We start from the raw sequence: 57,671 nt of genomic DNA on the forward strand, positions 1-57,671 counted from the left end.
CGGGTGGAGGTCGCGATGTGGGCCTACGAGACCGGGCGGGTCCGGGAGTAGTGCGGGCCCCCTCCACTCGTCGAGGATGGACGTGCCGCTCGATCGCCGCACCCGGCCGGAGAGGTCCGGTCTCAGGCGAGAGCCTTCTGCTTGATCGCGTCGAACTCGGCCTGGTTGATGGTGCCGGCATCCATGAGGGACTTGGCCTGGGCGATGTCCGCGGCCGCACCGTTGGTGGTGGCGACGGACCGGATGTAGTCCTCCTGCTGCGCCCGTGCCTGCTCGAGGACACGGTTCTGCCGCTGCGCCATCCCGGGACCCCGCATCGCGAGGTAGACCAGCGCGGTCAGGAACGGCACGAAGACCAGGGCGAGCACCCAGGCCGCCTTGGCCAGACCGGACAGGTCACGGTCACGGAACACGTCGCTGATGATGGTGAAGAGCACCATCAACCAGGCGACGAACACGTAGCTGATGATGATGAACCAGATGATGTCCCAGAAGCTCATGGCGGTCCTTCTCTCCTGTGCCGGAGGTGGCACTGGCGGGAGCCTGACGTGCCTGCTGGTCGCGTGCCTCATCCGTGCCGGGTGAGGCCCGCTGTCGAGGCGACGGCCGGGTGACGACCGTCGAGGTCGTCCGGGACGCCTCAGACCAGCCCCTGCCGTCGTGCTGCGGCCACGGCCTCGGCCCGGGTGTGTGCCCCGAGCTTGCGGTAGACGGCCCGAGAGTGCGTCTTGACCGTGTTGGACGACAGGTACAGCTCGTCCGCTATCTGCCGCAGGCTCATGCTGCCCTGCAGCAGCTGCAGGATCTCCATCTCCCGCTCGGTGAGCTCCTGCCCGGCGAGGCTGCCCACGTGCGTCGACCTGAGCGTCCTCCGAACGGCCTCCGTGCGGACGTGCATCGCCGTCATGCCGTCGGCATACGCCGCCGTCCGTGACTCGAGCTCGCCGAGGAGGCTGGTGGCGAGGGCGGTCTCGCCGGCCTCGGCGGCCACCCCGGCGTGGACGAGGAGGTGGTGGATCATCCCCCACGGGCCGTGGGCTGAGGTGTCGCGTCGCAGCTCCAGCCCCCTGCCCAGGATGACGAGCGCATCGTCGACCCGGCCGACTGCTGCGCGTGCCCGACCGAGCGCCGTGTAGGCCAAGGAGGCTTGGGGCACTGCCCGCAACCCGTTGGCGTCGAGGACTTCCATGGCCCGCTCCGCATGTTCCTGGCTCTGCTCCAGGTGGCCCAGCTCGTCCTCGACGAGCGACTCCGTGGCCAGGCTCAGAGACCTGATGATGGAGGGGGCCCGATCGTTGTGCCTGGCCTCGGACAGCGGGACGCGGGCCCGGTCGAGGTCGCCTGCGACGTAGTAGGCGTGCCCGAGCGCGGTCCGGGCGAGTGCGTAGAACGGCGAATGGCGATCGGTCTCGAGGGTGGCGGCGCGCTGCGCCGAGGCACGCATGGTGAGGGGGCCGCCGTATCCGAAGAGGCCCTCGATCATCGCCATGGCAGACTCCACCGACCGTGTCCCGTCAGGAAGCGGTCCATGGTCTCGATGGTCCCGGAGCGCCGCCAGGCTGGCCTCCAGCGTGGACTCGTCGCCGATCAGGGCTGCCAGCCATGCGGCGGTCACGGTCGCTGCGGGTGGGGCTCCGTCAGGGGACGGCCCGAGGGCCGCGGACCAGCCGAGCACGGTGGCGACGCGTCCCGCGTCGACGTACTGGAGCCAGTGGCGCTGCGCGAGCGTGGCAGCACCCAGGGCGTCACCAGCAGCGATGAGGTGGCTGATCGCCTCGTCGACGTGGCCCGCCTCGGTGAACCACTGGGCGGCTCGGGAGTGCAGGGTGGCGACGTCATCCGGACGCGACACCTCGAGCTCGGTGCGCGCGACGGCCGCGAACAGGTGGTGGAAGCGATACCAGTGCCCGTCCTGGTCCAGCGGCGTGAGGAACAGGTTCGTGCGTTCCAGGTCGCGGAGGATCGTGGCCGATCCTGTTTTTCCGCGCACGTGGTCGCACAGAGAGGCAGTGAAGCGCTCGAGCAGCGAGACCTCGGTGATGAAGTCGCGGACGTGGCTCGGATGCCGACCGAGGACCTCCTCGGTCAGGTAGTCGGCGGTGAAGCGGTTGCCGTCGCGAAAGGCGCGGACGACGGCGCTGGGGGCCGACCGCCCCCCGAGCGACAAGGAGGCGAGATAGACGCCGGCGGGCCAGCCCTCGGTGCTCTCCATGAGCAGGTCGAACGACTCGGGGTCGAGCTCGACGTCGCTGCGCCCGAGCAGCAGTCCGGCTTCGTGAGGCGTGAAGCCCAAGGCGTCCGAGCGGAGCTCGAGAAGGTCGCTCGATGCCCGGAGCCGCCCCAGTCGTAGACCCGGGTCCGACCTGGTCGAGATGAGCAGGTGCGCCTGGGGCGGCAGGTGAGCGATGAGGAACTCCACCTGCGAGTGGGTGCGCGCGTCCTGGACGTACTGGAAGTCGTCGAGCACGATGACGATGTCGTGCGGTGCCGCGCGAAGGGCGTCGACGATGGCAGTCAGCGTCGAGCCAGGAGTGGTGGTGGCGCCGACCGTGCGGTCGACGGGTCCACCGGTCTCGAGCCGGCATCCCGCGCGCTCGAGTGCCGCAGCCACGTGGGTCCACAGCCGGTTGGCGTCGTTGTCGCCCGAGTCGAGGGACACCCATGCTGCCCGGGGGTGCTCCGCCTCCAGCCACTGCGCCAGCAGGGTCGTCTTCCCATACCCGGCGGGAGCGGCCGCCAGCGTGACGGGGTGGTCGCACACCGCACCCAGCCTCGTCAGCAGGCGCTGCCGCGGCACCCAGCTCTCGCGCGGTGGAGGCCACCGGAGCTTCGCCTCCAGGAACGGGTCGACCGTGGCGGCCGGAGCGGCTGGCAGGTGGTCGCGACCACGCCTGCCGTCAGCGCTCCCCGCCATCATCGTGCTCCTCGTCTGCGCCTGTGATGCCAGTCTGGCCCGATGTCGCACCCCATCGTGGAGCTGGACCAGACCGCGAGACCGGCGCGTCGAGCGGGGTGCGGGAGCTGTCGGATGGAGGGAGCTGTCCGCCCGACGTGCTGACCACCCGGCCGCTCACCCCGTGTGGGTGAGCCGCGGCCCCGTGGTGGAGCGCCATATTCGGCGCTCCAACCCATCCGGCAGGTGCCGATCGAGCGGCGGTGGTCGGACGACCTGGAAGGCAGCTGCCCGTGGAATCGACTCTGGTCAAGGTCGGCGAAGCCGACATCGAGTGCTTCGTGCACGGCGCCGGGAGGTCCATCATCCTCCTGCCGGGCGGCAGCTTGTCCGTCGGCTATCTCTCCGACCTGGCGAGCGCCCTTGCCGCGTCGGGCCTGTGCGCAGTGCGGCTGAACCCACGAGGCGCCGGACGGAGCGTGGGGCCGATGGAGGACCTGACGCTGCACGACTACGCATCGGACGTCGCCGGTGTGGCGCAGGAGCTCGGCCTCGCTCCCACGGTCGTGCTCGGACACGCCTTCGGCAACCGGATCGCGCGAACCGTCGCCGGCGACCACCCGGACCTCGTCCGAGGCGTCGTCCTGGTCTCCGCGGGTGGGAAGGTCGAGCCGGTCCCCAAGGCACAGCGCGCGTTGGCGACGCTGTTCACGCCGACCGCCACGGAGGCCGAGGTGGTGGAGGCGATGCGCTGGATGGTGGGCTCGCCGGAGAACGCGGCGAGCGTCTGGGAGCGGTTCAAGGGCGACCGCGCTCCAGGGGCGGCCGCGGCACAGATGAGCGCCGCCCGAGCCACCCCTCTGGAGGAGTGGTGGGCTCCACCCGGTGACGTCGCCTACCTCGTGGTGCAAGGTCTGGACGACGCTCCGGCGCCGCCGGCGAACGGGCATCTCCTGAAGGACGAGCTGGGTGATCGAGTGACCGTGGTGGACATCCCCGCCGCCGGACATCTGCAGCCGCTCGAGGCGCCGTCGGTGGTGGCCGAGGCCGTCATCTCGTTCGTCTCGTCCCTCGACGATCCCGTGCCGTCGGGCCGGCCCGTGCGATCGAGCGGGAGCTGAGGAGCGATGGAGCTCAGCAGTGTGATCCTGGTCCTCGCCCAAGTGGCGGGTCTGCTGTTCGTCATCGCCAGCATGCTCGCGATGGGCCTGGCGCTCACCATCCCCCACATCCTCGCGTCGGTGTCGAACGTCCGCCTGATGCTCTTCGCGCTGGGGGTGAACTTCATCCTCGTGCCCGGCCTCGCCTATGCGGCGGCCGAGCTGCTCATCTCCGACGACAACCCGGGGCTCAAGACCGGTCTCATCCTCGTCGGCGCGGCGGCGGGAGCGCCGTTCCTCCCGAAGCTGGTGCAGACCGCCGGCGGACCGCTCGGGCTGGGTGTGGGGCTCATGGTCGCGCTGATGGTGGTGACCATCGTGTACCTCCCGCTCGCCCTCCCGGTCCTGCTCCCCGGCGACGTGCAGGTCGACTCGTGGGAGATCGCCAAGTCCTTGATCTTCCTCATGCTCCTGCCCCTCGGCGTCGGGCTGCTCGTCCGAGCCCGCTACCAGGAGCTCGCGGCCAGGTTCCAGCCCGTCGCCACCCAGGTGTCGACGATGGCGGTCGCGTTCTTGATGGTCACCCTGCTGGTGGTCAACTTCCGTCAGATCGTCGACACGGTCGGGACGGGAGGCATCCTCGCCGCGCTCATCGTCCTGGCCGGCTCGTTCGCCGCCGGCTTCGTCGTGGGCGGTCGTCCCGAGGAGAACCGATCAGTCCTCGGCCTCGGCACGGCTCAGCGCAACCTGTCTGCGGCGATCGTCGTCGCCGCGCAGAACTTCGGGGACGATCCCGAGGTCATCACCATGGTCATGGTGGTCGGCGTCATCGGCCTCGTGATGCTGTTCGCCGTTGCCGGCGAGCTGGGGAGGCGGTCGAAGGCCCGCGCCACCGCCGAGCCGACCGAGCCTGCGACCAACGCCGGCTGACTGCCACCGCGAGCGTGAGGAAGGGAAGTGCCCCATGGTCACAGCTGGGCCGGAGCGCCGCACGGTCGAGGAGCGCACGGCGCTGGGCAAGCGTTCCCGCGAGCGGGCACCCCGGTCCGGGCAGGCGGCCTGGGCCCCACCACCGGACCGGGTGGACCCGGTCGCGCTGCTCGAGGAGCAGGGCTTGACCCGTGAGCAGGACCTGTTGCCGGTCCGGTACGGGCGGATGATGGCGTCGGCGTTCACGTTCTACCGCGGAGCGGCGAAGATCATGGCCGCCGACCTGCGCCACACCGACACGGCCGGCCTGGACGCCCAGCTGTGCGGCGACACCCACCTGTCGAACTTCGGCATGTTCGCCTCGCCCGAACGCATCCTGCTGATCGACCTGAACGACTTCGACGAGACGTTGCCCGGCCCCTTCGAGTACGACGTGAAGCGGCTGGCGACGAGCGTCACGATCGCGGCGCGCCACAACGGGTTGACCGAGGACGAGGCACGGGAGGCGACCTCGGCGTCGGTCACTGCCTACCGCACCGCGATGACGGAGTTCGCCGGCATGCGCACCCTCGACGTCTGGTACGCCCGTCGCTCCGAACGCGACTTCAGCGCCGCGCTCGCGGAGGCGGCGGAGAGCCAGACGGACAAGAACCGCCGCAAGGTCGTACGAGAGGCCTCGCGCGCCACGGCGAAGGCCGTCCGGAAGGCACGGACGCGCGACAGCTCCCAGGCGCTGGCGAAGCTCGCCGAGCACGTGGACGGCAGCTACCGGATCGCGAGCCGGCCACCGAACATCGTTCCCGCACGCGAGCTCAGCGGCGTGATGGGAGTCTCCTCCACCGAGCTGCAGTCGGCGATCGAGACGCAGTTCGCCGCATACCGGGCGTCGTTGCCAGACGACCGACGTCACCTGCTCGACAGGTTCGAGCTGGTCGACGTGGCCCGCAAGGTCGGGGGAGTCGGCAGCGTCGGCACCCGCACCTACATCGCCCTGCTCCAGGGGCGCGACGAGCGGGACCCACTCTTCCTGCAGGTGAAGGAGGCGACGAGGTCGGTGCTCGAGGACCACCTGCCGGCGAGCGGCTACGACCAGCCCGGCGAGCGGGTGGTGCGCGGGCAACGCATGATGCAGGCGGCGAGCGACATCTTCCTGGGCTGGGCGCCGGGCGTGGAGACCGACCGCCACTACTACTGGCGCCAGCTGCGGGACATGAACGCGTCGGCGGACGTCGAGTCGATGGCCGGTCCGGTCCTGACGCTGTACGCACGCGAGTGCGGGTGGACGCTGGCCCGCGCCCATGCCCGGTCCGGTGACCCGGTCGCCATCTCGGCCTACCTGGGGAGGGGCGACGACTTCGACGGCGCCGTGACCGAGTTCGCCAGCGCGTACGCCGACCAGAACGAGCGGGACTTCGACGACTTCAGGCAGGCGGTCCGGAGCGGACGACTGGCGGCCACCGAAGGGGTCTGACCGACCGCGGACCACCCGTCCCGGGGGAGGCGACCGGCTGCGCCCCCGCGGCACCCTGCGGCATGGGCCGGGAGTCGGGAGCGGCGTCAGCCGGCGCAGCCGGGGGCTTCGTGCTCCTCACACTGAGCTCCGGCCAGTTCCTGATGACCTTGGACAGCTCGGTCATGAACGTGTCCATCGCCCAGGTCGCCAAGGACGTCGGCACGACCGTCACCGGCGTCCAGACGGCCATCACGCTGTACACGCTCGTGATGGCCACCCTCATGATCACCGGCGGCAAGATCGGCACGATGATCGGGCACCGCCGCGCGTTCTCGATCGGGTGCGTCATCTACGCGGCGGGTTCCCTGACCACCGCCCTGGCGCCGAGCCTCGCCGTCCTCATCCTCGGGTGGTCGTTCCTCGAGGGCATCGGAGCCGCGCTCATCATGCCCGCGATCGTGGCGATGGTGGCGTCGAACTTCCCGGCGGACCAGCGCCCACGCGCCTACGGGCTCGTCGCCGCAGCCGGAGCGATCGCCGTGGCCGCGGGTCCGCTGATCGGCGGCGCCTTCACGACGTACCTGTCCTGGCGACTGGTGTTCGTCGGCGAGGTCGTCGTGGTCGTGGTGATCCTCGTGATGGTCCGGAGGTTGCAGGGCGTCGAGAGCCGACAGGCGTTCGCCCTCGACCACGTCGGCGTCGTGCTGTCCGCTGCCGGCCTCGGGACCGCCGTGTACGGCGTCCTCCGGTCGGGCGAGTGGGGATGGGTGCAGGCCAAGCCGGGGGCGCCGGACCTGATGGGCCTGTCCGGCACGCTGTGGCTGGTCCTGGGCGGTCTCGTCATCGTGCGGGTGTTCTTCTGGTGGGAGCAGCGGGTCACAGCGTCTGGTGGAGAGGCGCTCATCGACCCCCGGGTGCTGGGCAACCCGGTGCTCGTCGGCGGGCTGCTCATGTTCTTCTTCCAGTACCTCATCCAGGCCGGTCTGTTCTTCATCGTCCCGCTCTTCCTGTCCGTCGCCCTCGGGCTGAGCGCCGTCGAGACCGGCGTCCGGCTGCTCCCGCTGTCGGTGGCGCTGCTGGTGGCCGCCGTCGGCGTGCCGAAGGTCTGGCCCGGCGCGTCGCCGCGACGCGTCGTCACCGTCGGGCTGGCGCTGCTCCTGGCCGGTGTCGTCTCACTGATGGCGGCCCTGGAGGTCGGGGTCGGGGCGGAGGTCGTCACCGTTCCGCTGCTCCTGGCCGGTCTCGGCGTCGGCGCGCTGGCGTCGCAGCTGGGTGCGGTGACGGTGTCCGCCGTGCCCGACGAGCAGGCCGGCGATGTCGGGGGGCTGCAGAACACCTCGAGCAACCTCGGTGCCTCGCTGGGCACCGCGCTCGCCGGCTCCGTGCTGATCGGCGCCCTGACCGCCAGCCTCGTGCAGGGCATCCAGGACAACCCGGACGTGCCGGCTTCTGTGTCCACGTCAGCATCTGTCGAGCTGTCCGGAGGCGTTCCGTTCGTCTCGACCGCCGACCTCGAGGCGGCGCTCAGCGACGCGGACGTCGCCGGTGCGACCGCCGACGCGGTGGTCGAGGAGAACGAGTCGGCGCGCATCGCCGGGCTCAGGGCCAGCCTGGCCATCCTCGCCCTGCTGGCGACGGTCGCGCTGTTCCTGACCCGTTTCGTCCCGCGGTCACCAGTCGGGCGGCTCCCCGCCGAGACGGCGAGCGGTCCGCCCGGAGCGGCCTGAGCCGGACCCCCACCGCACGTGCGACCGCCTCAGCGCTACATGCCGGTCGTCAGCCGGTGTTGTCGACGGTCGATTCTCGTGCTGCGGTGAACGCCGGGTCGCTGTGTCCGAGGTACTCGGAGACGGCTCGGATCGACTCTCCGGCGTCGAGGAGGACCGAGGCGTACCAGTGGCCCACGGGCGTGGGTTCCGTTGTCGCGGCTGGGTTCGACCCCAGTGGCTTTCTGGGCGGGGCGCCACAGGTTGCTGTTGAAGTAGTTGCGGTTGAGCGCGGACCTCGCTCGTGTCGTGAGCAGCAAGCGAACGGCGACTCGTTCCTCGTTCTCGGGGGTGTTCCACAGGAGCTCGACGCGCGCGGGGTGGGGAATGCGGCCGTGTGCGCGTTGACCTCGTCGCTGACGCTCGGGGGCAACGGCACCGTCCGCAGCGCTCCGTTTCGGAACCAACCACGACCAGTCCATTTGCCCCACAGGTGGCTCCTGCTCGCGCCTCGTCGACGCGCAGATCAGAGCATCTCGAGCGGCACCTTGCAGGATGGTGGTGGAAACATCTGGTCGAGCTGTTCCAGCTCCGCTGCGCTGAAGCTGATCTCCAGCGCGGCGCGGTTCTCCGCCACGCGCGCCGGAGTGGAGGCTTTCACGATGGCGAACACCTCAGGGACTCGCAGCACCCAGGCGAGGGCCAGCTGGGCCGCGGTCACTCCCTTCGCGGCGGCCATGTCACTGACCGCTGGGTCCTCGAGCAGCCGGCCGTGGTCGACCGGGGAGTAGGCCATGAGGGGCAGGCCGGCCTCGCGACAGCGCGGGAGAAGGTCGTATTCAGGGCCGCGGCGGGCCAGGTTGTACAGCACCTGATCGGTCTGCACCCGCGCTCCGCCCGGCACCGAGGCCAGCTCGTCCAGGTCGGGGGCGTCGAAGTTGCTCACACCCCAGCCGCGAATCAGCCCGGCCTGCACCAGTTCCTCGAACGCCGCCACCGTGTCTGCCAACGGCACTCGCCCGCGCCAGTGCAGCAGGTACAAGTCGAGGTGATCGGTGCCCAACCGCCGCAAGCTGGCCTGGCACGCCTCCACCGTCCCTCGTCGCGTGGCGTTGTTGGGCATCACCTTGCTGACGAGGTAGACACTGTCCCGCCGTCCCGCTATGACCTCGCCGACGAGCTCCTCGGCGGCGCCGTGGCCGTACATCTCGGCGGTGTCGATCAGCGTCAGGCCACTCTCGATGCCCGTGCGCAGGGCGGCGAACTCGGTAGCGCGCCGGGCGCGCTGCTCACCCAGGTACCAGGTGCCGAGGCCCAGCGCCGGGACGATGCCCCCGTTGGGCAGGGACACGGCGCGGATGGCGGGTGCGGTCATGGCGGTGTCCTCGGGGTGCGGCTGGCGGAACGAGGGGTGTGGAGGGTCGGGCCGGGTGTCGACTCGCGGCCAGGATTGGCCCGTGGCAGCCCGAGTAGAACGGGGCTGGAGCAACACAGCAGTTCCCTCGACCATGGTAGGCCCGGAAATCGAGTTCGAGTTCGGGGCAGGTCCAGGGTCTGCTCTCGAGGAAGCTGTGACACGCGCTGCGCACGCGTTCTGGCGTGCCTGGGCAACGGGGACAACAACTGAGCAACGGAGCATCCGGATCTGCCGCGATGCGCGCAGATCTGCCGATGAGCGGACGTCGGCCTCAGTCAGCAGGTCGTCACAACCTTCTGGTCCGATGCGTCGTCGTACTGGTAGGTCGACGATCAAGGGGAATCATGAGGACCATCAGTCTGACCGCCGTCGCGCTTCTAGGCGCGGTGCTGCTCGCGCCAGTGGGCACGGCCGCCGCAGCGGGCGAGACATGTCAGGGGCAGGCGGCGACCATCGTCGGGACGCCCGGGGGTGAGATCACCGGCACGGAGGGCGCGGACGTCATTGTCACGAACGACGCGACGCGAGTCGACGCGCTCGGCGGCGATGACCTCGTGTGCGCGACCGGCGAGCGTAGCGGCTACGACTCCGCCACCGGCACCTTCACTTTCGTCCCCGCCATCCTCGGCGCGGGGGCCGACACGTTCATCCCCTCCGAGCGGAGCGGATCCACGATCTACGCGGGCACCGTCGACGGCACCGACACCGAGGCCGACGTCATCCGCCTCAGCTGGACCGCCGGCCTCGTCATCTCCGGCATGCCGGGCCGGCCGAACGCCGACATCATCGACCTCGGCGGCAGCGGCGACGTCAGGTGGAGCGGCATCCAAACCGCTCCGGGCGCGGTGTCCGCGGCGATCAACAGCATCGGCACCGGCGACTTGAGCGTTCGATCCGTGAACGGCGACGTCACCATGGACGCCCGCGGCACGGTGACGGGGGTCGACACCGCGCTTACCTGGACGGGCCGGCTCGCCCGGCTCGGTTTCACTACGTCGGCCAAGCACGGACGGTTCACGTTCCGCGGAACCGACAGCATGGAGCACATCAAGGTCAACGCGCCGACGACGTATGACCGCGACATCGCGCTCGGCAGCGGCAACGACCTCTACGAGTCGAACAGCCTGGGCGGAAAGGCGACGCGGATCAAGGGCGACATCGGGCGCAACACACTGCTGCTCGACCTCAAGAGCCACGACCGGGTGCGCGCCGACCTGAGCCGTTCCCGGGTGACGGCCACCAAGGCGGGCGTCACGGACTCGATCCGCATCAGCGACTTCAATGGCCTCATCGTGGCCGCGAAGCGCGCCGTCGTCATCGGCACCGACCGCACGGACTTCATCAGGGTCGCCGCGTGCCGGACGACGATCAAGGGAAAGAAGGGCGGGGACGAGCTCTACGTTGACTACAAGCTCAAGAGTCATGGCGCAGAATTTTTGACCCCGCCTCGGTGCTCCGACTACGAGGCCACGATCGACGGCGGCTCCGGCAACGACTTCATCACCGGGAACTACGGCGATGACCGCCTCATCGGCGGCCCTGGCAACGACAGCGTGCGGGGTCAAGACGGGCGCGACGTGTGCCAGGGCGAGACGATTCGGGGATGCGAGAAGCGCATCTGACCCAGCGATAGGCGCCTCTCGTGTGCCCCGCAGCGGGTCAGGTAGCAGCCGCACGACTTCTCCAAAGCGTCCACTCATGCCGCGTTGCGTATGTCTTTCCGGCCTCAGCCGACGCCTGTACGTCACGGAGGTGGTTGTACCGAGTACTGGGCGTTGGCATCACTTACGGCAGTACACACATCGGCGATGTCACGGACTCGCTGCGCACGTTCGAAGCCGCGGCGCTGGTGCCGGGGGCAGGTGCGGTCCAGCCAGAAGGAAGAGACCCGATTCGTCGCCAGCGCCTGTGGGCCGGGGTCGTTGGAGAGCTCGGCAGCGCCCAGCCCCGACCGAACGTGAAGCAGAGCCGAGCCGTCCCGGAGGCTTGGAGAGCACGTCACATCTTCGTGCGGACGAAACCATCGTCCGTGAATGCATGGGGTGCGAGGTACTTGGTGAGCGTCCATGTGAGTTGGTCAGTGAGGCAAGCTGGGCGCGGCTCGACCGAGATCCCGTTCACCGTAGGGGCCGCGACGACCGTGTCACGCGGTCTCCGGCGCGGCGCAGGTCGAGCCGTCCGGCCGGCGAGGAGTCCGGTCGCGCAACCACTGTGTGGTCCCAGCAGCCATGCCGCGCGACTTGGGCATTCGGTCCAGCGGAACCACGATCAGCGAGGCTTCGTTCGGGAGCGACCACTTGATGGCGTGGTAGACCGACGAGAGCGATTCGGTGCTCTCCAGCGCGAGCAGGCCGGGTGCGATGAGCCGCGCTTCGTGCCACGGCCCCTCGAGGTCCTGCACGGGATCCGAGGTCCAAGCCAGATAGACGGTCACGGGGTCACGTTCCATGACGAATCGGGACGCAACCCCGTCTGCTCCGCCGGCCGCATGTGGTCCCTGGCCTGAACACGGGCGATATGACCGCCATGAACCAGGATCGAGCGACGTCGTGCGAGCTCATCGGACTCCGGTGCGGCGGAGTCGCCAGGCGCGCAGTGCCAGGTGCAGGTTGAGCTTCGTGTCGACGTCGGCCAGGTCGTGGCCGGATATCGCGGTGATGCGGCTGAGCCGGTAGCGCAGCGTGTTGCGGTGGACCGAGAGCGCACGTGCCGTGTCGGCGTACCTGCCGCCCAGATCGAGGTACATCGCGAGCGTGTGTACGAGATCGGTGCCATGACCGTCGTCATAGTTCATGAGGTCTGCCAGCCAGTGATCGATCAGACGTTCGACCTCACCGACGTTGCCGTCGAGGGCGAGGATCCGTTCGACCCCCAGATCGGAGTAGGCGACGGAGCCGCGCGGGTCGCTGGACTGCCGCCGTGCCGTGAGCGCTCTCTGGGCCTGCTCATAGGCGTGCGGGATGTGCTCGGGTGAACTGCTGGGCTCACCCTTGGCGATCAAGCCGTCGTTGTCGCCATGCGCGCGACACAGGTCCTCGTACAACAGGCCGATGTCGACACCGTGGTGGACGAGACCCACCACCATGCCTTGGGTCCGGGTCAGCAGGCAGGGCAGTCGCTGATGCGCCACGGCGGTCCTGACTCGATCCACGTCCCGGTCGCTGGCCCACGTGCCCGTGTCGGACGACCACGTCGACACGACCAGGTCATGTCGACCGCGAAGATCGTAGCCCTGCGCGGCCGCTCGGCCGATGGCCGCTTCCACAGGAATGCCGGTGACAAGGTCTTCGAGCAGGTCACGACTCAGCCGGTTCTCCATCTCGCCCATCGCTGCGGCATGCCCCCGAAGCAGTCCGAGCGCGACGCTGGCGTACTGCAGCGCGACGCTGGCGTTGTCATCGCTCTGCCCTGGGTCCGTCGGCATCACCAGCTCGACCGTGCCGAACTCCGGCCGTCCGCCGATCACCGCCACGAGGGGGTCTCCGATGCCGGCCACAGGTGACCGGTCGGTCAAGGTGACCCGCGTCGTCTCGTGCGCGAATCCATCCCGAACGACGACGGCGCACCCTGTGAGTCGGCTCAACGACGTGGCCATGTCCAGCTCGGTCCCGGTGGCAGCGAGGTGGATGAACTCGTCCTGCACCGCCTCCCGGTGGCGGAGAGCGGCAAGGGCGCCAGCCAACTCCGTGTTGGCCGAGTCGAGCTCGGCTGCGCGTCGATGGTCGCGCTCATGGAGCTCGGCGTCCACGAGCGCACTACCAAGGAGGTGGCCGAGACGCTCGATGACGACCACCTGCTCGTCAACGGGCCTGGTGGAGTGCCTCAGGACCAACTGCCCCGATGAGCCGGACAAGGCGGCGACGGCCGTCGTACACGTCCAGTAGTCGCCGAGGTCCTCGACCAACGTCCGGTCACCGGACCCGAGGCTCGGCTTCGTCGCCTGCCCGGGGGGCCAGGTGGTCCACTGCTCGTGCCGTTGGAACGTCGCCTGAACGAGCTGGCAGCCAGTTACCGACTCCACCGCCTGGCCGAGCACGTCGAGGACCTCGTCGACATCGTGGCTGTCCAGCCTCAGCAGTGACACCACCAGGAGCTCAGGGAGCTCGGCTCTCGACGGCGGCTCAGGGTCGGGAAGAGAAGAGGACAGCACATACGTGGCGCTTGTCATAAGGGATTCCGGTCTGTGCGCGATGCGGATGGCAGGCGCTACCGGGTCTGGGGCAGCATCACAGTGGTGACGACGTGTCTTCAGGTTAGACCGGAGAGGCACCATGGACAATGCTCGTTCGCCACCAACAGGCCCACATCCGGATCTGCCGATGAGCGGATGCGTGGCTTCCTGGCGGCATTCACCTGGTCGGCCGCGTCACGCCACTCTGCCGTCCCCATGGCTAGGGATGTCCCGAGCCTGAAGACGTCTTTCGCGATACCTAGGACTTGCGATTCTCGTGCATCGACCGCCGGCGCACGTACGAGAAGGCGACCTCCGCGTCGATGTCGAGCCGGGCCATCAGGATGCCTATGGCCTGGCCGGTAAGTGCTCGGCTTTCGAGGGCTTCGCGGAGCTGTCGGTTCTCCGCCTCGAACCCGGTGAGGGCACGCCGCAGGTCCCGCTCGTTGTTCGACTCCACAGTTTGAAGCGAGGGAGGCTCCGAGAGGGCCATGGCTGGATGCCTGGCCGGTCGGCACGTCGACGGGGGTTCTTCACCACGAGACCGGAGAGCGAGTTCCGGGGATGCGATGTGACGACCTCGAATGCGGCGTCGGCACCCACGTCCCCTTTTGTCGTGTCGCGGCTGGACGCTCTCCGAGACCCGAGGCGCCTCGGATGCGAGCTCGGGTGCCTGGTGGTTCATCGATCTCACCAACTCCCGACCAGAGCATCAGTCGAGCACCGGCTGTCTCCCGTGAACACCGTCCAAAGGGGTGGGGTTGGTGCCCCAGGTCCAAAGAGCACTCGTGACTTCGGCCTGCTGTGCCCATGACTCGCCGGTGGTTCGTTGCGAGTGTCGAAGGCGTGCGGACATGACCACCACAACGATTGGAGATTCGCCATGAAGGCTGTCGTCTATCAGGGACCCCGCGACGTTGCGGTCACGGATGTTCCCGACGCCGAGATCGAGCGACCGACCGATGTGCTGGTCAGGATGACCACGACCAACATCTGCGGCTCGGACCTGCACATGTACGAAGGACGGACCTCCTTCGAGGAGGGCCGGACGTTCGGGCACGAGAACATGGGGGAGGTCGTGGAGGTCGGCCAGGGTGTGGAGAAGGTGAAGGTCGGGGACCGGGTCGTGTTGCCGTTCAACATCTCGTGCGGATTCTGCAAGAACTGCGAACGCGGGCTGACGAACTACTGCCTGACCACCCAGCCGGAGCCATCGTTCGCGGGCGCGGCCTACGGGTTCGCCGACATGGGCCCGTACGGCGGCGGCCAGGCGGAGCTTCTCCGGGTGCCCTTCGGCGACCACAATGCGCTGCGCCTGGGTGAGGACGCGGAGGAGAAGGAGAACGACTACGTCATGCTCTCCGACATCTTCCCCACCGGATACCACGCCACCGAGATGGCCGGTGTGATCCCGGGCGACAGTGTGGTGATCGCCGGGGCCGGGCCGGTGGGACTGATGGCCGCCCTGTCCGCGACGATCAAGGGCGCCGCCAAGGTGATGGTCGTCGATCGCCACCCCGACCGACTCGCGCTGGCCGAGCAGATCGGTGCCATCGCCATCGACGACTCGAAGACCGACCCCGTGCAGGCCGTGCTGGACCAGACCATGGGGCTCGGGGCGGACCGTGGCTGCGAGTGCGTGGGCTATCAGGCCCACGATCCGCAGGGCAACGAGGATCCGGCGGCGACCTTGAACATGCTGATCAACTCGGTCCGTTTCACTGGAGGGATCGGCACTGTCGGCGTGTTCGTTCCGCAGGACCCCGGGGGGAAGGACGAGCTGGCCAAGCAGGGCAAGGTGGCCGTCGACTTCGGTATGCACTGGTTCAAGGGCCAGACCATGGGCAACGGTCAGTGCCCGGTCAAGAAGTACAACCGTCGCCTGCGGGACCTGATCGCGGCCGGCAAGGCGACGCCTTCCTGGATCGTGTCGCACGAGATCTCGCTGGACCAGGCGGCCGACGCCTACAAGAACTTCGACTCCCGGTCCGAGGGCTGGACCAAGGTCGTCATCAAGCCCGGAATGTCGACCGGGAAGAAGGCGAGCTGACATGGCCGAGACCTTGCAGGGCAGGAGGGTCGCGATACTTGCCGCAGACGGCGTGGAACGCGTCGAGCTCGAGCAGCCCCGCGAGGCACTGGACCAGGCGGGCGCCCAGACCGACCTGCTGTCCATCCATGACGGTGAGATCAAGGCCCGCGAGAACGACCTGGACGCAGCGGGCACCTTCATCGTCGACGGACTGGTCACCGACGCCTTCGTGGGCGACTACGACGCACTTCTACTTCCCGGCGGCACGGTGAACCCCGACCAGCTCCGGGTCGACCGGGACGCGGTCGCGTTCGTCCGCGATTTCGTCCGCAGCGGCAAACCCGTCGCGGCGATCTGCCACGGCCCCTGGACATTGATCGAGGCCGGCGTGGTCACGGGTCGCACCCTGACGTCTTACCCGAGCATCCGCACCGACCTGCGCAACGCCGGCGCCGAGGTCCTCGACCAGGAAGTCGTGGTCGAGGGGAATCTGACCACCAGCCGATCACCCGATGACCTACCCGCGTTCTGCGCCACGGTCGTGGCGGAATTCGCCGCCGCCAACTCGACTCAGGAAACGGTGGGGTCGTGAGCGTGACCAAGGGTTTGTTGGTCAGGTTCGACGCGCTGCCCGGCAAGGAGGACGAGGTGGTGGAATTTCTCGACGCCGGCCTCGGGCTGGTCGAGCAGGAGCCGGCAACCATCGCGTGGTTCGCCATCCGGCTCGGGCCGTCCTCGTTCGGGATCTTCGACGTGTTCCCCGACGACGCCGGCCGCGACACGCACCTGTCCGGCCCGGTCGCTGCAGCCCTCGGCGAGCAGACCGGCGCGTTGTTCTCCGAACCCACGATCGAGAAGCTCGACGTACAGGCCTCCAAGCTCCCCAGCTGAGGCACGGCCCCCGACACGGGCACGAGCAGACAGGCTGCAGCACGAGTGCGCCGACGTCGCCGCACGCAACGTATGGACGACGGCTGGTCCGAGGTCGTCCTCCGGCCCGGCCTCACCGGCGCGTGACAGCGCCGGCCCTCCCAACACTCACGAGCGAGGTAGACATGACAGACGAGCTGAACGGCACAGGCGGGGCGATGAGCAAGGTCAGGGAGGCCGCACGAGGCGTCGTGAGCCGACTGCAGCAGACCCTCGCCGAGACCCCCGTCGCGATGGACGACGAGGCGCGGTCACGGTGGCGCAGCGTCACCATCAACCGCAGACAGGACGAGGTCATGCCCAGCGGGAAGCTGCCCGGCCCGCTGGCGGCGCTGGGCGACTCGGTCGAGGTCGAGGTCCGCCCGGCGCCGGGAGGGAAGGGCACCGAGCTGGCCGCCCGGCTCCGGACAGCAGGACCGACCGGCCCACGTTCAGTGCCTGCCTCCAGCGAAGACGAGGATCCGCGCGAGCGGGTCCGCTCGGCGTTGCGCGAGGCCAAGCAGTTGATCGAGGTCGGGGAGGTGCTGCGGGTCGATCCCGCCCCGCACGGCCACCGGCCGCCAACGCCGGGCGGCAAGCTCGTCGAGTCCGCGACCCGGCACGCGGGTGGGGAGGGAGTGCTGTGAAGGCGCTGTGCTGGACCGGGGTGAACGAGACGTCAGTGGAGTCGGTCGACGAGCCGACGATCCTCAACGACCGCGACATCATCGTGAAGGTAGGGCTGAGCACCACGTGCGGCTCGGACCTGCACCTGCTCGGCGGGTACATCCCGGCGATGCGGGCCGGGGACGTGTTGGGGCACGAGTTCATGGGCGAGGTCGTCGAGGTCGGAAAGGCCGTCCGCACCCATCAGGTGGGTGACCGGGTCACGGTCTGCTCGTTCATCGCGTGCGGGCAGTGCTGGTACTGCTCCCAGGAGCTGTTCTCGCTGTGCGACAACGGCAACCCGAACCCAGCTCTGACCGAGGGGATGTGGGGCAGCTCGATCGGTGGCTGCTTCGCCTACAGCCACGCGCTCGGCGGCTTCGCCGGCAGCCACGCCGAGTACGTGCGGGTGCCGTACGCCGACCAGGGTGCGTTCACCGTGCCGGACGGGGTCTCGGACATGTCGGCGCTGTTCGCCTCGGATGCCGCCCCGACGGGCTGGACCGGCGCTGACGGGGCCGGGATCACCCCGGGAGACACGGTCGCGGTGTGGGGCGCCGGCGGGGTGGGGCAGATGGCCGCGCGCGGAGCGATGTTGATGGGCGCCGAGCAGGTCATCGTCATCGACCGGCTCCCCGAGCGTCTCGAACAGGTCAGGCAGCACATCGGTGCGGAGACCTTGGACTACACCGAGGAGAACATCGTCGCCGAGCTCAAGGAGCGCACCGGTGGCCGTGGTCCGGACGTGGTCATCGAGGCAGTCGGGATGGAGGCCCACGGCGCTGGCGCGGTCGGTGGGCCGATGTACCTCTACGACCAGGTCAAGCAGCAGCTGCGGCTGCAGACTGACCGGCCTACTGCGCTTCGCGAAGCGATCTATGCCTGCCGCAAGGGCGGCAACGTGTTCATCCTCGGCGTCTTCGGTGGGGTCGTCGACAAGTTCCCCGTGGGCGCGATGATGAACAAGGCCCTCACCGTGCGCGGGGCGCAGCAGCACGGTCACCGCTACATCCCCCGGATCCTGCAGCACATCGCCGACGGTGAGCTCAGCACCGAGCACCTCGCCACGCACGTGATGCCGCTGGACCAGGGGCCGCAGGGTTATCAGATGTTCAAGGAGAAGCAGGACGGCTGCGTGCGCGCGGTCTTCCAGCCCCATGCGACGACCGGCTCGCCGTCATGACCCGCACCGACGGTCACACGTGACCAGACCGTCTGCCGGGGCGGCGCAGAAGCTCCACCTGCCGTGCGCGACAGCCTGTGGCTGGTGCCGTTGCTGTGCCTGCTCAGCGGCATCGGGCTGTGCATCGCCACCGCCGCGATCGACCGGGCCGCCGGCACGGCTCTGGTGCCGCACTGGGTGACGGGCGGACCTGCTGCGGCGCAGTCGGTGCTGAGCACGATCGTCACGTCGCTGGTCACGCTGATCACCCTCGTCCTGACGGTGATAACCGTGGCCGTGCAGCTGGCGATGGCCCAGTTCTCACCTCGGATTGTGGGAGCGTTGCTTCGAGACCGTCGGAGCCAGCTCACCCACGGCCTGTTCGCGGCCACCCTCGTCTACGCATTGCTCGCGATCCCGCAGGTCGACGACGTGGCCGCCGGCGGCGACGGCTACATGCCCGGGCTGACGATGCTGATCGCCTACCTGTTGATGCTGGCCAGCATCGTCGTCCTCGTGTTGTACGTCCACCACGCCGGTCAGACGCTGCGGGTCGCCGGGCTGATCGACCTGGTCGGTGACCACCTGCACGAGGAGCTGCACCGCGTCTACCCCGCCGACGCCGGCGCGCAGGCCGCCCCGGACCCGCAGGTGGTCACGGCACCGACACCGGGGGTCGTCGTGCGGATCGATGTGCCAGGGCTTGTTGATGCCGCCGCTGCCGCCGATTGCTCCCTGCAGCTGGTCCCGGCGATGGGCGACTTCGTTTGCGCTGGTGCGCCGCTGTTCCTCGTCGCCGCCGGGCACGGCGCACGGCTGGACCCCCGAGTTGCCGGCCTGGTGACACTAGGGAACGAGCGCTCCTACCCGGATGACCCGGCATATGGTTTCCGCCAGCTCGTGGACATCGCCGAGCGTGGGGTCTCCAGCCCCTTCGACGATCCCACCACCACCGTGCAGGCCATCGACCGGCTGCATGACGCGCTTCGCCAGCTGGCGACCCGCACGATCCCCACCGGCGAGCACCTCGACCACGACGGCATCGTGCGCCTCACCACACCCGCCCTGGACTGGACGGGCTACGTCCGGCTCACCTTCGACGAGCTCCGCCTCGCCGGAGCCAGCTCCCCGCAAGTCGCCCGCCGGCTACGCGCTGCGCTGGAGGATCTCCAGACCGTCGTACCTGGGACGCGGCGACCCGAACTCGACCGTCAGCTCGAGCTGCTGACCCTGGGCGTGAAAAAGTCCTTCGAGAGCGACCGCGACGTCATCAACGCGCTCACAGCCGATCAGCAGGGCCTGGGCTCCGGTCCCGACCTGGTGCGAGACATGGACCGCCGACAGGACGATCGGTCGCGCGAAGCTGACATGCACCTCAGGCCATCGTGACCGGTGAGGGATCGTTGGCTCAGAACTACTGCTGGGGTGCGCCGAGGCGCGCCTCGGGCATGAGCTCGGCGGCGAGACCGTCGCCGATCGCGGCCCGGGCGAGGGCACGCCCCAGCGAGGGCGCCTGCTTGAAGAGATCGTGACCGGCCACGAAGAGGACTCGACCTGCCTCCCACACGGCCACGCCGTCCTCACTCCACGGAAGGTCGGTCACCCAGCAGTGGACGAACTCGCGCGGCGCCGCGTAGACGCCGACCGCGCCGAAGTCGCCGCTGCCGTCCTGCAGGCACGCGACCCGCGCCGGGGCGGCGCCTTTCACGGCGAAGGTCAACCGCACGTGTGCGGCCAGCCGGACTGGCAACGAAAGGCCGACGCTCCGCGCCTGGCGTGCGGTCTCGCGACCAGCGCACACGACGACATTCGAGTAGACAGCGCAGTCGGTGACGCTGCGCACCTCGACCGTGCCAACGCCGCGGGGTTCGATGGACACCACCTCGCCGGTCATCACGGCGTCCCCGAGCTCACCCGCGAGCGCTTTGATCGCGGCGCGAGTACGGATCGCGCCGCCCGCCTCGTCGAACATCGCCGGTCCGGAGTATCCAGCAAGCAGCGGCATTCGCTCAGCGAGCTCGTCTGACCCGATCGCGCGCGCGGCCACGCCGCCGACACGGTCCAGCACACGCAGCCGCGCGAGCGCGCTCGCGCCGATCGCCACCGCACCATCTGACGAGACCAGCTCGACGTCGAACCGTTCGGCCCAGTCAGCCCACACTGCGCGGCTCTCGCGCGCGAACGCGACGAGCCGCGGGTCGTCGTGCGCATGCCGGAAGATCCGCGACTCGCCGGCGGACTGTCCCTGGCCGGGCAGACCGGTCTCGTACAGACGCACGCTGACGCCCTGCTCGCGGAGCGCGTACGCAGTGGAGAGGCCAACAATGCCGCCTCCGATCCACGGACGCCGAAGGGACGCCGTCGAGCTGCGGTTCAGCCAACACCCCGCCGGCGCGGCTGGGGACACGTGCTCGCTTGTCCGGATCGGGCGTGGCCGAATGGTCGCTGCAGGCTCCTGCCTTCACCGCGCCGTGGGCGATGTCGCTGACGTTGGACGGTGCGCAGTAGCTGCTGATGATGCTCGGGATCTTGCTGAGGAGTCTGCTCGGGGTCGACGGGCCAGTCGGCGCGCAAGGTACGGCGCGGTGGCGCTGCCCGCGGCCGAGGCGACGTCGGTGGGAGTGCCGGCGGCGACCACCCGTCCACCTGCATCGCCTCCGCCCGGACCGAGGTCGATGACCCAGTCGGCGGTGGCGATGGTGTCGAGGTCGTGCTCGACGAGGACGACGGTGTTGCCGGCATCGACGAGCAGGTGGAGCTGTCGCAGCAGCAGGGCGATGTCGGCGGGGTGGAGGCCCGCCGTCGGTTCGTCGAGCAGGTACAGCGCGTGACCGCGGCGAGCGCGCTGCAGCTCGGTGGCCAGCTTGATGCGCTGCGCCTCACCGCCGCTGAGCTCTGTCGCGGGTTGGCCCAGCCGCAGGTACCCCAGCCCCACCTCGCGCAGCGTCTCGAGACTGCGGGAGGCGGCAGGGACGTCCGCGAGGAACCTCGCCGCGTCGTCGACCGTCATCGACAGCACGTCGGCCACGGTCTTGCCCTCGTAGGTCACCTCCAGCGTCTCGGCGTTGTAGCGGGAGCCATGACAGGTCGGGCACGCTGCGTAGGTTCCCGGCAGGAACAACAGCTCGACAGCCACGAAGCCCTCGCCCTGACAGGTCTCGCTCCGGCCCTCGGCGACGTTGAACGAGAACCGCCCGGCGCCGTAGCCACGGGCCTTTGCCTCGTCCGTCGCCGCGTACAGCTTGCGCACCGCGTCGAACATCCCGGTGTACGTCGCCAGGTTGGACCGCGGCGTACGCCCGATGGGGCGCTGGTCCACCAGGACGAGACGGTCGAACGACTCGAGACCCGAGGCGTCCTCCACGTCGACCTCGAGATCGGCCTGGTCGGGGTCCTCGGGTGCCAGGCCCAGATGGCAGCGCACGAGCTCGGCGAGGACCTGCGTGACCAGCGTCGACTTCCCCGACCCGGAGACGCCGGTGACCGCTGTCAACACGCAGAGCGGGATGTCGACCGAGACGTCGGTGAGGTTGTGGCGAGAGACGCCGCGCAGGTGCAGGTGGCCGTGCGGGGCCCGCGGGGTGTGGTCCAGGGGCTCGGCGCGCCCGAACAGGTACCTGCTGGTGGCGGACTCCTCGATCGCCTCCAGCCCGGCCACCGGGCCGCTGTAGAGCACCCGACCTCCGCCCTCCCCGGCGTCCGGTCCGATGTCGATGACCCAGTCGGCGCGTCGTACGACGTCCATGTCGTGCTCGACCACGAACAGCGTGTTGCCGGATGCCTTGAGCCGGGCCAACACGTCGAGCAGCGGCTCGGCATCGGCTGGGTGCAGGCCGGCCGAGGGCTCGTCCAGCACGTAGACGACTCCGAACAGGCCGGACCGCAGCTGGGTCGCGATGCGCAGGCGCTGTGCCTCACCGGGCGACAGGGTCGTCGAGGAGCGCCCGAGGCTGAGGTAGCCGAGGCCGAGGTCGAGCAGCACCTCGATGCGCGCGACCAGGTCGGCGCAGATCCGCACCGCCACCTCGTTGGTCTCCTCGGGCAGCTCGGCGACGGGCCGCAGCACAGCGACCACTTCGGCGAACGACATCGCGTTGATCTCGGCGATGGACCACCCGGCGACCGTGACCGCGAGCGCCTCCGGCCGCAGCCCGCTGCCGAGACACTCGGGACATGACACGCTCCGCACGAACCGCAGCGCCCGTTCGCGCATCCGCTCGCTCGTCGAGTCGGCGAGCACGTGCATGACGTGCTTGCGGGCGCTCCAGAACTTCCCGTAGTAGCCGTGGTCGACCCGATCCCGTTGCGGCTTGATCAGCACCGATGGCTGCTCGTCGGTGTAGAGCAGCCAGTCCCGGTCCTTCTTCCTCAGCCTGCCCCACGGCTTCTCGATGTCGATGTCGAGACCACTCACGATGCTGCGCAGGTTGGCACCCTGCCAGGCACCGGGCCAGGCCGCGATCGCGCCCTCGCGGATGCTCAGCGACGGGTCCGGGACGAGGAGGTCCTCGGCCACGTCGTGCACGACGCCCAGACCGTGGCAGCGCAGGCAGGCACCGGCGGCGGTGTTCGGCGAGAAGGCTTCGGCGGCCAGGTGCGCGGCACCCGACGGGTAGGTCCCTGCACGTGAGTAGAGCATTCGCAGGAGGTTCGACAGCGTCGTGATCGTGCCGACCGTCGACCGGGAGCTCGGCGCACCGCGCCGCTGCTGGAGGGCCACGGCCGGCGGGAGTCCGGTGATCTCCTGCACGTGCGGCGCACCGACCTGTTGAAGCAGCCGACGGGCGTACGGCGCGACCGACTCGAAGTAGCGGCGCTGCGCCTCGGCGTACAGCGTGCCGAACGCGAGCGACGACTTGCCGGAACCGGAGACGCCGGTGAACGCGACCATGGCGTCGCGCGGGATGTCGACGTCGACGTCGCGCAGGTTGTGCTCGCTCGCGCCCCGCACGTGCACGAAGGTGTCGCTCGGGTCATAGGTCACGATCCATCCTGACCCGCCGCACGCGTGAAGGAGAATCCTCTGAGATGCGCTCGGCATCGCGGTGCCGTTCGCTGATCCTGCGTGCCACGCCGGCCGCTGAAGCAACGGGCGGTGATGAGCCAGGGGTCGAACGGCGAACTGGGCGTGATTGACGCCTTCCATCACCTGCGCATCCAGCTCCGAGGTTGCCCGGCCGATGCGCCCGTGCACGTCAGATTCTGCATGTCAGTGCCTAGTCTGGGGGAGTGCCCGACCCCGCCGAGATCGACGTACGAATCGACCGTGCGAGCGCTCGACCGTTCGGGCGGAGGTTCCACCTGCGCGGGCGCGAGCGGGCGACGGCTGAGCTGCGCGGTCCGCAGACAATGCGGGCGCACGCCGCGGAGATCATCGCGGAGCGGTTGGCGCCGGCGGAGCCGCGCAACGACGGCCGCCAGACCCCGTACCGCAACCACCCCGTGTTCGTGGCCCAGCATGCCACCGCGACCTGCTGCCGCAGCTGCCTGGAGACGTGGCACGGCATTGCGAAGGGACGTCGGCTCGACCGCGGCGACAGGGCATACGTGGTCGAGGTGATCGGGCGCTGGATCGATCGCGAGCTGGGAGCCTCCGCCGAAGGCCGAGGCTAGGGCAGCACCAGCTCCGTCACCCGACCCGTGCGCGAAGCCAACGGTTCGTCCCCGGCGCCAGTCCTTTGGCTTTCGGCAGCCCGCCACCAGGCGCAACGACAACGGCGACCCCGTCTGGGAGTGACCACTTCAGTGCGTGTTGGACCCCGTTCTGCGCAGGACTCAGACAGCAACTTGTGCCCATGCTGGCGTACTGTCCCGAAATCTGATTCAAGCTGTGACCGTGTCCGGGTGTGCAACAAGCCATCGAGAAAGAACGTGAGACGCCGCCAAGCGACCAGAAGGTCACTTGACGGCGTTTCCGCAGGTCAGAGGCGGTTTTCTTCGGTTGATCAGCAACCTTCAGGACCGTCCCAGACGGTGAGAATCAGATGTCGTAGTAGAGCTCGAACTCGTGCGGGTGCGGCCGCAGCTGCACCGGGGCGATCTCCTGGGTCCGCTTGAAGTGGATCCACGTCTCGATCAGGTCGTCGGTGAAGACACCGCCGGCCGTCAGGTAGTCGTGGTCCGCCTCGAGGGCGTCCAGCACGGCACCGAGGGAGGTCGGCACCTGGTCGATGTCGGCCATCTCGTCCGGCGGCAGCTCGTAGATGTCCTTGTCGATCGGGTCGGCCGGCTCGATCTTGTTCTGCACGCCGTCGAGGCCGGCGAGCATGAGCGCGGCGAAGGCGAGGTAGGGGTTCGCCGAAGGGTCGGGGAAGCGGGTCTCCACGCGCTTGGCCTTGGGGTTGGCGCCCGTGATCGGGATGCGGACCGAGGCGGAGCGGTTGCGCGAGGAGTAGACCAGCGAGATCGGTGCCTCGAAGCCCGGCACCAGGCGGTGGTAGGAGTTCACCGTCGGGTTGGTGAACGCCAGCAGCGACGGCGCGTGGGCCAGGATGCCGCCGATGTACCAGCGGGCGGTGTCGGACAGGCCGGCATAGCCGGTCTCGTCGAAGAACAGCGGCTCGCCGTCCTTCCACAGCGACTGGTGGACGTGCATGCCGGAGCCGTTGTCGCCGAAGATCGGCTTGGGCATGAAGGTGACCGACTTGCCCTGCTCCCAGGCGGTGTTCTTGATGAGGTACTTGAACTTCATCACGTCGTCGGCGGCCTTGAGCAGCGTGTCGAAGCGGTAGTTGATCTCCGCCTGGCCGGCCGTGCCGACCTCGTGGTGGGCACGCTCGACGAGCAGGCCGCACGCCTCGAGGTTCTTGACCATGTCGGCGCGCAGGTCGCTGTAGTGGTCGTAGGGCTCGACGGGGAAGTAGCCGCCCTTGAGCCGGGTCTTGTAGCCCTTGTTGTCGCCGTCGTCCTTGCCGGAGTTCCACCAGCCCTCGACGGAGTCGATGTGGTAGTAGCCCTCGTTGACGCCGGTGCTGTAGCGGACGCTGTCGAAGATGTAGAACTCGGCCTCGGGCGCGAAGTACGCCGTGTCGGCGATGCCGGTCGAGTCGAGGTAGGCCAGCGCCTTGCGGGCGATGTTGCGCGGGTCGCGGCTGTAGGCCTCGCCGGTGATCGGGTCGTGGATGAAGAAGTTGACGTTCAGCGTCTTGGACTTGCGGAACGGGTCGACGTACGCCGTGGTCGGGTCGGGGAAGAGCGACATGTCCGACTCGTTGATCGCCTGGAAGCCGCGGATGGAGGAGCCGTCGAAGCCGAGGCCGTCGTCGAACACGCTCTGGTCGAACGAGGACACCGGGACCGTGAAGTGCTGCATCACACCCGGCAGGTCGCAGAAGCGGACGTCGACCATCTCGACGCCCTCGTCCTTGATGAACTTCAAGAGCTCATCGGAGTTGTTGAACATTCGGAGATCCTCCTTGACGGCGCCCAGCGCACGTCGAGTTGCAGCGTCACGGAACGGGGCCTCGTTGCACCGTGCCGCCACGCTAGGCGGGAGCAGTTTCCTGACCGTATCCCGATTGTTTCGGCCGTGTTACAAGTGCCCGGCCGGTGACCGCCGTACGGACCCCACCTAGGCTGGGAACGTGTCGAGCGTCGTAACACCGGAGCTCCGGTCCGCCACCTGGGGCCGGCGGGTCCTCGCGCTGTTCATCGACTGGGTGACGTGCCTCGCCATCGTCGAGGGCCTCGTCGCGACCGGATTCCTCGGCGGCAACCCCAACGGCCTGGGCACGCTGGCGCTCTTCGTCGTCGAGTCGGCGCTGTTCACCGCCGTGACCGGCGGCTCGTTCGGCAAGCTCGCCACCCGGCTGCGCGTCATCCGCCACGACGCCCCGGGCCAGCCCGTGTCGCTGCTGCGGGCGCTGGTGCGCTCGGTGCTGATCGCGCTGCTCGTCCCGCCGCTGCTGACGTTCGACGGGCGCGGCCTGCACGACGTCGCCGCGGGGACGCGGACCGTCGCGCTCTAGGCGTGCTGGTCGGGTCAGCGACCGCGCTGCTGCGAGCGCATCCCCTTCATGGAGGTCGGGACCGGGCCCTTGGGCAGCGGCAGCTTGCCGCGCTGGGCGTCGAGCGCCCTGAGCCGCTGGAGGATGTCGGTCATCTCGGCCGGCTTCACCGAGCGGCCGAGCTTTTGCACGTGGCGCACCAGCTTGGGCAGCGGGACCTCGCCCTCGCCGCGACCGCAGACGACCTCGTGGATGGGCACCTCGTAGGCGACGCGCTCGTGCTTCTTGCGCTCGGTGACGAGCAGCTGCTTGACGCGGCTCTGGCTCGAGCCCTCGCCGACCAGGACGATCCCGGGCGGACCGACGACGCGGTGCACGACGTCCTGCTGCTTGGTGAAGCCGACGACCGGGTCGACCTTCCAGCCGCGGCGCAGCATCTGGAGCGCACCCGCGGCGGCGGCCGGCTGACCCTCCATCTGGGTGTACGCCGCCTTCTGCGCACGGCGGCCGAACACCAGCAGCGTGCAGAGCAGGCCGATGAGCAGGGCGCCGACGATCGAGATGATCAGCGAGATGGTGCCCGAGCCCGGCAGCAGCCACATGACGCCGAAGCCGATGGCCGCGCCCAGGACGAAGACGCCCAGGAGGATCCAACCCAGGCGCGGGTCGCTGCGCTTGGCCATCGTGTAGGTCTGCATGATCTGCCCGCGGCGCGAGCTCGGCGTGGGTGCGGCGGTCGACATCAGGATGGCCCTGTCCAGCTAGGTGCGGTCGGTGAGGTGGAGCGGGGGGGTCGGGACGTGCCCGACGTGGGCGGTTCAGGCGGTCGCGGCGGCGCGCGCGTCCATGGCCTGACCGTACAGCCGTCCGGCGCGGTAGGACGAGCGGACCAGCGGACCCGACAGCGCGCCGGCGAAGCCGATCTCGTCCGCCTCGGCCTTGAGCTCGACGAACTCCTCGGGCTTGACCCAGCGCTCGACGGGGTGGTGGCGGGGGGAGGGGCGGAGGTACTGCGTGATCGTGATCAGCTCGCACCCGGCGTCGTGCAGGTCGCGCAGCGCCTGGCTGACCTCCTCACGGGTCTCGCCCATGCCGAGGATCAGGTTGGACTTGGTCACCAGGCCGAAGTCGCGGGCCTGGGTGATGACGTCGAGCGAGCGGTCGTAGCGGAACGCCGGGCGGATCCGCTTGAAGATCCGCGGGACCGTCTCGACGTTGTGGGCGAGGACCTCGGGACGCGACTCGAAGACCTCGGTGAGGAGGTCCGGCTTGCCGTTGAAGTCGGGGATGAGGTTCTCCACGCCCGTGTCGGGGTTGAGCTCGTGGATGGCGCGCACCGTCTCGGCGTACAGCCAGGCGCCGCCGTCGGGGAGGTCGTCGCGCGCGACGCCGGTGATGGTGGCGTAGCGCAGCTGCATCTTCTGCACGGACTCGGCGACGCGGCGCGGCTCGTCACGGTCGAGCGGCTGGGGCTTGCCGGTGTCGATCTGGCAGAAGTCGCAGCGGCGGGTGCACTGGTCGCCACCGATGAGGAAGGTGGCCTCGCGGTCCTCCCAGCACTCGAAGATGTTGGGGCAGCCGGCTTCCTGGCACACCGTGTGCAGCCCCTCGGACTTCACCAGGTTCTGCAGCGAGGTGTACTCCGGGCCCATCTTGGCCCGGGTCTTGATCCACTCCGGCTTGCGTTCGATCGGGGTCTCCGCGTTGCGGATCTCCAGTCGGAGGAGCTTGCGTCCTTCAGGTGCGGGAGCGGTGGTCACACGCCTCACTCTACGACGGCGTCCGGGCGCCCCCAACTCGCCCTGAGCCGGAGCCGGAGGCACATCCCGGGGACGACGCCGCGCTGAGCGGCGTACGCCTCAGGCGCCCGGCCGGACCAGCTCGATGCGCGGCGCGCGGGCCGACTCGGGACGCGGCTCGTAGTCGGGCGTGGCGTCGTAGGGCTGCCAGGCGAGGTAGGCCGACAGGTGCTCGCGCACGCTCGGCAGCACGTCGCGCACGGTGACGTCGCGCCCCAGCTCCTGCGACAGCGAGGTGACGCCGGCGTCGGCGATCCCGCACGGCACGAACCGGTCGTACCAGCCGAGGTCGACGTCGCAGTTGAGCGCGAAGCCATGCATCGTCACGCCGCGGCTGACCCGGATGCCGATGGCAGCGATCTTGCGCTCCGGGCCGCGGTCGTCGGCCCGCAACCACACCCCGCTGCGCCCCGGCACGCGCGCCGTGGTGACCCCGAGGTCGGCGCACACCGCGATCAGCGCCTCCTCGACGCGACGGACGTAGTCGACGACCTTGACGTGGTCGGGCAGCCGGACGATCGGGTAGCCGACCAGCTGGCCGGGGCCGTGGAAGGTGATCTTGCCGCCGCGGTCGACGTCGATGACGTCCGCGCCGCCCGGGTCGAGCGGCCGCTCGTGGGGGTCGGTGCGCTTGCCGGCCGTGAAGACCGGCGGGTGCTCGAGGAGCAGGACCGTGTCGGGGCGGCTGCCGGCGACGACGGCCTCGTGCAGGTGGCGCTGGGCGTCCCAGGCGGCGAGGTAGTCGACGGCGTCGTCGCCGAGGCCGGCGATCTCGTAGTCCAGCGGCATGCCGCGAGCCTACGCCGCTGGCCTCGGCCGCCGGGTGGGGGACACGTGTCCGAGACGTTGCCCTCGTACGGCCGGCGCGGGGGCGGCTTCTCGGACACGTGTCCGGGACATGGCCGTCGTACGCCCGGCGCGGGGGCGGCTTCGCGGACACGTGTCCGGGACATGGCCCTCGTACGCCCGGCGCGGGGGCGGCTTCTCGGACACGTGTCCGCGTGAACCCGCACCCCGCGGCCTGTGGATGACGCCTGCAGCAGCATCGGGGATCCGCCACGCTGGACAGGTGGACCCCCGACGCCTCCTGCCCGTCCTCGCGGCGCTGGCCTCGGCCTGCGTCGCGGCGACGCTGGTCGTGTCGCTCGGCCGGGCCGGCGAGGGCGCGCCACGGGGCGGCGAGTCGCCAGCAGCGCAGGTGACCCGGGCGGCCGGGGCGGTGACCGACGGACCGGCCGCCGTCCTGGCGCGCTGGGACGCGCGGCGGGCGGAGGCGTGGGCCGCCGCGGACGCGGAGGCGCTGGCGGGGCTGTACGTCGCCGGCTCGCGCACCGGGGCGGCGGACGTGCGGCTGCTGCGCGACTACCGCGAGCGCGGGCTCACCGTCGAGGGACTGACGACCCAGCTCCTGGCCGTCCAGGTCATGGAGCGGACGCCTGACCGGCTGGTGCTGGTGGTCACCGACCGCGTCTCGGGCGGCCGGGTGGTCGGCGCGGACACCGATGTCGCGCTCCCCGCCGACCGGGCGTCGACGCGCCGGGTGGTCCTGGTGCGGGACCACGCCGGCGGGGGAGCGGCCTGGCTCGTGGCCGAGGCGTCCGCCCGGGGCGGAGCTCAGGACAGGGCGGCGGCAAGGACCTCGCGGACGTCCTCGTCCTCGAAGTCGTAGCCCGCCCGCTCGAGCGCCGCGGGGCGGGCGTTGACCGAGCCCAGCAGCTCGGGCGCCATGTCGCCGGCAGCCGCCCTCAGGACCGAGCCGGGCACCGCGAGGAACGCCTTGCGGTGCAGCGCGTGGGCGAGGGCCCGGGTGAACTCGGCGTTGGTGGGCGTACGCGGGCAGCACAGGTTGAAGGGCCCGGAGACGTCGCGCGACTCGATCAGGTAGCTCGTCGCGCCGATCCAGTCGCGCAGCGAGATCATCGGCATGTGCTGCTCGCCCGAGCCGAGGCGGGCCCCGCCACCCGCCTGGAAGAGCAGTCGCAGCTGCTTGAGCGGGGGAGCCGTGCGGTCCATCACCGGAGCCGTGCGCAGGACGCACACCCGCGAGCCTGCGGCGCGGGCCTCCTCGGCCGCCTCGTCCCACTCCCGGGCGACCCGGGTGAGGAGCGCGTCGCCGCGGCTGTCGGACTCCTCGGTGACCGGGGCGTCGCCGTGGTCGCCGTAGAAGCTGATGCCGTTGCCGGCCATGAACGCCGCCGGGCGCTCGCTCGCCGCGATGGTCCGGGCCAGCAGCCGGGTGGTCGAGACCCGCGACTCCATGACCTCCTCGGCCCACTTCCGCGAGTGCGGGTTGCCGGCGACGCTGGCGCCCGCGAGGTTGACGACGGCGTCGGCGCGGTCGACGACGGCGGCGTCGATCTGGCCGGCGGCCGGGTCCCACCGCGACTCGTGCTCGGAGGCCGGCTCACGCCGGACGAGCGCGGTCACCTCGTGCCCGTGGACCCGGAGGTGGTCGGAGAGGTGGGTGCCGAGGAAGCCCGACGCTCCGGCGATGAGGACACGCATGCCTCCACCCAACCATGTGCTCCAAGCTGGTCCGGGCGGCTCCGCGGCGTCAGCCGGCCAGGTGTGCCCAGCGCGCGGAGAGCTCGGACCACGGGCCGTCGTCGACCACACGACCGGAGTCGAGCACGACCACCCGGTCGGCCTGGGCGAGCGCGGCGGACTTGCTGGTGGCTCCGATCACCGCAGCGCCGCGGGCGCGGAGCGCGTGCCACAGCTCGATCTCCGTGCTGGCGTCGAGCGCCGACGACACGTCGTCGGCCAGCAGCACGTCGGCCTCGGCCGCGAGCGCGCGGGCCAGCGCGAGCCGCTGGACCTGTCCTCCGGAGAGGCGGACGCCGCGGTGGCCGACGAGGGCGTCCGGGCCGCCGGCCTCGGCCACGTCGCGGCCCATGCGGGCCGCCTCCAGGGCGGGCACGACCGCGCGGTCGGGGTGGTCGAGGGCGACGTTGCCGGTGAAGGTGCCCGAGAGCACGCGCGGCACCTGGGCGACGTGTGCCACGCGACCGGGCCGCAGCGTGATCTGCGGGTCGGTGACGACCTCGCCGTTCCAGCGGATCTCGCCCGTGCTGGTCACCAGCCCGGCCAGCGCGCCGAGGAGGCTGGACTTGCCCGAGCCGACCTGACCGAGCAGCAGCACGAGCTCGCCCGCCGCCACGTCGAGGTCGACGCCCTGGACGCCGAGGGTGCCGTCGTCGTGGATCGCGTCGAGGTCACGGATGCTGAGCGAGTGCAGCGGCTCACGCGGTGCCCGGTCGGGCGCGGGGCCGGTCCCGGCGACGAGGTCGACGCCGGGCGGCAGGTCGACGAGGTCGCCGCCGCCCGCGAGCTCGCTGGTGGCGTTCATCCAGGCGCGCACACCGGGCGCCTCGGTCACGACGGAGCCGGCCACGCGGCCGAACCAGTCGAAGCCGCTGACGGCGTTGGCGATGAGCAGCGCGGTCGCGAGCTCCCACCGGCCGGTCAGCAGGCCGGCCCACGCCGCGACGACGCCGCACTGCACCATCACGAGCGGCACGCCGTCGAGCAGCGCCTGGACGCGGTGCTCGCGGACGGCCGCGTCGACCCGGCCGCCGTCGACGTCGCGCAGGTGCTGGTGCACCTGGGGAGTCGCGGCGGCGAGCTTGACCGTGCGCACCGACTCGAGGGCCGACACGAGTGACTGCCCGAACGTCGCCCGCGCGGTGGACGCAGCGGCCGCGGACCGGCCCGCCACCCGGCGGCCGAGGGTCGAGGCGAGCGCGGAGACGACCATCACCGTCAGCAGGACCGCCCCGGCGACCCAGGTCTGGGCGATGAGGGCGGTGAGGGCGGCCACGATCAGGCCGTTGACGAAGTCGACCCAGCGGTCGGTGTAGCGCGCCAGCCGGTCGGCGTCCATCGTGCGGGCGACGACCTCACCGGGCGGCGTGCGGAGCAGGCGACGCTGCGAGGTCTGGCCGTGGAGCACCGCCGCACGCACCCGGAGCCGCACCTCGACCCACCAGTGGGGGTAGGTGCGGAACGCCTGGGCGAGCAGGAACGGCGCGACCACCAGCGAGGCGACCAGCGCGAGCAGGAGCAGCCCCGGGCTGTCCCCGGCCTGGAGGTCGGTGACGATGTGTCCCCAGACCCAGCCCGTGATGGCGCCGAAGGCACCGGTGAGGGAGGACAGCAGGAAGAGCACGGCGCCCAGCAGCCCCCACTGCGGCTGGATGCTCACGGTGTGGAGCACCGCCCTGGCCAGGCTCGGGGTGGGCGCGAGCTCGGGCGGCGGCGGGGGAGTCGTGCTGCGGCGCACCGACCCGATCGTGGAGTCGTCGTGGTGGTGCGCCTCGACGACCGCCTCGTGGGCGGCGGCCGCGAGGAGGTCGCGGAAGGGACCCTCCTCGGCCGCGAGCCGCGCCCGGGGGCCCTGCTGGACGACACGGCCGGACTCGAGCACGGCGACCTGCTCGGCGCGCTCGGTGGTGGAGAGCCGGTGGGCGACGAGGATGCCGGTGCGTCCGGCGATCAGGCGGTCGGCGGCACGGACGACGCGGGCCTCGGTGACCGGGTCCATCCGGGCGGTCGCCTCGTCGAGGACGACGACGCTGACGTCGCGCACGAGGAGCCGGGCGAAGGCGACCAGCTGCTCCTCGCCTGCCGACAGGCTGGTGCCCCCGGGTCCGAGGACGGTGTCGAGGCCCGCGGGGAGGCCGGCGACCCAGTCGGTGAGGCCGAGCTCGGCGACCGCCGCCTCGACGGTGGCGCGGGGCGCGTCGTCGAACAGGGTGATGTTGTCGGCGAGCGTGCCGGCGAGGACCTCGGTGCGCTGCGTGACGACGCCGACGGCGGCCCGCAGCTGCTGCAGGTCGAGGTCGAGCACGTCGACGCCGCCGAGGAAGACCGAGCCGCGGGGCGGCTCGACGGCGCGGGAGAGCAGCGAGGCGAGGGTCGACTTGCCGGAGCCGGTGCGGCCCACGAGCGCGCACGTGTGGCCGGCGGTGAGCAGCAGGTCGACGTCGCGTAGCGCGAAGGTGCCGGTGCCGTAGCTGAACGCGAGGTGGCGGAACTCCACGTCGAGTGGACCGTCGGGCACGGGGAGGCCGCCGGTCGGCTCGGCCGGCGAGGCCAGCATCCCGCGCAGCCGGAGCACCGCGCCGAAGCCCTCTTGGAGGTCGGGCAGGTGGCGGGCGAGCATGTCGACGCCGCCGACGAACATCGTCGTGACGAGGAAGAGGGTCACCAGCCGCGCGGTCGACAGGTCGCCGGACAGCACCAGCGCCACGCCGACGACGCCGACCGCGGCGAGGGCGCCGTGGAGCAGGCCGCCGCTGCGGCGGGTGATGCGGACCTCGACGGCCAGCACCGCGTCGAGGGTGCGGTGGACGACGGAGGCCAGGTGAGCGTTGCGGCGCAGGACGTGGGCCTGGCCCAGCGACGTGCGGAGGTCGTCGCGGGCGGCCACGCCCTCCTCCGTGGAGGCGGCGTGGTCGGTCCAGGCGGCCTCCTCGACCACCTTCTTGAGCGCCACCTGGGGCAGCAGCTTGCGGACGACGAGGAACGTCGCGACCGCCGTCAGCGGGAAGAGGAAGACCGCCGGCCACCAGGTCAGGGACGCGACCACCCACAGCGGGCCGGAGGCCAAGAACGTGCGCGCCGCCTGCCAGACGCCCCAGCGCATCAGCTGGCCGACCTCCCAGGTGTCGTCGTCGATGCGGTCGAGCACCTCGCCGACGGCCTGCTCGGAGAGCTCGGAGAGCGGCTGGGCCATCGCGGCGTCGAGCAGGTCGGAGCGGAGCCGGCCCTCGGCCCGGTCGCAGATGCCTGCCCAGATCGTCTTGGCGACGGTGTCGATCACCGCACCGCCGACGACGCAGGCCGCGAGCAGCACGAGCAGGCCCTCGGTGGGGCTGTCGGCGAGCCGGCCGGCCACCATCGACCCGAGCGACGCGGCGACGGCGCCGAGGAGCGACATCGAGAAGCAGAGGTAGCTCAGCGGACGGCGCACGCGCCGCCAGTCGACGGGCTGGCGGTGTGCGGGGAGCCCCGACCCGGAGGTGGTCGCGTCGGTGGGGCGGGAGGCTTCGGTGATCGTCACGGTGTCTTCAGGCTAGGTGGTGGAGCCGACAGCGCGCTCCCGAATAAGGGTGGGGCCGCGCACACCACAGGACCCTGGCCGACGGGTCGGCCGGGGTCCTGCGTGGGAGCTGCTGCTCCGGGTCGTGCGGCGCTCCTCAGACCTCGAACTGACCGGCCTCGAGGCGCTTCTTGACCTCCTGGAGGAAGCGGCCCGCGTCGGCGCCGTCGACCAGTCGGTGGTCGTAGGTGAGCGACAGGTGGACCATGTGGCGCACCGCGATCGTCTCGCCGAGGTTGGGGTCGTCGATCACCACGGGACGCTTCACCACGGCACCGGGGCCGAGGATCGCGACCTGCGGCTTGTTGATGATCGGGGTGTCGAACAGGGCCCCGAAGCTGCCGAGGTTGGTGATCGTGAAGGTCCCGCCGGACAGCTCGTCCGGGGTGATCTTGTTGGTGCGGGTGCGCTGGGCGACGTCGGCGATCTTCTTGGCCAGGCCGGCGATCGAGAGGTCGCCCGCCTCCTTGACGACCGGCGTCAGCAGGCCCTTCTCGGTGTCCACGGCGAAGGCGATGTTCTCGCGGTCGAAGTAGGTCACCTCGCCCTTCTCGGCGTCGATCGCCGCGTTGAGCTTGGGGTGCAGCTTGAGCGCGTCGATGGCGGCCTTGGCGAAGAACGGCAGGTAGGTCAGCTTCACGCCCTCACGGGCCAGGAAGTCGGCCTTCGCGGCCTCGCGCAGCCGGGCGATCGAGGTCACGTCGACCTCCATCACCTGCGTCAGCTGGGCGGCCTCCTGCAGCGACTCGACCATGCGCGTGGCGATGACCTTGCGCAGCCGCGACAGCGGCTCGGTCGTGCCGCGCAGCGGCGACGGCGCGGACGACGTCGGTGCGGCCGCCGGGGCAGCGCTGGCGGCAGCAGGAGCGGCGGCCACGGGTGCGGCCTGCTGGGCCTGCTGCTGGCTCTGCTGCTGGGCCGCCGCGGCTGCGTCGAGGACGTCCTGCTTGCGGATCCGGCCACCGACGCCGGTGCCCTGCACCGCGCCGAGGTCGACGCCGTGCTGGTCGGCCATCTTGCGCACCAGCGGGGTGACGTACGCCGTCTGGTCGCGGCCGCCCTCAGCGGAGCCGGACGCAGACCCGGAGACGGAGCCGGCCGCGGGGGCCCGGCTCGCGGCGTCGTCGCGCTGGGGCTCGGGCTCGCCCTCGGCCGTGGGGGCGTAGGGTGCCTCACCGAGGGCGCGCGGCTCGGCCTCTTGCTGCTGCGCCTGCTGGGGCTGCTCCTGCGACTGCTCCTGCTGAGCGGGGGAGTCCTGCTTCTCCGCCTCGGGGGTCTCGTCGCCGGGGGGCAGGCTGCCGGTCTCCTCGGCGATCTGCTCCTCCTGCTCGGCCTTCTTCTCGGCGTTCGCCTCGTCCTTGGGCTGCGCCTCGGGGGCCTGCGGCTCACCCTGCGAGCCGCCGGAGCCGGCGTCGCCGGAGCCGATGATCGCGAGCTCGGCGCCGACCTCGACGGTCTCGTCCTCCTCGGCCTTGATCTCCAGCAGGGTGCCGGCGACGGGGGAGGGGATCTCGGTGTCGACCTTGTCGGTGGAGACCTCGAGCAGCGGCTCGTCGACCGCGACCTCGTCGCCGACCTGCTTGAGCCAGCGGGTGACGGTGCCCTCGGTGACGGACTCACCCAGCGCGGGCAGCGTGACCGGCGTACCGGCGCCGCCGCCCGAGGACGAACCACCGGAGGACGAGCCGCCGGACGAGGCTGCCTGCTCGGCCGCGGGCTCCTGCTCGGCGGGGGCGTCCTCCTTCTGCGACTCGGGGGTCTCGTCGCCGGGCGGCAGGCTGCCGGTCTCCTCGGCGACCTGCTCCTCCTGCTCGGCCTTCTTCTCCGACTGCTCCTCGTCCTTCGGCTGAGCCTCCGGCTCGGCGGAGTCGGAGGCGTCGCCGGCCGACTCGCCCTCCTCGCCCACGACGGCGAGGACCGCGCCGACCTCGACGGTGTCGTCCTCGTTGGCCTTGATCTCCAGCAGGGTGCCGGCGACGGGGGAGGGGATCTCGGTGTCGACCTTGTCGGTGGAGACCTCCAGCAACGGCTCGTCGACGGCAACCGTGTCACCGACCTGCTTGAGCCAGCGGGTGACGGTGCCCTCGGTGACGGACTCGCCGAGTGCGGGGAGGGTGACTTCGGAGGCCATGTGGTTCCTTCGCTCGCGTGTGGGTGGGGTTCAGGTGTCAGGAGTGGGCGTGCAGCGGCTTGCCGGCGAGGGCCAGGTGCGCCTCACCGAGGGCCTCGTTCTGCGTCGGGTGCGCGTGCACCAACGGGGCGACGTCGTCGGCGTGCGCCTCCCAGTTGTAGATGAGCTGCGCCTCGCCGATGAGCTCACCGACGCGGTCTCCCACCATGTGGACGCCGAGCACGGGGCCGTCGGTGAGGCCGACCAGCTTGACGAAGCCCTGGGTCTGCAGGATCTGGCTCTTGCCGTTGCCGCCGAGGTCGTAGGTCACCGTGGTGACCGCGTCGCCGTGCAGCTCACGGGCCCGCGCCTCGTCGAGGCCGACGGAGGCGATCTCGGGGTGGGAGTACGTCACCCGCGGGATGCCGGTCTCGTCGACGGGCTGCGGGTCGAGGCCGGCGATGTCCTCGGCGACGAAGATGCCCTGCTGGAAGCCACGGTGGGCCAGCTGCAGCCCCGGGACGATGTCGCCGACGGCGTAGACGCCCTCGACGTTGGTGCGGCAGCGCTCGTCGGTGAGGACGAAGCCGCGCTCCATCTCGACGCCCTGCTCGGCGTAGCCCAGGCCGTCGGTGGACGGTCCGCGGCCGACCGCGACGAGCAGCAGCTCGGCCTCGACGACGTCGCCGCCCTCCACGGTGACCGCGACGCCCGTGTCGGTGGTCTTGACGCTCTGGAACGGCGTGCCGGTGAGGAAGGTGATGCCGCGCTTGCGGAAGGCCCGCTCGAGGGCCTTGGAGGAGGCCTCGTCCTCGGCGGCCACGAGGCGTGGCAGGGCCTCGATGATCGTGACGTCGGCGCCGAAAGACCTCCACACGCTGGCGAACTCGCAGCCGATGACACCGCCGCCGAGCACGATCACGGAGGCGGGGACCCGGTCGAGCCGGAGCGCCTGCTCGGAGGTGATGACCTTCTCGCCGTCGACCTCGAGGCCGGGCAGCGTCCTGCTGTAGGAGCCGGAGGCGAGCACGACGGTCCTGCCGGTGTGCTCGGTGCCGTCGACGGTCACGGTGCGCGGGCCGGTCAGCGTGCCGGTGCCCTCGATCACGGTGATGCCGCGGGACTTGATGAGACCGGTGAGGCCCTTGAAGAGCCGGTCCACGACCTTGTCCTTGTAGGAGTTCACGCCGACCATGTCGATCCCGTCGAGGCTGGCGTGGACGCCGAACCTGGCGGCGTCGCGGGCCGAGTCGGCGACCTCCGCGGCGTGGAGCAGGGCCTTGGTCGGGATGCAGCCCACGTGGAGGCAGGTGCCGCCGAGGTTGCCCTTCTCGACCAGTCCGACCGTCAGCCCCAGCTGGGCCGCCCGCAGGGCACAGGCGTAACCGCCCGAACCAGCCCCGAGGACGAGTACGTCGTACTCACCGTCCGCCACAGATGTCCCTCCACACTTCGACTCGTCCCTGCCGATCCACCGCGGGCCCGTCGAGATCCCGGGTCCGGGCGCGTCCATCTTTGCACTCTTTGTGAGGCTGTCCACACCGGGTCAGGGTCAGCCCGGACGTCAGCCGAAAGGTGGAACCGGACGCCGAACGGCGGGGGCGGTGGGCAGGCTCCGGCAGAATGTCCGCCATGGGCATGTTCGACCGATTCCGGCGCAAGGGGCGCACCAGTCGTCCGGCGCAGGACGCCGCGCGCACCGGCTCCACCCGCGTGCGCGCCTCCGACGGCGACGACGTGCGCCATCTCGAGGCCTTCGTCACCACGCGGCAGGGGGTCGAGGGGTTCGTCGAGCCTCGCACCGCGGTGAGCGACGTGACCATCCTGCTGGTGGCCCACGACGGTGAGTGGACGCGCCGCCGGGTGCCGAGCGTGAAGTGGGCCCACGACTTCGCCAACCGCAACCGCGTGCCGTCCTACGACGCCGCCGTGGTCGGCGTGCCGCAGCGGATGCGCGACTACAACAAGCGCAAGAAGGCCGAGGGGATCTGACCCCGGCCGGTCAGCCCTCGGCCAGCGACCGAGCGAACGCGACGAGCGTGGTGACGCCGAACCCGGTCGCGCCCGAGGGGACGTGGCCGTAGGGACCGCCGGTGTTGATCTCCTTGCCGGCGATGTCGAGGTGCGCCCACGGCAGCCCGCCGGTGAACTCGCGCAGGAACGCCGAGGCGTAGAGACCACCACCCCACCGCACCCAGTCGTGCTGGAGCAGGTCGGCGACCTTGGAGCTGGTGATCCGCTCCGACATCTCCTCGGGGATCGGCATGGGCCAGTGCTGCTCGCCCGCGGCCACGCCCGCGGCGAGGACGGCGGGGACCTGGTCGTCGGTGCCCATCACCGCGCCGACCTTGTCGCCGAGCGCCAGCTGCATGTGGCCGGTCAGGGTGGCGATGTCGACCACCACGTCGGGCTGCTCCTGCACGGCCATCGACAGCGCGTCGCCGAGCAGCATGCGGCCCTCGGCGTCGGTGTTGGCGATCTCGACGGTCGTGCCGTTGTGCATCGTGATCACGTCGCCGGGACGCGTCGAGGTGGCCGAGACCATGTTCTCCGCCATCGGCGCGAAGGCGGTCACCTTCACCGGCAGGCCCAGCCGCGCGATGGCGAGGGTCGCGGCGACCACGCTGGCCGCGCCGGCCATGTCGCCCTTCATGTTGAGCATGCTGGACGACGGCTTGATGGTGAGGCCGCCGGAGTCGAAGGTGACGCCCTTGCCGACCAGCGCGAGGTGCGCGACGGCGTTCTTCGGCGCCCACGTGAGCCGCACCAGCCGCGACGGAGCGGCGGAGGAGTCGCCGACGCTGAGGATGCCGCCGCAGCCCATCTCCGCCAGCTGCTCGTGGTCGAACACCTCCAGCTTGACCTTGGGGGCGCCGCGGCCCTTGGTGACCTCCTGGTGCGCGGCCGTGACCAGGTCGGCGAGGAGCGGCGGCGTGCAGTCGCGGGGCGGGGTGTTGACCCAGTCGCGGCAGAGGGTGACCGCGTCGGCGAGGACCTCGGCCGACTCGAGCGCCGCGACGGCCTCGGCGCGGCGTGCCAGGGCGGTCAGCACGACGACGTCGGTGGGTCCGGTGGACTCGCTCGTCGCTGACTTGTAGGCGGTGAAGGTGTAGCCGCCGAGGCGGTGCCCCTCGACGACCGCGGCGACGAGCTCCGGGGTCTCGCTCGGCAGGGCGAGGGCGACCGACGCCGCGTTGGCGACGCTGCGGGCGGCGACTCCCGCCGCGCGGCGTACGGCGACGGGGTCGGCGGGGTCGTCGCCGAGGCCGACGAACACCAGCAGGGGCGCCTTGACCTCGTCGCGGGTGGGCGCCTTCACGGCCTCGCCCGCCTTGCCGGTGATGCCCATCGTGGACAGGAACGGGCCCAGCCGCCGGCCGTAGGCCTTGCTGACCTCCTCCGCCGCGTCGCACAGCCGTGGACCCTTCTCGCCGGCGACCACTCCCACCACGACGGCGTCGGCTCGGGTCTTGGCGGGGCTGGCGGTGCGCAGGGAGTACGTGGTCACCGGGGCATGCTAGGCGAGCCCGAGGCGGGGCGGGTGGCGAGATCCGCTGAGGTAGGTTTCGGCGCATGGCCGCCACGCTCAAGCAGTCGCCCCTCCATGACCGCCACGAGGCCCTCGGAGCCAAGTTCGCGGAGTTCGGCGGGTGGTCGATGCCGCTGGAGTACCCGACCGGGGTCGTCAAGGAGCACACCACGGTCCGCGAGACCGTCGGCGTCTTCGACGTGAGCCACCTCGGCAAGGCGATGGTGGCGGGTCCGGGCGCTGCCGAGCTCGTCAACGCCACGCTCTCCAACGACCTGGCCAAGATCGAGCCGGGCAAGGCCCAGTACACCCTCTGCCTCGACGAGTCCGGCGGCATCGTCGACGACCTGATCGCCTACTGGCACGACGACGAGCACGTGCTGCTCATCCCCAACGCCGCCAACGCCGCCGAGGTCGTGCGCCGGTTGCAGGCCGCCGCACCCGCGGGCGTCAAGGTGGTCGACCATCACGACGACTACGCCGTGCTGGCCGTCCAGGGCAGCCGCTCGGACGAGGTGCTGGAGAAGGTCGGCCTGCCGACCGGCCACGGCTACATGTCCTTCGTCGAGGCCGAGCTGCACGACACCGGGGTCGGCGTCGTGGTGTGCCGCACGGGCTACACCGGCGAGCGCGGCTACGAGCTGGTCGTCGTCAACGACGCCGCGGGCGAGCTGTGGGACGCGCTGATGGCCGCCGGCGCCGAGCACGGCATCACGGCGTGCGGCCTCGGCGCCCGCGACACGCTCCGCACCGAGATGGGCTACCCGCTGCACGGCCAGGACATCGGGTTGGACACCAACCCGGTCGAGGCCGGGCTCGCGTGGGCGGTGGGCTGGAACAAGGAGTCCTTCTGGGGTCGCGACGCGGTCGTCCGGGTCAAGGAGGAGGGGCCCAGGCGCCGGCTGCGCGGTCTCGTCGCCCTCGGCCGTGGCATCCCGCGGCCCGGGATGGGGGTCACCCTCACCCACGACATCCCCCTGGCCGACATCACCTCCGGCACCTTCTCCCCGACGCTCAGGAAGGGCATCGGCCTGGCGCTGATCCCGACGATGGTCGCCGAGGACGCGCAGGTCGGCGTCGACGTCCGCGGCCGGCGCGAGATCTTCCAGCTCGTCAAGCCGCCGTTCGTGGACCCGTCTGTCAAGGAGTCCTGACGTGCTGCCCGGACAGCCCCCGACCTTCCGCCCGCCGTCGGCCTCCGAGCGGCCGTGGTGGTGGCGCCTCGAGGACGCCTCGGGCGAGGCCGTCGAGCTCGCCGGCTACTCCGGGGAGCGGTTCGGCACGCAGGGCGACGCCGAGTCGTGGGTCGGCGAGATCTGGGCCGAGCTGGCCGAGCACGGCGTGGCCGCGGTGACCCTGTTCGAGCACGAGCGGCAGGTCTACGGGCCGATGCCGCTCAGCGCCTGAGCCCATCCACGCCGGGTCCGGCTCCGAACCACGGGTCATGGGAGCGGACGCGGACTTCACCCGCTACCTCGACGCCCGCTGGGCCGACCTCGTGGGCGGCCTCGAGGACGAGGGCGTGCCACCCGACGAGGCGCGGCTCGCGGTCGCCGAGACGCTCCTCGCCAGCCGGGGCTCGTGGTCGCGCCGCGTCCGCGAGGAGCAGGTCGACGTCAGCCTGTGGGCCGAGCTCCGTGAGCGCACCGGTCTGCCCGCACGCCCCGGTGAGCCGGTCCCGCACGGCGTACGCCCGTTCGACCCGCGCGACACCCCCGCCGAGTGGCTGACCCGGGCGGAGGCGGCCCGACGCGCCCGCCGCGCCCGCGGCGCCAGGCGGGCCGTCGCCGGCCTGCTCGTGGCGGCCCTGCTCGCGGCCGGGTGGGTGTGGTGGGCCGCCCGGCCGGCACCGGTCGAGGTGCGCCGGGAGGCTAACCCCCTGCCGGTGGTCTGGTACGCCCAGAACGAGCTGCACCTCGACGACGTGGTCGTCGGCCTGGCGGGCGTCGAGGAGTTCGTCTCCTGGGGCTCGGGGGCCGCCGCGCGGCTGCGCTCGGGGGAGGTCGTCCGCGTCGACGCCGACGGTGACGTCCACGGCACCGACGCCCCGCCCGCGCAGCTCGACGACCCGCCCGAGGCTCCTCCGCTCCCGGCGCTCGGCGCCTACGACGTCGTGGTCCAGAGCGCGCCCGTGCCGGGTGGCGGATGGGCCCACCTGCTGGACTCCTCGCGCCGCGACGGTGGGCAGGACGCCGTACGCCGCTCGGAGTCGGGGCGCCGGGCCCTGGTGGTCTGCTCGGCCGACCTCCGCTGCGGCGAGCCGCGGACCATCGTCGAGTCGGGCGGCGGGACCATCCGGCTGCGGTGACCGGTCGCCCGGATGCTCTAGGGTCCCGAGCCGTGGCCGAGGCACTGTGGACGGGCGTGGCGGAGGCCTACGCGAGGAGCTTCGCCGGCCTGTGCGCCGGAGCGATCCCTGCCGTCCTCGACGGCCTGCCGAAGGGTGGGCGCCTGCTGGACGTCGGCTGCGGGACGGGCGAGCTGGTGCGCGCCGCGCGCGGCGCCGGCGCCGACGCGATCGGCGTGGAGCCCGACCCGGCGATGGCGGCGATGGCGGGCACCGCGCTCGACGGCGACGTGGTGGTGGCCGGCCTGCCCGACCTCCCGCTCGCCGAGTCCGGCTTCGACGCGGTGACCGCCAACTTCGTGCTCAACCACGTCGACGACCCCCGGGCCGGAGCGCGCGAGCTGGCGCGCGTCGCGGCGCCCGGGGCGGTGGTGCGGGCCACGATCTGGGGGAGCACCCCACCGCCTCAGGCGGTGATGTGGAACGGGCTGCTCGACTCCGTCGGTGCCGTCCGCCCGCCGGTGCCGCGGCTGCCGCCAGGCCGGGACTTCGACCGGTCGGCCCACGGGCTCGCCGGCATCCTCACCGAGGCCGGCCTCGCCGTCACCGCTGCCGGGACGCGCGCGTGGACGTGGCGCGTCCCGGCCCACGACCTGTGGACCGGCCTCACCTCCGTCGGCAGCTTCGGTGTCCTCTGGCGGGCCCAGTCCGCCGCCGTGCAAGCGCGCCTGCGCTCGGCGTACGACGCACTGGAGCCCCGGCTCGCCTTCGACGTCGAGTGCGTGCTGGTGGAGGCGCGGGTGCCGCGGTCCTGAGCGTGATCGGACCACCGCTTGACCTCATGTCCACGTGAGCTCCTAGCGTCCGCCAGGACGAGTCGGCGACGAGCGAGCGAGGACGGACGATGATGCAGGCGATCGTGCAGAGGGCGTACGGCGGCCCGGAGGTGCTGGTGCTGGAGGACGTCGAGGCGCCGGACCCAGGGACGGGTCAGGTGCGCGTCGCCGTGACCGCCGCCGGGGTGCACCTGCTCGACGCGACGCTGCGCGAGGGGGTCGCCGGCCCCTTCGGGCGGGCCGAGCTGCCCATGACGCCCGGCCGGGAGGTCGCCGGGGTCGTGGACGCGGTCGGGCCCGACGTCGACCGGTCGTGGCTCGGCCGGCGGGTGGTCGCGCACCTCGGTGTCCTCAGCGGTGGCTATGCCACCCGCGCGCTCGCCCCCGCCGCGGCGCTGCTCCCGCTCGCCGACCACGTGGCCGAGGCCGACGCCGTCGCGATGGTGGGGACCGGTCGCACGGCCCTCGGCATCCTCGAGGAGGCCGCGATCGGCCCGGACGACACGGTGCTGGTCACCAGCGCGGCCGGTGGGCTCGGGACGCTGCTGGTCCAGGCGGCCGTGCAGGCGGGGGCGAGGGTCGTCGGGGTGGCCGGCGGTGCGGCGAAGTCGGCCCTGGTGGCGTCGTACGGCGCGCACCCGGTCGACTACCTCGAGCCCGGCTGGCCCCGCGAGGTGTCCGACCTGCTCGGCGACGAGCGCCCGGTGACGGTGGCCCTCGACGGCGTCGGCGGCGCCGTGGGTCGGGCCGCGTTCGAGCTGGTCGCCCCGGGCGGGAGGCTGGTCATGTTCGGCTGGACCGCCGGCGAGGCGGTGCCGCTGACGGCGCAGGACGTGTTCGAGCGCGGTGTCGCGGTGACGGCCGCCATCGGCGCGCGGATGTTCGCCCGTCCGGGCGGGGTCCAGGGCCTCGCCCGGGAGGCGGTGGAGCGGCTCGGCACCGGCGCCTGGCGACCCACCACGACCGGCTTCCCCCTCGCCGACGCCGCGGAGGCGCACCGGGCCCTGGCCGGGCGGCGAACCACCGGCAAGGTTGTCCTGCTCACCTGAGCGCGCGTCGTACAGTCGTCCCGTGCGCGCCTACCTCGACCTGCTCCAGCGGATCCTCGACGAGGGCGTCGAGAAGACCGACCGCACCGGCACCGGCACGCTGAGCGTCTTCGGCCACCAGATGCGCTTCGACCTCGCCGAGGGCTTCCCGCTGGTGACCACCAAGAAGGTGCACACCCGGTCGGTGTTCGGCGAGCTGCTCTGGTTCCTGCGCGGCGACACCAATGTGAAGTGGCTGCAGGACCGCGGCATCACCATCTGGGACGAGTGGGCCGACGAGGACGGCGACCTCGGACCGGTCTACGGCTACCAGTGGCGGTCGTGGCCGACGCCCGACGGGCGGCACGTCGACCAGGTCGCGCGGCTCGTCGAGGGGATCCGCACCAACCCCGACTCCCGCCGCCACATCGTCTCGGCGTGGAACGTCGCCGACGTCGACGACATGGCGCTGCCGCCGTGCCACACGCTGTTCCAGTTCTACGTCGAGCCCACCGCCACCGGCCCCGGCCGGCTGTCGTGCCAGCTCTACCAGCGCTCCGCCGACACCTTCCTCGGCGTGCCCTTCAACATCGCCTCCTACGCCCTGCTGACCCACATGGTCGCCCAGGTGACCGGGCTCGAGGTGGGCGACTTCGTGCACACGATGGGCGACGCCCACCTCTACCTCAACCACGTCGAGCAGGCCCGGCTGCAGCTGTCCCGCGACCCGCGTCCGCTGCCGCGGCTGGTGCTCAACCCGGCGGTCACCGAGATCGACGGCTTCGACCTCGAGGACCTCGCCCTCGAGGGCTACGACCCGCACCCCGGCATCAAGGCCCCCATTGCGGTCTGAGGGCGCCTCGGGCTCGCCCCGTCCCGGCCAGCGGGTGGTGCTCGTCGCCGCCCACGCGCGCAACCGCGTGATCGGCGCCGGCGGCGAGATCCCGTGGCACCTGCCCCACGACTTCGCGCACTTCAAGCGCGAGACGCTCGGGCACACGCTGGTGATGGGCCGGCGCACCTGGGACTCGATCGGGCGACCGCTCCCGGGACGGGCCACGGTGGTGGTGACCCGCGACGCGTCCTTCGACCCGGGCTTCGAGGGCGTGCTGGTCGCGCACTCGCTCGAGCAGGCCTTCGCCCTGGCGGCGGAGCTCCCCGGCGACGTGATGGTCGCCGGGGGCGGCGAGATCTACTCCCTCGTCCTGCCCCTCGCCACCCACCAGGTGCTCACCGAGGTCGACGCGGCACCCGAGGGCGACGCGTTCTACCCCGACTACCCCCGCGACGAGTGGGTCGAGGTGCGCCGCGAGGTGGGCGAGGGCTGCGAGTGGGTCTGGCTCGAGCGCGTGGACCCGGCGACGTGAGCACGCCCGAGCTGCCCCTCCGCGTCGACCCCGCATCCGGCGTGCCGCCCTTCGAGCAGGTGCGCGAGGGCATCCGCGCGCAGGTCGACTCCGGCGAGCTGCCCGCCGGCTCCCGCCTGCCGCCGTGCGCGCGCTGGCGACGTCGCTCGACCTCGCGGCCAACACCGTGGCCCGCGCCTACAAGGAGCTCGAGGCGCTCGGCGTCGTGGAGACGCGCGGGCGCGCCGGGACGTACGTCGCCGGGCGCGGGGTCTCGAGCTCCGTCCGCGCGGCCGCGTCGTCGTACGTCTCGGCGGTGCGGTCGCTCGGGCTCTCCGACGACGCCGCGCTCGACGCCGTGCGCCGGGCGCTCGGCCAGTGACCCGCCCGGTCCTCCTCAACGGCCTGCCGGGCGTCGGCAAGTCCACCCTCGCCCGCCGCTGGGCCGCCGAGCGCCCCGGCACGCTCGTGTGCGACATCGACCTGCTGCGGACCTGGGTCGGCGGCTGGCGCACCTCCTTCGTCGAGGTCGGCGCGGCCGTCCGACCCGCCGCGCAGGGGCTGATCGCCGGCTACCTGGCCGCTGGTGACGTCGTGCTGCCCCAGCTCATCGCCGACCCGGGCGAGCTCGACGCCTTCGCCGAGGTCGCCCGCGGGGCGGGCGCCTCGTTCCAGCACGTGGTGCTGCGTGATCCCTCCGCGCGCACCGGCCGCGCCGCCGGTGAGCGCTTCCGGCGGCGCTCCGGCGACGACCCGTGGCACGACGAGGTGCGGCGCCTGGTCGCCGAGGCGGGCGGCGACGCGCTCCTGGGCGACTACGTGCGCCGGCTGTCCGCCCTCGTCGAGGACCGCCCCGGCACGCTCGTCGTGGACTCGGTCGAGGGAGACGAGGGCACGACGTACGCCGCGCTGGTGGCGGCCCTCGCCTGAGGCGTGACGCGATGTCGGGCCCCGGGCGCGGGCGTGGCAGTCTCGGTCGCGTGCAGGAGCCAGGGGCATCGACAGCAGGACGACCCGCGGAGCGGCACATCGTCGTCGCCGCGGTGGCCCTGGTCCGTGACGGCTGCGTCCTCACGGTGCGCAAGCGCGGGACCCAGCGCTTCATGCTGGTCGGCGGGAAGCTCGAGCCGGGGGAGTCGGCGCGGGACGCCGCGCTGCGCGAGACGCTTGAGGAGGTCGGCCTCGCCATCGAGTCGGCGACGCTGCTCGGCGAGTTCCTCTCCGAGGCGGCCAACGAGCCCGGCCACACCCTCCACTCCACGGTGTTCTGGGTGGAGTCCGACGCCGAGCCGGTCGCGTCCGCGGAGATCGCCGAGGTGCGGTGGACGCCGCTGCGCGACCACCCCGACGACCTCGCCCCGATGCTCGAGCACCACGTGCTCCCGGTGATCCTGAGCACAATTACCAACAGGTAGCCCAGCGCTACTCCGCTGTGCAGATCGAGTGGATCTGTGCTCGGTATCAATGGTCCTGTCCACTTCGGACCACTGATTCCAGAGCAAGGAAACATCTATCGTGTCCGATCGGTCGTACCGCCCCTCCTTCGTCGTGCGAGCCCTCGTGGCTGTCGCGGTCGTCGGCTCGAGCCTCGCCACGGCGACGGCCGCGGAGGCGGGCACCGTCGACGACCTCGCCTGCGCCGTGGGCTCGCTGACCGCTCCCGTCCGGCTCGACGCCGCGCTCGACTCCGGCGTCAGCGCGGCGCTGGTGCGGGTGCGCAACGCGCTCACCGCTGACGAGCTGGACCACCTCGTCGAGGACGACTCGGTGTGGATCGACCGGTGCGCCCAGGTCTTCGTCGTCGACGAGGCCGCGCCCGAGGGCGAGCGGGTCGTCGCGGACGCCGCGCTCCAGCAGGGCGTGCCCGACGACGTCCTCGACCTGTCGTCGCGACCGGGCTCGGCCCGCACCATCTACCTCGACTTCGACGGCTCGACCGAGGCCGGCACGCGCTGGAGGAGCGGTGAGCAGATCGTCTCGCCCGCCTACTCCATCGACGCCGACCGGACGACCCTGAGCGACGTCGAGCGGGCCCAGGTCCTCCTCGCGTGGCGGGTCGTGTCCGAGGACTACGCGCCGTTCGACGTCAACGTCACGACCCGCGAGCCGGCCGCGTCGGCCCTGACCCGCAGCAGCGCCACCGACCCGACCTACGGCATGCACGTCGTCGTCACGCCCACCAACTCCGTCGGAGCGGGCTGCGGCTGCGGCGGCTCGGCGTACGTCGGCGTCTTCGGCAACCCGGGAGGCAACAACGCCCAGCCGGCCTTCATCTTCACCAACGGCGCCGGGACCGGTGGCGACAACCTCGGCCAGGTCATCAGCCACGAGGTCGGCCACACCTTCGGCCTGAGCCACGACGGCACCGCCACGTCGGACTACCACGTCGGCGCCAAGGGGTGGGCCCCGATCATGGGCGCCTCCTACAACCGCCGCGCCTCGCACTGGTCCAGCGGGGAGTACGCCGGCGCCGACAACGTCGAGGACGACGTGGCGATCATCGCCCGGACCGCCCCGCTCCTCGCCGACGACCACGCCGGCACCCGGACCGGCGCCACCCGGATCTCCACCGGGACCACGACGGCCGGCCTCATCACCTCGCGCACGGACACCGACGCGTTCACCTTCACAGCCGACGGCCCGACGACCCTCGAGGTCGCCGGCCCGGACGGCTTCTCGAACCTCGACGTGCGGCTGACCGTCCTCGACCCGCTCGGACGCACCGTCGCGACGGTCGACCCGGTCGCGGACGTGGCGTCCGACCAGTCCATGGCCGCCACCTGGGCCGCCGACCTGGCGCCGGGGTCCGTGACCTACACCGCGGTCGTCGACGGTGTCGGGCACGGCGACCCCGCCGAGCCCGGGCGCTACAGCGACTACGGGTCGATCGGGACCTACACGGTCTCCCTCCGCGACGGCCTGCCGACGCCGACGGCCAACAACCCGGCGCCCGACCCGACCCAGCTCCCGACCCAGCCCCCGACCCAGACGCCGACCTCGACGCCGACCTCGACGCCGACCTCGACGCCCGCGCCGACCCAGCCCACCGGCCAGGCCCCCGCGACCCCGCCGTCGACCCCCGCGCCCAGCCCCGGCACCCCGGCGGCGACGCACGCGGGCACCGGCGCGGCCATCGGCTTCGCGACCACCAGCCTTCCCCGCGCCCGGCACGGCCGGAAGTACCACGCCGAGATCCGGTTCACCGGACCCGTCTCCGAGGCCCGGGTCGACTGGCGCCTGCCGCAGGGTCTGACGTGGCGCGTCGTCGGCGACCGGATCGTCATCACGGGCACGGTGCGCAAGCGCACGGTGGGCCGCTTCGCCACGGTGCTCACGGCGGGGGACACCTCGGTCCGCCGCCAGTTCCGCCTCGTCGTGCGCTAGGCGGGCCCGGACGTCACTTCGGCGGCAGCGTCCGCACGTGGGCCGCGCCACGCCCGACCCACAACCGGAGCCGGTCGTCGTCGGCCAGCGCCTCGCCGGAGACCAGCAGCCAGCCGTCGAGCTCGCGGCCGCGCATCTCCATCGGTCGTACGGCCTCGCCGTCGACCCACTCCTGGCCGCGGGCCGGGTCGACGCGGACCATGAGCGCCCCGGCGCTGCCCGCCGCCACCGCCATGTGGCCGTCGAGCATGAAGCCGAGACCGCCGAACATCCTGCGCGAGGTCAGCCCGGGCTCGCCGTCGAGCAGGTCGTGGATGCGCTGCGCCAGCAGCTCGTCGTAGGCCATGCCCCAGCGTAGGGCCACGCGGAGCGGCTCGCCGCCGACCGCTCGACGAGGCAGGAGCGATAACCTTCGACCATGAGCTCCAACGTCCCGTTCGGCCGCCTGCTCACGGCGATGGCCACCGCGTTCCACCAGGACGGCTCGGTCGACCTTGACGGCACGGCCCGGATCGCCGCGCACCTGGTCGACCACGGCAACGACGGCGTCGTGGTCAGCGGCACGACGGGGGAGAGCCCCACGACGTCGGTGGCCGAGGACGCCGAGATCCTGCGGGCGGTCCAGGACGCGGTCGGCGACCGCGCCACCGTCATCGCGGGCGTCGGCACCAACGCGACCGCCCACTCGGTCGAGCTGGCGCGCCAGGCGGAGAAGGTCGGGGTCGACGGGGTGCTGCTCGTCAGCCCCTACTACAACAAGCCGGGCCAGGTCGGCCTGCGCCACCACTTCACCTCCGTCGCTGAGGCGACCGACCTCCCGGTCATGCTCTACGACGTGCCCGGCCGCACCGCCACGCTGATCGAGCTCGAGACCTACGAGGCGCTGCGCGCCTACGACCACGTCGTGTCGGTCAAGGACGCCTCAGGCCTCCTGCCGCGCACCGCCCAGCTCACCGAGATGGGCTACGCCGTCTACTCCGGCGACGACGTCGCCACGCTCGGCTACCTCGCCTACGGCGGTGTGGGGCTGGTGTCGGTCGTGGCCCACGCGGCCGGCCACCAGCTCGCGTCGATGCTCGACGCCTGGGTCCGTGGGGACCACGCCGAGGCGCTGCGGGTGCACACCTCGCTGCTCCCGGCCTTCGACGCCGTAATGGGCGTCCCCAACTACGGAGCCACCACCGCCAAGGCAGCCCTCGAGCTGCTCGGCGTGCTCGACAACCGCCGCGTCCGCGGCCCACTGGTCGCCCTGGACGACGACGAGGTCGGCGCCCTGCGTGCCGGGCTCGCCGCCGCCGGCCTCCTGTGACAGGCAGTGACATCCAGACCGAGAGCCAGCTCTCCGACGAACCGAGGAAACCCTTGAGCCATCCCCACCCCGACCTGAGCGCGCCCGCCCCCCTCCAGGCCGGAGGCCTCCGGGTCATCCCGCTCGGAGGGCTGGGCGAGGTCGGTCGCAACATGACCGCCTTCGAGTACGACGGCCGGCTGCTGCTCGTCGACTGCGGCGTCCTCTTCCCCGAGGACCACCACCCCGGCGTCGACCTGATCCTCCCCGACTTCGAGCCGATCCGGGAGCGGCTCGACGCGGTCGAGGCGCTCGTGCTGACCCACGGGCACGAGGACCACATCGGCGCGACGCCCTACCTCCTGCGCGAGCGCGGCGACATCCCACTGGTGGGCTCCAAGCTGACCCTGGCGCTGCTCGGCTCCAAGCTGCGCGAGCACCGGCTCCGGGAGACGGCGCAGTACGAGGTCGCCGAGGGCCAGACGATCACCTTCGGCCCGTTCGTGCTTGAGTTCGTCGCGGTCAACCACTCCATCCCGGACGCCCTCGCGGTCGTGATCCGCACCGGCGCCGGCGTCGTGCTGCACACCGGCGACTTCAAGATGGACCAGCTCCCGCTCGACGGCCGGATCACCGACCTCAACGAGTTCGCCCGCCTCGGCGACGAGGGTGTCGACCTGTTCCTCACCGACTCGACCAACGCCGAGGTGCCGGGCTTCACCACGTCCGAGAAGGACATCTCCCCGGTCCTCGAGGGGGTCTTCGCCAAGAGCGACCAGCGGATCATCGTGGCCTGCTTCGCCTCGCACGTGCACCGTGTCCAGCAGGTGCTCGACGTCGCCGTCGCGCACGGGCGCAAGGTCGGCTACGTCGGCCGCTCGATGGTGCGCAACATGGCCATCGCCCAGGAGCTCGGCTACCTCACCGTGCCGCCCGGGGTGATGGTCGAGGCCAAGGAGCTCGCCGACCTGCCCCCGGAGAGGCAGGTGCTGATCTCCACCGGGTCCCAGGGCGAGCCGCTCTCGGCTCTGAGCCGGATCGCGCAGCGGAGCCACTCCTTCGTGCACCTCGAGGAGGGCGACACCGTCGTCCTGGCGAGCTCGCTGATCCCGGGCAACGAGAACGCCGTCTACCGCGTCATCAACGGGCTCTCGCGCCTGGGCGCCAACGTGGTGCACAAGGGCAACGCCCTGGTGCACGTGTCCGGCCACGCCAGCGCCGGCGAGCTCCTCTACTGCTACAACATCGTCAAGCCGCGCAACGTGATGCCGGTGCACGGCGAGTTCCGCCACATGCGCGCCAACGCCGACCTGGCCCGCGCGACGGGCGTCCAGAACGTCGTCGTGGCCGAGGACGGCGTCGTCGTCGACCTCGTCGACGGCGTCGCCAAGATCGTCGGCAAGGTGGAGGTGGGATACGTCTTCGTCGACGGCACCACCATCGGCGACATCTCCGAGGCCTCGATGAAGGACCGCCGCATCCTGGGCGAGGAGGGCTTCCTGTCCGTCATCGTCGTGGTCGACTCGGTGACCGGCAAGGTCGTGTCGGGCCCGGAGATCCACGCACGCGGGTTCGCCGAGGAGGAGGCCACCTTCGACGAGATCCGGCAGCCGATCATCGACGCCATCAACTCCGCGGTCGCGGACGGCGCCAACGACTCCTACCAGCTGCAGCAGACCGTGCGGCGGGTCGTCGGTCGCTGGGTCAACCGTGCCCACCGCCGACGTCCGATGATCGTCCCTGTGGTGATCGAGGCGTGACGGCCCTACGATCCCCTTGAGGTAGGAGTGGGCCCTGTCCTCGTGGGGAGGTGGGCATGCCGCGCAACCAGGGTGCGCTGAGCCGTCTGGCGGAGCTGATGCGGCGCGTCAACTCCTCCACCGACACCGAGTCGATCCTCGAGGAGATCGCCCACGGCGTCGTCGACGTGCTGGGCTACGGCGTCGCGGCCATCGCCCGCCTCGAGGGCGACGTCCTGGTGATGACCAACGTCGCCGGGCCGCCCGAGGTGGTGGAGGAGATCCTCCACCGGCGGACGCCGGCCGAGCAGATCCTCGACGAGTTCCGCGAGGCCGACAAGTGGGGGATCCTCCGGTTCGTCCCGGCGGGACGGATGTCGGAAGAGCGCCTGCGCGCCGCGTGGATCCCGCAGCTCGAGACCCACGACGACCCGGACGCGTGGCACCCCCAGCACGCGCTGTACGCCCCGCTCTACTCCGCCAGCGGTGAGCTCCTCGGCAACATGGCCGTCGACCTGCCTGCCGACGGCCGGGTCCCCGACGGGGCCGACCGCGAGCTGCTGGAGATGTTCGCCGTGCAGGCCGGGGTGGCCCTGTCCAACGCCCGCGAGCGCGAGCGCCTCACCGACCGGGTGCTGCTGGACCGGATGCTGGCGACGGTGGCCGGCACCGCCACGCTCCACGACCTCGCCGAGGCGCTCGGCACGGCCGTCGCCTCGGTCACCGAGGCCTTGGGTGCCGCGCAGGGGTGGGTGCGGACCTTCCCCACCGACGCCCAGGGCAGCCAGCTGGGCGTCGGGGCCCCGCGCCCGTACGCCCCGGAGCACTTCGTGCCGGAGCTGCGCGAGGAGCTCACGGCCATCGAGGACCTCCCCGTGCTGGTCGAGGTGGGCGTGCGCGACGCCGGCTCGTCCCTGCTGCCCCGCAGCGCCGAACGCCTCCAGCAGCTGATGCGCGGCACGGCCGTGGACCGGGTCGTCGTGTGCCCGCTGGTCTCCCAGGACGACCTCGTGGGCTACCTGGTCCTCGGCTTCCTGCGCGACGCCCGGGCCTTGACGCCCGCCCAGGCCGACGCGGTGCTGGAGGTGGGCCGGCTCCTCGCCCAGGCGGTGCGTGCCTCCCGCGTGCTGGAGACCGAGCAGCGCCTGGTCCAGGAGCTGCGCGAGCTCGCGCGCTACCGCAGCGAGCTCATCGCCACCATCTCCCACGAGCTGAAGACCCCGTTGACCGCGATCCTGGGGCACGCCGAGCTGATCGCCGACCGCTACCCCGACCTGAGCTCGGTCGACGCGATCATCCGCAACGCCGGCCGCCTCAACAACCTCGTGGCCAACCTGCTGCACTACTCCCGGATCCAGGGCCGGCGCGAGACCGTGCGCCGGGCCGTCGACCTCGCCGAGCTGTGCGAGGCGAGCGTCGACCTGCTGAGCATCCGCGCCAAGCAGTCCGGGGTCGGCCTCTCGTTCGACGGCTGCGGGTCGACGCCCGTGGTGGTCTTCGGCGACCCCGAGGAGCTCGCCCGGGTGATCGACAACATGGTCGACAACGCCGTGAAGTACACCCCCGAGGACGGCTCGGTCACCGTCTCGATGACCGTGGGGGACGACGAGGTCAGCGTCGAGGTGGCCGACACCGGTCTCGGCATCTCGGCGACCGACCAGGCCCACGTGTTCTCCGCCTTCCACCGCTCCACCAACCCCAACGCCCTCTCGGTGCCGGGCACCGGGCTGGGGCTGCCGATCGCCCAGCGGATCGCCGAGTCGCACGGCGGCACCCTGTCGGTGACCTCCGAGCTCGGCGAGGGCAGCACGTTCCGCTTCACCCTGCCGCTGCGCTCGCCGCGAGAGGCCGGCTGAGCCCGACCCCGTCGACACCCCCGTCGGCGTCCAGCCGGACGACGCGGTCCATCGCCTCCAGCCCGACGGTGCCGTGGGTGATCCACACGACGGAGCGGCCCTCGCGCGCGGCGGCCCCGAGCATCTCGCCGGCCACGGCCCGCGCGGTGGCGCCGTCGAGGTGGGCCGTCGGCTCGTCCAGGACGAGGACCGGGGCGTCCGCCAGCAGCGCGCGGGCCAGCGCCAGCCGTGCCCGCTCGCCGCCCGAGACCTCCCGCGAGCCCGCGCCGACGTGCGTGTGGATGCCGGCCGGGAGGCCGTCCACCCACGTGCCGAGGCACGCCCGCTCGAGCGCGTCGCGCACCTCGTCGTCGGTGGCGCCGGGACGGGCGAGGCGCACGTTCTCCGCCACGGTGGACGCGAAGACGTGCGGGTCGTCGTCGACGAGGCCGACGGTGCGGCGTACGTCGTCGAGCGCCAGCTCCCGCAGGTCCGTCCCGGCGAGCGACACCTGCCCCGCGACCGGGTCGACGAAGCGGACCAGGGTCGCGGCCAGGGTGGACTTGCCGCACCCGCTGGGGCCGGTGACGCCGAGGTGCTCGCCCGGCCGCAGACCGAGGTGGTCCAGCGACACGACCGCGCGGTCCGCCCAGCCCAGCGCGACGTGGTCCATCTCGACGTCGTGGGCACCGGTCAGCGGTCGTGGCCGGGCGGGGTCCGTGACGGCGGGCGCGGTGGCGGCGAGCCGGTCGAGGCGCCGGCGGGCGGCTGCTGCCCGCACCGACAGCGCACCCGCGTCGGCGAGAGCCACGGTGACGTCCGCCAGCGCCAGGGGCAGGAGCAGCAGGAGCGCCAGGACGGCGGGACCCACCGAGCCGGGGTCGACGAGGACGGCGACCGCGACGACGCCGAGACCCGCGATGAGCGTGGTGAGCGCGGTGGCGGCCGCCACGGCTCGGGAGGAGCGGTGCCCGGCCTCGGCGAGCGCGGTGGACCCGTCCCGCACCTCCGCGAGGCCCCCGTCGGTCGCTCCCCACTGCTCGAGCTCCCTCACCCCGTGGGCCACCTCCTCGACCCTCGTGGCCAGGTCGGCCCGACGGGCCAGGACGTGCGGCTCCGCGGTGGCTGCGCCGTGCCGGGCGAGCAGGTAGGCGGCGGCGCCCGCCGCCACCACCCCGAGCACGACGAGGCCGGCGGCCGGGTCGAGCAGTGCCGCCAGCACCGCGGCACCCGCGCCGACGAGCGCGGCCGTCGCGACCGGCTGGCGCACCCGCAGCCGCTCGTCCAGCAGCGCGTCGACGTCGTCCACGACCTGGGTGAGCAGGTCGCCGCGACGCGGGCCGAGCCGGCCCGGCACCAGCGGGACGAGGTCGGCGTAGACCCGGGCGCGCCGCTCGGCCAGCTCGCGCAGCACCACGTCGTGGCTCAGCACGCGCTCGGCGTGCCGCAGGACCGGCCGGGCCAGGCCGAACAGCCGCACCCCGACGATCGCGACGACCAGGTGCAGCACCGGCGGCTGCTCGCTGGCACGGGTGATGAGCCAGCCCGCCGTCGCGGTGAGTGCGACCCCGGACGCGGTGGACAGTGCACCGAGCGCTGTCGCGGTCGCCATGCCCCAGCGGGGGCGGGCGGCATCCTCCGCGGCGTCGTCGACGGGCACCGGTGCGGGGCGCGACGCGGACGGGCGGGGGTCGGCGACGGGCGCGGCTGCGGCGGTTCGCTCCGCCGCCTCCACCACAGCGGCCGCGGGCTCGAGCCGGACCACCCGGTCGGCGGCGGCGAGCACGGCGGGCCGGTGCGCGACGACCACGACGAGGCTCGTCCGGGCCAGCCGCGCGACGGTGTCGAGCAGCACCTGCTCGGTCTCGTCGTCGAGGTGGGCGCTCGGCTCGTCGAGCAGGACGACCGGTCGCCCGGCCAGCACCACCCGCGCCAGCGCGACGCGGGCCCGCTGGCCCGCGGAGAGCCCGGCGCCGTCCTCGCCCAGCGGGGTCGCCAGGCCCTCCGGCAGTGCACGCACCACCTCGCGCAGCCCGACGCTGTCGAGCGCCTCCCAGACCTCGGCGTCGCCTGCATTGGGGTCGCCGAGGCGGACGTTGGCCGCGACGGTGTCGGCCAGCAGCCACGGTCGTTGCGGCGCCCACGCCACCTGGTCGCGCCACCACCGCGGGTCCACCTCGCCGAGGGGCGTGCCGCCGACGAGGACGTCGCCGACCCGTGCCGGCAGCTCGCCACGGAGGGTGGCGAGCAGGGTCGACTTCCCGCAGCCCGAGGGCCCGGAGACCGCGACGAGCCCGCGGGCGGGCAGCTCGAGGTCGAGCGGGCCGGTCAGCGGGGCGTCGTGCCCGACGGCGAGGCCGTGCAGCACCACCGCGGTGGACGCGGGCCTCGTGGCGGGGGCCGGGGCCACTGACGAGCGGGCCAGCAGCTCGTCGGCGTCCGCGAGGGCCGCCGTGCCCTCCGCCGCGGCGTGGAACTCGGCGCCCACGCGGCGCAGCGGCCAGTAGGCCTCCGGCGCCAGCAGCAGCACGGTGAGCGCGACCCGGAAGTCGACCGACCCCGATGCGAGCCGCAGCCCCACGGTGACGGCGACGAGGGCCACCGACAGCGTGGCCACCAGCTCCAGCACCGAGGAGGAGGCGAAGGCCACCTTGAGGGTGTCGACGGTGGCGCGGCGGTGGTGGTGGGTGACGGAGCGGATCGTGGCCACCTGCGCGTCGGCGCGACGGTGCGCGACCAGCGTCGGCAGGCCGCGCACGACGTCGAGGAAGTGGCCCGACAGCGTCTCGAGCGCGCGCCACTGCGTGCGGGCCCGGTCGCGGGTGGTGAGGCCGACGAGCACCGCGAAGACCGGGACGAGCGGCAGGGTCAGCGCCACGACGAGCCCGGACAGCGGGTCCAGCCAGGTGATGGCCGCGAGCGTGACCACCGGGAGGACGGCCGCGGGGACGAGCGCGGGGAGGTAGCGCGTGACGTAGGGCTCCACGCCGGCCACGCCGCGGGTGGCGAGCACCGCCAGGCGCGCGGGGGACAGGTCCGGGACGTGCCGGGCGGCGTCGAGGAGCCGGCACCGGAGAGCACCGGAGACCTCGCCGGCGGCGCGTGCGGACGCGCGCTGGCCGACGTACGCCGTAGCCGTGCGCAGGAGCACGAGGCCGCCCAGCCACCACGCCGGTCCGTGCCAGTCGCCGGCACCGACCGCAGCGACGACCAGCGCCCCGAGCGCGAAGGCCTGGCCGACCGTGGCGAGCCCGCCGAGGACGCCGCAGGCGGCGACGAGGGCGAGGGACGCCCGGGCGGGACGCAGGTGGGGAAGGACCGCCGGGTCGAGCGGCTTCATCGGGCCTCGGCCAGCACCGGTGTCGGGATGTGGCGCACCGAGATCCGCTTGCGGAACACCCAGTAGGTCCAGGCCTGGTAGCCCAGCACGATCGGCGTGAACACCACGGCGACCCACGTCATCACCTCGAGCGTGTACGGCGTCGACGCGGCGTTGGTGGTGGTCAGCGAGAACGCCGGGTCCGTGGTCGACGGCATCACGTCGGGGAACAGCCCCAGGAACAGGCCCGCCACGGCGAGCCCGATGGTGAGGAAGGTGCCGAGGAACGCCCAACCCTCGCGGCCTGCCCGCGCCGCCGCGAGGCCGGCGACGAGCGCCAGGGCGGCAGCCGAGAAGACCGCCGCCGTCACGGCGTTGCCGGTCCTCGCCTGGGTCCAGGCCATGAACACCGAGGCGAGGACGGCGGCCAGTGAGCCGGTGCGGACGGCGAGGGCCCGCGCCCGGTGCCGGATCTCGCCGTCGGTCTTGAGCGCGACGAACATGGCGCCGTGCGTGGCGAAGAGGGTGAGGGTGACGAGCCCGCCCAGGAGGCCGAACGGGTTGAGCAGGGTCAGCATGCTGCCGGTGAACTCCTTGTCGGCGTCGATCGGCACACCCGCGGCGATGTTGGCGAAGGCGACGCCCCACAGCAGCGCCGGCACGACCGAGCCGACGACGAGCGC

50 protein-coding genes (2 of these 50 running past the window's edge) are annotated in these 57,671 nt (G+C 71.8%); 30 read left to right on the top strand and 20 right to left on the bottom strand.

What is annotated here, in order from left to right; genetic code table 11:
* A protein-coding gene (locus SHK17_RS08380) for a response regulator transcription factor (protein WP_322921736.1) crosses the window boundary here: on the top strand, positions 1–51 show its 3' portion. The gene continues 606 nt to the left of window position 1, outside the view; the window shows 51 of its 657 coding nt (coding positions 607–657); its start codon lies off the left edge, out of view; it ends in the stop codon at positions 49–51.
* A gap of 71 nt (positions 52–122) precedes the next feature.
* On the opposite strand, the gene SHK17_RS08385 is transcribed toward SHK17_RS08380, so the two are convergent.
* Together SHK17_RS08385 and SHK17_RS08390 are read right to left on the bottom strand one after the other, a co-directional pair.
* A complete protein-coding gene (locus SHK17_RS08385) occupies positions 123–500 on the bottom strand; it encodes an SHOCT domain-containing protein (RefSeq protein WP_172273289.1) in 378 nt (125 codons plus the stop codon).
* A 140-nt stretch (positions 501–640) separates the two neighbouring features.
* Positions 641–2,914: a LuxR C-terminal-related transcriptional regulator gene (locus SHK17_RS08390; RefSeq protein WP_322921737.1), complete on the bottom strand. Its 2,274-nt coding sequence runs from the start codon at positions 2,912–2,914 to the stop codon at positions 641–643.
* Between the two features lie 272 nt (positions 2,915–3,186).
* Between SHK17_RS08390 and SHK17_RS08395 the strand changes: the two genes are divergently transcribed.
* The 4 genes from SHK17_RS08395 to SHK17_RS08410 all read left to right on the top strand — a co-directional run bounded on the left by SHK17_RS08395 (position 3,187) and on the right by SHK17_RS08410 (position 8,103).
* Positions 3,187–4,014: an alpha/beta fold hydrolase gene (locus tag SHK17_RS08395; protein ID WP_322921738.1), complete on the top strand. Its 828-nt coding sequence runs from the start codon at positions 3,187–3,189 to the stop codon at positions 4,012–4,014.
* A 6-nt stretch (positions 4,015–4,020) separates the two neighbouring features.
* Entirely contained in the window at positions 4,021–4,923 is a 903-nt protein-coding gene (locus SHK17_RS08400; RefSeq protein ID WP_172273280.1) for a bile acid:sodium symporter family protein, read from the top strand.
* Between the two features lie 34 nt (positions 4,924–4,957).
* Positions 4,958–6,394 carry a DUF2252 domain-containing protein gene (locus SHK17_RS08405; RefSeq protein WP_322921739.1) on the top strand — a complete coding sequence of 479 codons (1,437 nt, stop codon included), beginning with the start codon at positions 4,958–4,960 and terminating at the stop codon, positions 6,392–6,394.
* 110 nt (positions 6,395–6,504) lie between these two features.
* Positions 6,505–8,103: an MFS transporter gene (locus tag SHK17_RS08410; RefSeq protein WP_322921740.1), complete on the top strand. Its 1,599-nt coding sequence runs from the start codon at positions 6,505–6,507 to the stop codon at positions 8,101–8,103.
* 505 nt (positions 8,104–8,608) lie between these two features.
* Here SHK17_RS08410 and SHK17_RS08415 read toward each other — a convergent pair.
* Positions 8,609–9,457, bottom strand: a complete 849-nt coding sequence (locus SHK17_RS08415; RefSeq protein WP_322921741.1) for an aldo/keto reductase — start codon at positions 9,455–9,457, stop codon at positions 8,609–8,611.
* A gap of 386 nt (positions 9,458–9,843) precedes the next feature.
* On the opposite strand from SHK17_RS08415, the gene SHK17_RS08420 reads away from it, so the two are divergent.
* Entirely contained in the window at positions 9,844–11,121 is a 1,278-nt protein-coding gene (locus SHK17_RS08420) for a hypothetical protein (protein ID WP_322921742.1), read from the top strand.
* Positions 11,122–11,642: 521 nt separating this feature from the next.
* Here the strand turns inward: SHK17_RS08420 and SHK17_RS08425 are convergent.
* The 3 genes from SHK17_RS08425 to SHK17_RS08435 all read right to left on the bottom strand — a co-directional run bounded on the left by SHK17_RS08425 (position 11,643) and on the right by SHK17_RS08435 (position 14,130).
* The gene (locus SHK17_RS08425; protein ID WP_322423986.1) at positions 11,643–11,933 is read right to left on the bottom strand and encodes a hypothetical protein; all 291 of its coding nucleotides are present in this window, start codon (positions 11,931–11,933) and stop codon (positions 11,643–11,645) included.
* 123 nt (positions 11,934–12,056) lie between these two features.
* Positions 12,057–13,583, bottom strand: a complete 1,527-nt coding sequence (locus SHK17_RS08430) for a PucR family transcriptional regulator (protein ID WP_322921743.1) — start codon at positions 13,581–13,583, stop codon at positions 12,057–12,059.
* A gap of 346 nt (positions 13,584–13,929) precedes the next feature.
* Positions 13,930–14,130 carry an ANTAR domain-containing protein gene (locus SHK17_RS08435; protein ID WP_322921744.1) on the bottom strand — a complete coding sequence of 67 codons (201 nt, stop codon included), beginning with the start codon at positions 14,128–14,130 and terminating at the stop codon, positions 13,930–13,932.
* Positions 14,131–14,553: 423 nt separating this feature from the next.
* Here SHK17_RS08435 and SHK17_RS08440 point away from each other — a divergent pair, with 423 nt between their 5' ends.
* From SHK17_RS08440 to SHK17_RS08465, 6 genes are all read left to right on the top strand, one after another.
* Positions 14,554–15,720 (top strand): glutathione-independent formaldehyde dehydrogenase, encoded by a 1,167-nt coding sequence (locus SHK17_RS08440; RefSeq protein WP_322423989.1) that lies wholly within the window; start codon positions 14,554–14,556, stop codon positions 15,718–15,720.
* Position 15,721: 1 nt separating this feature from the next.
* Positions 15,722–16,294 (top strand): type 1 glutamine amidotransferase domain-containing protein, encoded by a 573-nt coding sequence (locus SHK17_RS08445; protein WP_322424362.1) that lies wholly within the window; start codon positions 15,722–15,724, stop codon positions 16,292–16,294.
* Positions 16,291–16,593: a putative quinol monooxygenase gene (locus SHK17_RS08450; protein ID WP_322921745.1), complete on the top strand. Its 303-nt coding sequence runs from the start codon at positions 16,291–16,293 to the stop codon at positions 16,591–16,593. Before SHK17_RS08445 ends, SHK17_RS08450 begins: the two co-directional genes overlap by 4 nt.
* Before the next feature lie 197 nt (positions 16,594–16,790).
* Positions 16,791–17,258 (top strand): hypothetical protein, encoded by a 468-nt coding sequence (locus SHK17_RS08455; protein WP_322423991.1) that lies wholly within the window; start codon positions 16,791–16,793, stop codon positions 17,256–17,258.
* A 20-nt stretch (positions 17,259–17,278) separates the two neighbouring features.
* On the top strand, positions 17,279–18,460 hold the full coding sequence (locus tag SHK17_RS08460; protein ID WP_322423992.1) for a zinc-dependent alcohol dehydrogenase: 1,182 nt from the start codon (positions 17,279–17,281) through the stop codon (positions 18,458–18,460).
* A gap of 63 nt (positions 18,461–18,523) precedes the next feature.
* Positions 18,524–19,828 (top strand): DUF2254 domain-containing protein, encoded by a 1,305-nt coding sequence (locus SHK17_RS08465; protein WP_322423993.1) that lies wholly within the window; start codon positions 18,524–18,526, stop codon positions 19,826–19,828.
* 25 nt (positions 19,829–19,853) lie between these two features.
* Here SHK17_RS08465 and SHK17_RS08470 read toward each other — a convergent pair whose 3' ends face one another.
* Both SHK17_RS08470 and uvrA read right to left on the bottom strand, forming a co-directional pair.
* Complete coding sequence (locus SHK17_RS08470; protein WP_322424363.1) at positions 19,854–20,816, bottom strand: NAD(P)/FAD-dependent oxidoreductase; 963 nt, start codon at positions 20,814–20,816, stop codon at positions 19,854–19,856.
* A gap of 84 nt (positions 20,817–20,900) precedes the next feature.
* Complete coding sequence (gene uvrA / locus SHK17_RS08475; protein ID WP_322921746.1) at positions 20,901–23,423, bottom strand: excinuclease ABC subunit UvrA; 2,523 nt, start codon at positions 23,421–23,423, stop codon at positions 20,901–20,903.
* A gap of 245 nt (positions 23,424–23,668) precedes the next feature.
* Here uvrA and SHK17_RS08480 point away from each other — a divergent pair, with 245 nt between their 5' ends.
* Entirely contained in the window at positions 23,669–24,052 is a 384-nt protein-coding gene (locus SHK17_RS08480) for a DUF4186 domain-containing protein (protein WP_322423995.1), read from the top strand.
* 367 nt (positions 24,053–24,419) lie between these two features.
* On the opposite strand, the gene glnA is transcribed toward SHK17_RS08480, so the two are convergent.
* On the bottom strand, positions 24,420–25,841 hold the full coding sequence (glnA, locus tag SHK17_RS08485; RefSeq protein ID WP_172273207.1) for a type I glutamate--ammonia ligase: 1,422 nt from the start codon (positions 25,839–25,841) through the stop codon (positions 24,420–24,422).
* A 181-nt stretch (positions 25,842–26,022) separates the two neighbouring features.
* Between glnA and SHK17_RS08490 the strand changes: the two genes are divergently transcribed.
* On the top strand, positions 26,023–26,406 hold the full coding sequence (locus SHK17_RS08490; RefSeq protein ID WP_172273204.1) for an RDD family protein: 384 nt from the start codon (positions 26,023–26,025) through the stop codon (positions 26,404–26,406).
* A 14-nt stretch (positions 26,407–26,420) separates the two neighbouring features.
* Here the strand turns inward: SHK17_RS08490 and SHK17_RS08495 are convergent, their stop codons facing one another.
* The 3 genes from SHK17_RS08495 to lipB form a co-directional block, all read right to left on the bottom strand.
* Positions 26,421–27,128 (bottom strand): DUF4191 domain-containing protein, encoded by a 708-nt coding sequence (locus tag SHK17_RS08495; RefSeq protein WP_172273201.1) that lies wholly within the window; start codon positions 27,126–27,128, stop codon positions 26,421–26,423.
* Between the two features lie 75 nt (positions 27,129–27,203).
* The gene (lipA, locus tag SHK17_RS08500) at positions 27,204–28,145 is read right to left on the bottom strand and encodes a lipoyl synthase (protein WP_172273198.1); all 942 of its coding nucleotides are present in this window, start codon (positions 28,143–28,145) and stop codon (positions 27,204–27,206) included.
* Positions 28,146–28,244: 99 nt separating this feature from the next.
* Positions 28,245–28,973 carry a lipoyl(octanoyl) transferase LipB gene (gene lipB, locus SHK17_RS08505; protein ID WP_322921747.1) on the bottom strand — a complete coding sequence of 243 codons (729 nt, stop codon included), beginning with the start codon at positions 28,971–28,973 and terminating at the stop codon, positions 28,245–28,247.
* Positions 28,974–29,253: 280 nt separating this feature from the next.
* Here lipB and SHK17_RS08510 point away from each other — a divergent pair, with 280 nt between their 5' ends.
* Positions 29,254–29,853: a hypothetical protein gene (locus SHK17_RS08510; protein WP_322921748.1), complete on the top strand. Its 600-nt coding sequence runs from the start codon at positions 29,254–29,256 to the stop codon at positions 29,851–29,853.
* Here SHK17_RS08510 and SHK17_RS08515 read toward each other — a convergent pair.
* The 4 genes from SHK17_RS08515 to lpdA form a co-directional block, all read right to left on the bottom strand.
* Positions 29,799–30,689, bottom strand: a complete 891-nt coding sequence (locus SHK17_RS08515; RefSeq protein ID WP_322424000.1) for a TIGR01777 family oxidoreductase — start codon at positions 30,687–30,689, stop codon at positions 29,799–29,801. The two genes, SHK17_RS08510 and SHK17_RS08515, sit on opposite strands and share 55 nt — an antisense overlap.
* A 49-nt stretch (positions 30,690–30,738) precedes the next feature.
* Positions 30,739–34,248, bottom strand: a complete 3,510-nt coding sequence (locus tag SHK17_RS08520; RefSeq protein WP_322424001.1) for an ABC transporter ATP-binding protein — start codon at positions 34,246–34,248, stop codon at positions 30,739–30,741.
* 136 nt (positions 34,249–34,384) lie between these two features.
* The gene (gene sucB, locus SHK17_RS08525; RefSeq protein WP_172273186.1) at positions 34,385–36,418 is read right to left on the bottom strand and encodes a 2-oxoglutarate dehydrogenase, E2 component, dihydrolipoamide succinyltransferase; all 2,034 of its coding nucleotides are present in this window, start codon (positions 36,416–36,418) and stop codon (positions 34,385–34,387) included.
* Between the two features lie 37 nt (positions 36,419–36,455).
* Positions 36,456–37,832: a dihydrolipoyl dehydrogenase gene (lpdA, locus tag SHK17_RS08530; protein WP_322424002.1), complete on the bottom strand. Its 1,377-nt coding sequence runs from the start codon at positions 37,830–37,832 to the stop codon at positions 36,456–36,458.
* Between the two features lie 197 nt (positions 37,833–38,029).
* Between lpdA and SHK17_RS08535 the strand changes: the two genes are divergently transcribed.
* Positions 38,030–38,389 carry a hypothetical protein gene (locus tag SHK17_RS08535; protein WP_172273180.1) on the top strand — a complete coding sequence of 120 codons (360 nt, stop codon included), beginning with the start codon at positions 38,030–38,032 and terminating at the stop codon, positions 38,387–38,389.
* 10 nt (positions 38,390–38,399) lie between these two features.
* Here the strand turns inward: SHK17_RS08535 and SHK17_RS08540 are convergent, their stop codons facing one another.
* Positions 38,400–39,905, bottom strand: coding sequence for a leucyl aminopeptidase (locus SHK17_RS08540; RefSeq protein WP_322921749.1), 1,506 nt, complete (start codon positions 39,903–39,905; stop codon positions 38,400–38,402).
* A gap of 65 nt (positions 39,906–39,970) precedes the next feature.
* On the opposite strand from SHK17_RS08540, the gene gcvT reads away from it, so the two are divergent.
* The 11 genes from gcvT (at position 39,971) to SHK17_RS08595 (ending at position 48,807) form a co-directional block, all read left to right on the top strand.
* Positions 39,971–41,080, top strand: coding sequence for a glycine cleavage system aminomethyltransferase GcvT (gene gcvT, locus SHK17_RS08545; RefSeq protein WP_322921750.1), 1,110 nt, complete (start codon positions 39,971–39,973; stop codon positions 41,078–41,080).
* A gap of 1 nt (position 41,081) precedes the next feature.
* The gene (locus tag SHK17_RS08550) at positions 41,082–41,333 is read left to right on the top strand and encodes a hypothetical protein (RefSeq protein WP_322424004.1); all 252 of its coding nucleotides are present in this window, start codon (positions 41,082–41,084) and stop codon (positions 41,331–41,333) included.
* 37 nt (positions 41,334–41,370) lie between these two features.
* Positions 41,371–42,234 carry a hypothetical protein gene (locus SHK17_RS08555; protein ID WP_322921751.1) on the top strand — a complete coding sequence of 288 codons (864 nt, stop codon included), beginning with the start codon at positions 41,371–41,373 and terminating at the stop codon, positions 42,232–42,234.
* A gap of 32 nt (positions 42,235–42,266) precedes the next feature.
* Positions 42,267–43,028 (top strand): class I SAM-dependent methyltransferase, encoded by a 762-nt coding sequence (locus SHK17_RS08560; protein ID WP_322921752.1) that lies wholly within the window; start codon positions 42,267–42,269, stop codon positions 43,026–43,028.
* 89 nt (positions 43,029–43,117) lie between these two features.
* Positions 43,118–44,098 carry a zinc-binding dehydrogenase gene (locus tag SHK17_RS08565; protein WP_322921753.1) on the top strand — a complete coding sequence of 327 codons (981 nt, stop codon included), beginning with the start codon at positions 43,118–43,120 and terminating at the stop codon, positions 44,096–44,098.
* A 22-nt stretch (positions 44,099–44,120) separates the two neighbouring features.
* Positions 44,121–44,930, top strand: a complete 810-nt coding sequence (locus tag SHK17_RS08570) for a thymidylate synthase (RefSeq protein WP_172273165.1) — start codon at positions 44,121–44,123, stop codon at positions 44,928–44,930.
* Positions 44,920–45,444 carry a dihydrofolate reductase gene (locus tag SHK17_RS08575; protein WP_322921754.1) on the top strand — a complete coding sequence of 175 codons (525 nt, stop codon included), beginning with the start codon at positions 44,920–44,922 and terminating at the stop codon, positions 45,442–45,444. Before SHK17_RS08570 ends, SHK17_RS08575 begins: the two co-directional genes overlap by 11 nt.
* Before the next feature lie 124 nt (positions 45,445–45,568).
* Positions 45,569–45,805: a GntR family transcriptional regulator gene (locus tag SHK17_RS08580; protein WP_405030399.1), complete on the top strand. Its 237-nt coding sequence runs from the start codon at positions 45,569–45,571 to the stop codon at positions 45,803–45,805.
* Positions 45,802–46,353, top strand: coding sequence for an AAA family ATPase (locus tag SHK17_RS08585; RefSeq protein WP_322921755.1), 552 nt, complete (start codon positions 45,802–45,804; stop codon positions 46,351–46,353). The genes SHK17_RS08580 and SHK17_RS08585 overlap by 4 nt, the downstream gene beginning before the upstream one ends.
* Positions 46,354–46,403: 50 nt before the next feature.
* Entirely contained in the window at positions 46,404–46,838 is a 435-nt protein-coding gene (locus tag SHK17_RS08590; RefSeq protein ID WP_322921756.1) for an NUDIX hydrolase, read from the top strand.
* 100 nt (positions 46,839–46,938) lie between these two features.
* Positions 46,939–48,807, top strand: coding sequence for a M12 family metallo-peptidase (locus SHK17_RS08595; protein WP_322921757.1), 1,869 nt, complete (start codon positions 46,939–46,941; stop codon positions 48,805–48,807).
* A 13-nt stretch (positions 48,808–48,820) separates the two neighbouring features.
* On the opposite strand, the gene SHK17_RS08600 is transcribed toward SHK17_RS08595, so the two are convergent.
* Entirely contained in the window at positions 48,821–49,153 is a 333-nt protein-coding gene (locus SHK17_RS08600) for a TfoX/Sxy family protein (protein WP_172273150.1), read from the bottom strand.
* Between the two features lie 72 nt (positions 49,154–49,225).
* Here SHK17_RS08600 and dapA point away from each other — a divergent pair, with 72 nt between their 5' ends.
* The 3 genes from dapA to SHK17_RS08615 are packed head-to-tail and all read left to right on the top strand — an operon-like array spanning position 49,226 to position 53,690.
* Positions 49,226–50,116, top strand: a complete 891-nt coding sequence (gene dapA / locus SHK17_RS08605; protein WP_322921758.1) for a 4-hydroxy-tetrahydrodipicolinate synthase — start codon at positions 49,226–49,228, stop codon at positions 50,114–50,116.
* A 53-nt stretch (positions 50,117–50,169) separates the two neighbouring features.
* Positions 50,170–51,855, top strand: coding sequence for a ribonuclease J (locus SHK17_RS08610; RefSeq protein ID WP_172273144.1), 1,686 nt, complete (start codon positions 50,170–50,172; stop codon positions 51,853–51,855).
* A 56-nt stretch (positions 51,856–51,911) separates the two neighbouring features.
* Complete coding sequence (locus tag SHK17_RS08615) at positions 51,912–53,690, top strand: GAF domain-containing sensor histidine kinase (RefSeq protein WP_172273141.1); 1,779 nt, start codon at positions 51,912–51,914, stop codon at positions 53,688–53,690.
* On the opposite strand, the gene cydD is transcribed toward SHK17_RS08615, so the two are convergent.
* Positions 53,653–57,009, bottom strand: coding sequence for a thiol reductant ABC exporter subunit CydD (cydD, locus tag SHK17_RS08620; protein ID WP_322921759.1), 3,357 nt, complete (start codon positions 57,007–57,009; stop codon positions 53,653–53,655). The genes SHK17_RS08615 and cydD overlap by 38 nt on opposite strands.
* Positions 57,006–57,671: the 3' portion of a cytochrome d ubiquinol oxidase subunit II gene (cydB, locus tag SHK17_RS08625; RefSeq protein ID WP_322921760.1), read on the bottom strand. It continues 351 nt past the right edge of the window; the window shows 666 of its 1,017 coding nt (coding positions 352–1,017); its start codon lies off the right edge, out of view; its stop codon occupies positions 57,006–57,008. The genes cydD and cydB overlap by 4 nt, the downstream gene beginning before the upstream one ends.

This window comes from Nocardioides renjunii (assembly GCF_034661175.1).
Classification (GTDB): Bacteria; Actinomycetota; Actinomycetes; order Propionibacteriales; family Nocardioidaceae; genus Nocardioides; species Nocardioides renjunii.

Excerpts from the sequence above, each read along its gene's own strand:
- SHK17_RS08515 (WP_322424000.1), bottom strand. The coding sequence starts at position 30,689 with ATGCGTGTCCTCATCGCCGGAGCGTCGGGCTTCCTCGGCACCCACCTC.
- SHK17_RS08495 (WP_172273201.1), bottom strand. The coding sequence starts at position 27,128 with ATGTCGACCGCCGCACCCACGCCGAGCTCGCGCCGCGGGCAGATCATG.
- SHK17_RS08440 (WP_322423989.1), top strand. The coding sequence starts at position 14,554 with ATGAAGGCTGTCGTCTATCAGGGACCCCGCGACGTTGCGGTCACGGAT.
- SHK17_RS08600 (WP_172273150.1), bottom strand. The coding sequence starts at position 49,153 with ATGGCCTACGACGAGCTGCTGGCGCAGCGCATCCACGACCTGCTCGAC.
- SHK17_RS08615 (WP_172273141.1), top strand. The coding sequence starts at position 51,912 with ATGCCGCGCAACCAGGGTGCGCTGAGCCGTCTGGCGGAGCTGATGCGG.
- glnA (WP_172273207.1), bottom strand. The coding sequence starts at position 25,841 with ATGTTCAACAACTCCGATGAGCTCTTGAAGTTCATCAAGGACGAGGGC.
- cydD (WP_322921759.1), bottom strand. The coding sequence starts at position 57,009 with ATGAAGCCGCTCGACCCGGCGGTCCTTCCCCACCTGCGTCCCGCCCGG.
- sucB (WP_172273186.1), bottom strand. The coding sequence starts at position 36,418 with ATGGCCTCCGAAGTCACCCTCCCCGCACTCGGCGAGTCCGTCACCGAG.
- SHK17_RS08405 (WP_322921739.1), top strand. The coding sequence starts at position 4,958 with ATGGTCACAGCTGGGCCGGAGCGCCGCACGGTCGAGGAGCGCACGGCG.
- SHK17_RS08390 (WP_322921737.1), bottom strand. The coding sequence starts at position 2,914 with ATGGCGGGGAGCGCTGACGGCAGGCGTGGTCGCGACCACCTGCCAGCC.
- SHK17_RS08445 (WP_322424362.1), top strand. The coding sequence starts at position 15,722 with ATGGCCGAGACCTTGCAGGGCAGGAGGGTCGCGATACTTGCCGCAGAC.
- SHK17_RS08415 (WP_322921741.1), bottom strand. The coding sequence starts at position 9,457 with ATGACCGCACCCGCCATCCGCGCCGTGTCCCTGCCCAACGGGGGCATC.
- gcvT (WP_322921750.1), top strand. The coding sequence starts at position 39,971 with ATGGCCGCCACGCTCAAGCAGTCGCCCCTCCATGACCGCCACGAGGCC.
- SHK17_RS08385 (WP_172273289.1), bottom strand. The coding sequence starts at position 500 with ATGAGCTTCTGGGACATCATCTGGTTCATCATCATCAGCTACGTGTTC.
- SHK17_RS08400 (WP_172273280.1), top strand. The coding sequence starts at position 4,021 with ATGGAGCTCAGCAGTGTGATCCTGGTCCTCGCCCAAGTGGCGGGTCTG.
- SHK17_RS08535 (WP_172273180.1), top strand. The coding sequence starts at position 38,030 with ATGGGCATGTTCGACCGATTCCGGCGCAAGGGGCGCACCAGTCGTCCG.
- SHK17_RS08555 (WP_322921751.1), top strand. The coding sequence starts at position 41,371 with ATGGGAGCGGACGCGGACTTCACCCGCTACCTCGACGCCCGCTGGGCC.
- SHK17_RS08565 (WP_322921753.1), top strand. The coding sequence starts at position 43,118 with ATGATGCAGGCGATCGTGCAGAGGGCGTACGGCGGCCCGGAGGTGCTG.
- SHK17_RS08455 (WP_322423991.1), top strand. The coding sequence starts at position 16,791 with ATGAGCAAGGTCAGGGAGGCCGCACGAGGCGTCGTGAGCCGACTGCAG.
- SHK17_RS08420 (WP_322921742.1), top strand. The coding sequence starts at position 9,844 with ATGAGGACCATCAGTCTGACCGCCGTCGCGCTTCTAGGCGCGGTGCTG.
- lipB (WP_322921747.1), bottom strand. The coding sequence starts at position 28,973 with ATGCCGCTGGACTACGAGATCGCCGGCCTCGGCGACGACGCCGTCGAC.
- dapA (WP_322921758.1), top strand. The coding sequence starts at position 49,226 with ATGAGCTCCAACGTCCCGTTCGGCCGCCTGCTCACGGCGATGGCCACC.